At 54.8% G+C, this 57,671-nt stretch carries 39 protein-coding genes (2 of these 39 running past the window's edge); 18 read left to right on the top strand and 21 right to left on the bottom strand.

What is annotated here, in order from left to right; translation table 11 throughout:
* The 3 genes from LCM31_RS09105 to LCM31_RS09095 form a co-directional block, all read left to right on the top strand.
* Positions 1-248: the 3' portion of an FAD-dependent oxidoreductase gene (locus LCM31_RS09105; RefSeq protein ID WP_224869346.1), read on the top strand. 1,216 nt of this gene lie to the left of the window's left edge; 248 of the gene's 1,464 nt are visible here — the last part of the coding sequence; its start codon lies off the left edge, out of view; the stop codon is at positions 246-248.
* Between the two features lie 100 nt (positions 249-348).
* On the top strand, positions 349-1,320 hold the full coding sequence (locus LCM31_RS09100; RefSeq protein ID WP_224869344.1) for a hypothetical protein: 972 nt from the start codon (positions 349-351) through the stop codon (positions 1,318-1,320).
* Positions 1,310-1,840, top strand: a complete 531-nt coding sequence (locus LCM31_RS09095; protein ID WP_224869342.1) for a flavin reductase family protein — start codon at positions 1,310-1,312, stop codon at positions 1,838-1,840. Before LCM31_RS09100 ends, LCM31_RS09095 begins: the two co-directional genes overlap by 11 nt.
* A gap of 95 nt (positions 1,841-1,935) precedes the next feature.
* On the opposite strand, the gene LCM31_RS09090 is transcribed toward LCM31_RS09095, so the two are convergent.
* On the bottom strand, positions 1,936-2,889 hold the full coding sequence (locus tag LCM31_RS09090) for a hydroxymethylglutaryl-CoA lyase (RefSeq protein ID WP_224869340.1): 954 nt from the start codon (positions 2,887-2,889) through the stop codon (positions 1,936-1,938).
* Positions 2,890-3,038: 149 nt separating this feature from the next.
* On the opposite strand from LCM31_RS09090, the gene LCM31_RS09085 reads away from it, so the two are divergent.
* From LCM31_RS09085 to LCM31_RS09070, 4 genes are all read left to right on the top strand, one after another.
* Complete coding sequence (locus tag LCM31_RS09085; protein ID WP_224869338.1) at positions 3,039-4,250, top strand: CaiB/BaiF CoA transferase family protein; 1,212 nt, start codon at positions 3,039-3,041, stop codon at positions 4,248-4,250.
* Between the two features lie 72 nt (positions 4,251-4,322).
* Positions 4,323-5,012, top strand: a complete 690-nt coding sequence (locus LCM31_RS09080; protein WP_077404182.1) for a Crp/Fnr family transcriptional regulator — start codon at positions 4,323-4,325, stop codon at positions 5,010-5,012.
* Between the two features lie 139 nt (positions 5,013-5,151).
* Positions 5,152-6,339: a class I SAM-dependent methyltransferase gene (locus LCM31_RS09075; RefSeq protein WP_224869336.1), complete on the top strand. Its 1,188-nt coding sequence runs from the start codon at positions 5,152-5,154 to the stop codon at positions 6,337-6,339.
* A gap of 36 nt (positions 6,340-6,375) precedes the next feature.
* Entirely contained in the window at positions 6,376-6,771 is a 396-nt protein-coding gene (locus tag LCM31_RS09070) for a hypothetical protein (protein ID WP_224869334.1), read from the top strand.
* Positions 6,772-6,826: 55 nt separating this feature from the next.
* On the opposite strand, the gene LCM31_RS09065 is transcribed toward LCM31_RS09070, so the two are convergent.
* From LCM31_RS09065 to leuC, 7 genes are all read right to left on the bottom strand, one after another.
* Positions 6,827-7,681, bottom strand: a complete 855-nt coding sequence (locus LCM31_RS09065; RefSeq protein ID WP_224869332.1) for an enoyl-CoA hydratase/isomerase family protein — start codon at positions 7,679-7,681, stop codon at positions 6,827-6,829.
* A 26-nt stretch (positions 7,682-7,707) separates the two neighbouring features.
* The gene (locus LCM31_RS09060; protein WP_224869330.1) at positions 7,708-9,084 is read right to left on the bottom strand and encodes an amidase; all 1,377 of its coding nucleotides are present in this window, start codon (positions 9,082-9,084) and stop codon (positions 7,708-7,710) included.
* 31 nt (positions 9,085-9,115) lie between these two features.
* Positions 9,116-10,516 carry a phenylacetate--CoA ligase family protein gene (locus tag LCM31_RS09055; RefSeq protein WP_224869329.1) on the bottom strand — a complete coding sequence of 467 codons (1,401 nt, stop codon included), beginning with the start codon at positions 10,514-10,516 and terminating at the stop codon, positions 9,116-9,118.
* Between the two features lie 69 nt (positions 10,517-10,585).
* Complete coding sequence (locus LCM31_RS09050; protein ID WP_224869327.1) at positions 10,586-11,980, bottom strand: MmgE/PrpD family protein; 1,395 nt, start codon at positions 11,978-11,980, stop codon at positions 10,586-10,588.
* A complete protein-coding gene (locus LCM31_RS09045) occupies positions 11,977-13,335 on the bottom strand; it encodes an MmgE/PrpD family protein (protein ID WP_224869325.1) in 1,359 nt (452 codons plus the stop codon). Before LCM31_RS09045 ends, LCM31_RS09050 begins: the two co-directional genes overlap by 4 nt.
* Entirely contained in the window at positions 13,332-13,982 is a 651-nt protein-coding gene (gene leuD, locus LCM31_RS09040; protein ID WP_224869323.1) for a 3-isopropylmalate dehydratase small subunit, read from the bottom strand. Before leuD ends, LCM31_RS09045 begins: the two co-directional genes overlap by 4 nt.
* Positions 13,979-15,427 carry a 3-isopropylmalate dehydratase large subunit gene (gene leuC / locus LCM31_RS09035; RefSeq protein ID WP_224869322.1) on the bottom strand — a complete coding sequence of 483 codons (1,449 nt, stop codon included), beginning with the start codon at positions 15,425-15,427 and terminating at the stop codon, positions 13,979-13,981. Before leuC ends, leuD begins: the two co-directional genes overlap by 4 nt.
* A gap of 101 nt (positions 15,428-15,528) precedes the next feature.
* Here leuC and LCM31_RS09030 point away from each other — a divergent pair, with 101 nt between their 5' ends.
* Positions 15,529-16,413, top strand: coding sequence for a hypothetical protein (locus LCM31_RS09030; RefSeq protein WP_224869320.1), 885 nt, complete (start codon positions 15,529-15,531; stop codon positions 16,411-16,413).
* A 49-nt stretch (positions 16,414-16,462) separates the two neighbouring features.
* Positions 16,463-17,236, top strand: a complete 774-nt coding sequence (locus tag LCM31_RS09025) for a DUF3108 domain-containing protein (RefSeq protein WP_224869318.1) — start codon at positions 16,463-16,465, stop codon at positions 17,234-17,236.
* Positions 17,237-17,279: 43 nt separating this feature from the next.
* Here LCM31_RS09025 and LCM31_RS09020 read toward each other — a convergent pair whose 3' ends face one another.
* A complete protein-coding gene (locus LCM31_RS09020; RefSeq protein WP_224869316.1) occupies positions 17,280-17,987 on the bottom strand; it encodes a hypothetical protein in 708 nt (235 codons plus the stop codon).
* A 170-nt stretch (positions 17,988-18,157) separates the two neighbouring features.
* On the opposite strand from LCM31_RS09020, the gene LCM31_RS09015 reads away from it, so the two are divergent.
* Complete coding sequence (locus LCM31_RS09015; protein WP_224869314.1) at positions 18,158-19,138, top strand: alpha/beta hydrolase; 981 nt, start codon at positions 18,158-18,160, stop codon at positions 19,136-19,138.
* A gap of 897 nt (positions 19,139-20,035) precedes the next feature.
* On the opposite strand, the gene LCM31_RS09010 is transcribed toward LCM31_RS09015, so the two are convergent.
* Positions 20,036-21,631: a sodium/sugar symporter gene (locus LCM31_RS09010; RefSeq protein ID WP_224869312.1), complete on the bottom strand. Its 1,596-nt coding sequence runs from the start codon at positions 21,629-21,631 to the stop codon at positions 20,036-20,038.
* A 292-nt stretch (positions 21,632-21,923) separates the two neighbouring features.
* Here LCM31_RS09010 and LCM31_RS09005 point away from each other — a divergent pair, with 292 nt between their 5' ends.
* Together LCM31_RS09005 and LCM31_RS09000 are read left to right on the top strand one after the other, a co-directional pair.
* Positions 21,924-23,357 (top strand): sulfatase, encoded by a 1,434-nt coding sequence (locus LCM31_RS09005; protein WP_224869310.1) that lies wholly within the window; start codon positions 21,924-21,926, stop codon positions 23,355-23,357.
* 17 nt (positions 23,358-23,374) lie between these two features.
* Positions 23,375-24,961, top strand: a complete 1,587-nt coding sequence (locus LCM31_RS09000) for a sulfatase family protein (RefSeq protein WP_224869308.1) — start codon at positions 23,375-23,377, stop codon at positions 24,959-24,961.
* Between the two features lie 50 nt (positions 24,962-25,011).
* On the opposite strand, the gene LCM31_RS08995 is transcribed toward LCM31_RS09000, so the two are convergent.
* The gene (locus LCM31_RS08995; RefSeq protein ID WP_224869306.1) at positions 25,012-28,224 is read right to left on the bottom strand and encodes a glycoside hydrolase family 2 TIM barrel-domain containing protein; all 3,213 of its coding nucleotides are present in this window, start codon (positions 28,222-28,224) and stop codon (positions 25,012-25,014) included.
* A gap of 214 nt (positions 28,225-28,438) precedes the next feature.
* Between LCM31_RS08995 and LCM31_RS08990 the strand changes: the two genes are divergently transcribed.
* The 3 genes from LCM31_RS08990 (at position 28,439) to LCM31_RS08980 (ending at position 32,522) form a co-directional block, all read left to right on the top strand.
* Positions 28,439-29,908 carry a sulfatase-like hydrolase/transferase gene (locus LCM31_RS08990; protein ID WP_224869304.1) on the top strand — a complete coding sequence of 490 codons (1,470 nt, stop codon included), beginning with the start codon at positions 28,439-28,441 and terminating at the stop codon, positions 29,906-29,908.
* Between the two features lie 87 nt (positions 29,909-29,995).
* Positions 29,996-31,369: a DUF1800 domain-containing protein gene (locus LCM31_RS08985; protein WP_224869302.1), complete on the top strand. Its 1,374-nt coding sequence runs from the start codon at positions 29,996-29,998 to the stop codon at positions 31,367-31,369.
* Positions 31,370-31,373: 4 nt separating this feature from the next.
* The gene (locus tag LCM31_RS08980) at positions 31,374-32,522 is read left to right on the top strand and encodes a DUF1501 domain-containing protein (protein WP_224869300.1); all 1,149 of its coding nucleotides are present in this window, start codon (positions 31,374-31,376) and stop codon (positions 32,520-32,522) included.
* 58 nt (positions 32,523-32,580) lie between these two features.
* Here LCM31_RS08980 and LCM31_RS08975 read toward each other — a convergent pair whose 3' ends face one another.
* The 10 genes from LCM31_RS08975 to LCM31_RS08930 form a co-directional block, all read right to left on the bottom strand.
* Positions 32,581-35,112: a GH116 family glycosyl-hydrolase gene (locus LCM31_RS08975; protein WP_224869298.1), complete on the bottom strand. Its 2,532-nt coding sequence runs from the start codon at positions 35,110-35,112 to the stop codon at positions 32,581-32,583.
* A gap of 259 nt (positions 35,113-35,371) precedes the next feature.
* Positions 35,372-37,870, bottom strand: a complete 2,499-nt coding sequence (locus LCM31_RS08970; RefSeq protein ID WP_224869296.1) for a glycoside hydrolase family 2 TIM barrel-domain containing protein — start codon at positions 37,868-37,870, stop codon at positions 35,372-35,374.
* The gene (locus tag LCM31_RS08965; protein ID WP_224869294.1) at positions 37,863-39,296 is read right to left on the bottom strand and encodes an arylsulfatase; all 1,434 of its coding nucleotides are present in this window, start codon (positions 39,294-39,296) and stop codon (positions 37,863-37,865) included. The genes LCM31_RS08970 and LCM31_RS08965 overlap by 8 nt, the downstream gene beginning before the upstream one ends.
* A gap of 119 nt (positions 39,297-39,415) precedes the next feature.
* Positions 39,416-41,104 carry a right-handed parallel beta-helix repeat-containing protein gene (locus LCM31_RS08960; RefSeq protein ID WP_224869292.1) on the bottom strand — a complete coding sequence of 563 codons (1,689 nt, stop codon included), beginning with the start codon at positions 41,102-41,104 and terminating at the stop codon, positions 39,416-39,418.
* 109 nt (positions 41,105-41,213) lie between these two features.
* A complete protein-coding gene (locus LCM31_RS08955) occupies positions 41,214-42,572 on the bottom strand; it encodes an MFS transporter (RefSeq protein ID WP_224869290.1) in 1,359 nt (452 codons plus the stop codon).
* Positions 42,573-42,585: 13 nt separating this feature from the next.
* A complete protein-coding gene (locus tag LCM31_RS08950; RefSeq protein ID WP_224869288.1) occupies positions 42,586-43,608 on the bottom strand; it encodes a LacI family DNA-binding transcriptional regulator in 1,023 nt (340 codons plus the stop codon).
* Between the two features lie 95 nt (positions 43,609-43,703).
* Positions 43,704-45,671, bottom strand: a complete 1,968-nt coding sequence (locus tag LCM31_RS08945) for a glycoside hydrolase family 2 TIM barrel-domain containing protein (protein ID WP_224869286.1) — start codon at positions 45,669-45,671, stop codon at positions 43,704-43,706.
* A 101-nt stretch (positions 45,672-45,772) separates the two neighbouring features.
* A complete protein-coding gene (locus LCM31_RS08940; protein ID WP_224869284.1) occupies positions 45,773-47,332 on the bottom strand; it encodes an arylsulfatase in 1,560 nt (519 codons plus the stop codon).
* Between the two features lie 19 nt (positions 47,333-47,351).
* Positions 47,352-49,829 carry a sugar-binding domain-containing protein gene (locus LCM31_RS08935; protein WP_224869282.1) on the bottom strand — a complete coding sequence of 826 codons (2,478 nt, stop codon included), beginning with the start codon at positions 49,827-49,829 and terminating at the stop codon, positions 47,352-47,354.
* A 288-nt stretch (positions 49,830-50,117) separates the two neighbouring features.
* Positions 50,118-52,982, bottom strand: coding sequence for a TonB-dependent receptor (locus tag LCM31_RS08930; protein WP_224869280.1), 2,865 nt, complete (start codon positions 52,980-52,982; stop codon positions 50,118-50,120).
* A 778-nt stretch (positions 52,983-53,760) separates the two neighbouring features.
* Between LCM31_RS08930 and LCM31_RS08925 the strand changes: the two genes are divergently transcribed.
* The 3 genes in view from LCM31_RS08925 to LCM31_RS08915 are tightly spaced (at most 23 nt apart) and all read left to right on the top strand, a layout consistent with a single transcriptional unit that may run on beyond the window.
* On the top strand, positions 53,761-55,383 hold the full coding sequence (locus LCM31_RS08925; protein WP_224869278.1) for a sulfatase: 1,623 nt from the start codon (positions 53,761-53,763) through the stop codon (positions 55,381-55,383).
* 23 nt (positions 55,384-55,406) lie between these two features.
* Positions 55,407-57,617 carry an alpha/beta hydrolase fold domain-containing protein gene (locus LCM31_RS08920; protein WP_224869276.1) on the top strand — a complete coding sequence of 737 codons (2,211 nt, stop codon included), beginning with the start codon at positions 55,407-55,409 and terminating at the stop codon, positions 57,615-57,617.
* Positions 57,607-57,671 carry the beginning of a glycoside hydrolase family 2 TIM barrel-domain containing protein gene (locus LCM31_RS08915; RefSeq protein ID WP_224869274.1) on the top strand. The gene runs 3,172 nt beyond the window's last position, so the window shows 65 of its 3,237 coding nt (coding positions 1-65); its start codon is at positions 57,607-57,609; the stop codon falls past the right edge of the window. Before LCM31_RS08920 ends, LCM31_RS08915 begins: the two co-directional genes overlap by 11 nt.

Here is a 57,671-nt window from a genome sequence, read left to right as displayed (position 1 = left end):
GCACACCGACGCTGGTTTTCTATGGCAGCATGCCGGTCAACGTCAAAACCACTCTCTGCCCGGTCATTACTTCGCCACCCCCACGAGGGATGCAGGGCAACTGGCATTACACACGCACGGACAACCAAGGCGTCGCAGCCCGCTTTATCACCCCCAGCGGGGAGCTGATGGGTTTCGCACTGGCCGGGGACGCCTGCCCGCAAGTCACTGAATTCAGTGAACAGGCGCCACCAATCATGCAGAATTGATTTTTGCCAAGGCGGGCGCACACCCGTAGATTAGGATGGCATGAATATCCGCCAAAACGAGCCCCAAACGCGTAAAGGCGCACACAACCGGTAACCGACTATGAGTAACGAAAAGAAGCCCAGCAACTGGCAGCAAGCGATTGAAGGTGAATGGCACGGCCTACCATCATTGTTTGAAGCGGACGGCACCCATGTGGGTTACAACAAGGTAAGCCGAGCCAGTGAGCACGAAAATGGCCGCACCACCTATTGGATGAACACTCAGTTCGATGCAACCGGTCCGCTGAATGACCGGTTTGAAATCGGTTCACCGTTTCGCTTTGGGGTAATCGATTCCGATATGGACCGGATCTATACCGGCCCGGACTTTTTTGGCAGTGGCCGTCCCTACGGACTTCTGGTCGATTCCAATTATTTTTCCCCGGGCTGGAACGTTAACCTGCGCACCATGAACCACGTGGTTCCGGAGCTCGGCATGCAGGTTTACTCCTCACAGTTGTTCGAAGGCGACACGCTGGTTGGGGTATTTAACGGGCTGTACGTGGTAACCCATGATCACGACACCAACCCCACCACCCAGAAACGTGTCACAGCCTTCCTGGAGCAGGAAAAAGTGAACGGCAAGCGTCCGTTTAACTTGCCCGTAAAACATGCGGGCAAATTTACCGGCCGCTTTGAGGTGTACAACGATAAGCAGGAGCTGGTGGGCCACAACGATGTTGTCATTCACCACAACCCTCTCAATCTTCTGCACTCCGAGCAGACGATCGAAATTAGTGGCGTAGTCAATGCCAGCTGGAAAACCATGCGCACGCGCAACGGCAACCACCACCAGTATCACGGCCCAGACATGTACGGTAACGGTATGTCTTATGGACGCTACCTCTACTCCGTGCGCCACGTCTACGGTGAAGCGTTCAAGTTGTGGTCGCGGGAAACACAGATCGACGAAGATTACACCTTCGTTTGTGCCTGGCAGTTTATGCAGTCTCAGAAAGAAAAATACACCACCTTCGGCGTACTGCGCTGGGAAGAAGGTGACCTGAAACTGGGAGCGAATTATGTCGACTGAAGCAGAACTGTTGGCCCCGGCCAATGCCGATATCGCGGAACAGCACCACAAAATTGAACCGCTGAACCTGCGTCAGGTGTTCGGCCAATTTGCCACCGGCGTAACCATTGTCACCACCGGTGGCGAATCCGGTGAAGCGGTCGGCATGACGGTAAGCAGCTTCAACACCGTATCCCTCGATCCGCCCCTGATATTATGGTGCATCGACAAGAAAACCGGCTGCTTCGACGCGTTCAACCAGTGTGAGCACTTTGCCATTCATGTACTGAGCGATCAGCAAGACAACCTATCGAGCCTGTTTGCGCGCCGCGGCGTGGACAAGTTTTCCGCGCTGGATTACCACATGAGCGCCCAAGGTGTGCCGTTGCTGCATGAATACTGCGCGCGACTGCAATGCACGCTGACTGCGCGCCACGAAGGTGGTGATCACCTGATTATGGTGGGCCGGGTAGACGCTATGCATACCCAGGATCGCGAACCGCTGCTATTTCATCGCGGCGCCTACGCTCGGATTGCCTAACGAATTCTTCATCGCTTGAATTACGTTCTCAAACTTGTAGATCCTTGCCGGCAGTTTACCTGCCGGCTTTTTTATGCGCGCAATAAAGTGGCCGATCAGGCGACCACTTCAGACTGAGGTTCTGCGTACTGAAAACCTTTAGGCAAACCCGCGTCCGGTACAAACCCAAACAGCGGCTCGTCGGGCAAGCCTTGCGCAAGCACTTCCCGCGCCGCCATCAATCGGTCGACATCCACCCCGGTCGCATACCCCATCGCTTCCAGCAAGAACACCAGGTCCTCGGTAACAATATTGCCACTGGCACCCGGGGCAAACGGACAACCACCAATGCCACCCATGGAGGCATCCACGGTGGTAATGCCTGCTTCCACCGCCGCCAGTACATTGGCCAACCCCTGGCCACGGGTATTGTGCAAATGGATTCCATTCAAGGCATCCCGGCCGAGGTGAGACCAGACAAGCTGGATCAAACGGCGTACCTGCACCGGGTTTCCGTAACCGGTGGTATCGGAAAGACCCACCTCATCACAGCCAGCTTCCATCAACCCCTCGCCCAGACGCAGCACCGCCTCTTCCGCCACCGGCCCTTCCAGCGTGCAGCCAAAGCAGGTGGAAAGACTGCCCTCAAAACTCGGGCGCTGCTCTGCGGGCAACTGGTCCAACTGCGCGCGAATTTGACGCACTTCGTCCAACACCTGCTGATGTGTTTTGCGCAGGTTCTTCAGGCTGTGGGTTTCACTGACCGATAGCGGGATCGTTAACTTGTGTGCGCCCGCCGCAATCGCATCCTGTGCGCCGCGCGCATTGGGCACCAGCACCGCCACCGTCAGGCCCGGCAGGGTTCCGGCATAGCGCACTATTTCTGCAGTATCCGCCAACTGCGGTAACAGCTTTGCCGGCACAAAGGACCCAACCTCGATCTCCCGCAAACCCGCATTGGCGAGTGCGGCAATCCAGCGCTTCTTGTCTTCGGTTGCCATGATGGCGCTGATACTTTGCAAGCCGTCACGCGGCCCTACTTCGCTAATTTCGATCTGTTTGCCGCTCACTCCCGCCCCTCTCTGGTTACTCATCGTTTCATTCGAATTGCTACGCGGCGCGCCCACTACGGGCGCACGCCATCTTGACCTAATGATATATTATTATAACATATACCCCATTGGCGATATAAACCGACGCATTCAGTGGAGAAGCCCTCATGGCGCAACAGGAACAGTTACCCCTCGCCGGCATCAAGGTTGTCGAGTTCACGCACATGGTGATGGGACCGGCCGCGGGAGGTATCCTCGCGGATCTCGGCGCAGAGGTAACCAAGGTCGAGCCTTGCCAGGGAGATAACACCCGTCGCCTGCGTGGCTCCGGAGCCGGCTACTTCGCCATGTACAACCGCAACAAGCGCAGCCTCGCGTTGGACCTCAAATCCAAAGAAGGTAAAGACATCGCCCTGAGGCTGGTGGATGAAGCCGATGTGGTCATCGAGAACTTCCGCCACGGGGCCATGGATCGCTTGGGCCTTGGCTACGCTGACCTAAGCGCACGCAACCCGCGCCTTGTTTACTGCTCCCTGAAAGGCTTCCTTAGCGGGCCCTACGAACACCGCACCGCACTGGACGAAGTGACGCAAATGATGGGCGGCCTCGCCTACATGACGGGCCTGCCGGACCGCCCACTGCGCGCCGGCACCTCAGTGGTAGACATTACCGGGGGCATGTTCGGCGTCATCGCTATTTTGTCTGCGCTGCAGCAGCGCCAGACCAGCGGGCGCGGCCAGCAAGTAACCAGCTCCCTGTTCGAAACAACCGCCTATCTGGTGGGCCAGCATATGGCTCAGCAAGCGGTCACCGGTGAAGAGCCGCCGCCCATGTCGGTGCGCCGCAGCGCCTGGTCTGTGTATGACATTTTCCTGAGCAAAGAGAACGAGCGCGTATTCGTCGGCGTAGTGAGTGACACCCTGTGGCGGGCGTTCTGCGAAGAGTTTGACCTGGACGAGCTAGCGAATGACCCAGCACTCAGCAGCAATGCCGGGCGCGTGGCCGCCCGCGACCGCCTGATTCCACAAATCAGCGCCCTGTTTGCCAGCCTGCCCAAGAACGACATGATGGCGCGCCTCGACCGCGCAGGTATCCCCTTCGCCCCCATCAACAAACCCGCAGACCTGTTTGAAGACCCCCAGCTCAGCAGCGCCGGAGGCCTGATCCCGGTCACCTTGGAAAACGGCGTAGAGACCCAGCTGCCGGCGCTGCCGGTGGAATTTGGGGGCCAGCGGCTGGGCCTACGCCGGGATCTGCCGGAAATCGGCGAGCACAGTGTTGAGGTAGCGCGCTCCCTTGGGCTGACCGATGAGCAGATCGACGCATTGCTCGAACAGGGCCTGCTACTGGGTAGCCAACGCACCGAAGCCGCAAACTGACCCCCACGGACGTAGACAGGCACGCTTGTTGGGTTTAGGCTGCTGGAATAAGAATTATCAGGAAGGATCACGGTGCCTAATCCCGCATTGAAACCGCCGGAAACGTTTTTCCATTCCAGACTATTCCGCGGCCTTGGTAACGAGGAACTCGCGGACCTCACTGCTATATGCCAGCGCCGGCGTATCTCCGCCGGTGAACAGCTCATTAAGCAGCACAGCACTGCTCAAAATGTGTACGTGGTTGTCTCCGGCACCCTCATGATTGAGCGCCTTTCCCGCTCGGGCCGCAGGCAGGTAATCGCCTTTGCCTACTCCGGGGACTACATCGGATTCACCAATACGGAAGAATACGAATACAGCGTGGTCTCCCTGCGTGAAACGGAGCTGCAATCCTTCGTTCGCCGCGAGTTTCTCGCACTGGTGGACCAGTCTTCCACGCTGAAGGCCAATGCCCGCCAGATCGGCGGCAATGTACTGGCGCAGACCCTCGATCAGTTGTTCGCGCTCGGGCAGAAAAAAGCCCACGAGCGCCTGTGCTTTTTGCTGGCGCAAATCGGGAGACGTCAGTGCGGTACGCAGAATGCCGATATCGAACTGATTATGAGCCGCCAGGATATCGCCGACTATCTCGGCCTGACCATCGAAACCGTCAGCCGCGCTTTTGCCCGCCTCAAATCCATGAAGCTGATCGAAATTGTGAGTGCGCACCGCATTCGCATTCTCGATAACGCCATCCTGGAAGAACTCGCCAGCGTTCACTGATTCTCGCCGGGCATTCTTTGCAGAAAGTGGGCGCCATAGCGGCGCCTGCCGTGCAACCCACCCAAGTTGATAATTGTCATGGGCAATGCCTCGTGCGCCGCTAGACTATGGGAAATCCTCGCAAATTGCGGAGTTCCCAATGGCCGACGCAGCTCGACAGGCACCGCCGGCGTGGAACGCAGTCGGGCGCCATGGTGTGTTTCCGAAAGCAAACCACGATGAAGTAGCCCGGTTCAATTTTCTTACGAACCTCAATATTCACCTCGCCTCGCAGACACTGCCAGGTGTGCGCAAAGCCTACGATTACCGGGTTGAGCAAGGTGCAGTACCGACCACGCGACGCGAAGTGGGTGAACTACTCAAACGCGAACCGCTGTATCAATTCTGGAGCTCTTTGCGCCGCAACACCATGGAAATGCGCCAGCAAAGTAGTCGTTCTATGGTCTTCCGCCAGCTGCCGGAACTGATTGATCAGGCCCGCGCCCTGAACAAAGACAGCCAATCGCTGCAACTAAATCCTGAGGTCAAAATACCCCGCTACATCAGTGCCGTGGATATTCACTGCATGCCGGGCGGTTATCACACCGAGTATTGCGAAGATGACATCGCAGCCGGCGCCAACTACGACAGCGGTATTTTTGTGACCACTGCTGGCATGCTGGGTCGCTACAGCGATGGCGGCGGTCAGGCACTGGTGGAATGGCTGCGAGAACAGGCAGAAAAAGGTTTCCGCCCACGACGTATTCTCGATATCGGCTGTACCGTTGGACACAACATTGTGCCGCTGGCTCAGGCATTCCCGGATACCGAAATCGTCGCCATTGATGTGGCCGCGCCGATGCTGCGCTATGCCAATGCCCGGGCCAAATCCCTCGGCGTAAACAACATCTTGTTCCGTCAGGAAAACGCTGAAGCGATTGAGGCGGAAGACGGTAGCTTTGATCTGATCATTACCTGCATGTTCCTGCACGAGACTTCCAGCCGCGCGCTACCGCGCATTCTGGCGGAGACCCACCGACTGCTGGCCGATGGCGGCAAAGTGGTGCACATCGAGCAACCGCAGTTCACTCCGGACATGCCTCCCTACGAGCAGTTCATGCGCGACTGGGATACCCGCAACAACAACGAGCCCTTCTGGGGCACCCTGCACGATATGGACCTGTTTGAGGCTATCGAACAGGCCGGGTTCACTCGGGAGAATATTGCCACGCTGGGGCTATACGCGGTGGTTGATGAAGAGCTCTTCCCGAGTGCAGCTAAAGCGAAAAATGACACCGAAGACTATGGCCGCAAACCAGCCTGGCACGCGTACATCGCGAGCAAGTAGACGAAATGTATTTCAACGGAAATCCGGAGTAAGGGCATGACGCTAGATCCTATTACCATGGCGGGGAACAAAGCCCGCGGCAAGCGCCCGACGTATTTCAAGGATTCGGATACCGACCGCCTGATGTCTATTCTGATGGCAGTTGCCGGAGAGCTGGCGGTGACACGCGAGCGTATGGACACCCTGGAACGTCTACTCGAAGAACGCGGCTTGCTAAGCCGCGAGTCCATTGAAGGTTACACGCCGGACTCCGATGCCGCGCAGGCGCGTGGCCTGTGGCACCAGGATTTTATCGCCAGAATTTTGCGCGTGATCCAGCAGGAAATAGAACAGTTCGACGAAGATAAAAGTGCGCGTCAGCAGGCGCGTGAAGAAGCCGTCAGCGCGACCACCGAACTGGATGAGCTTATCGAGGAGCTGGCCAACACCTGAGTATTTATTACTCCTTTTAATACTCCTTTTATTACTCCTCTTATCACTCCCCTTATTAATCCTGAGGCCAGCGAAAATCGGCTTTGCGTCGAGCCAAAAAAGCGGCGCAACCTTCCGCAAAATCCTTTCCGGAAAAAGCCGCGTCGAATGCACGCTTAAGCGCATCCGCCCCCTCTTTGCCTTTCTCCGGCTCATCACCAGAGCCTCCAGCAAGAAAACCCAGAGTAGCCTTGGTCCAGCGCACGGAATACTGGGAATTCTCGATCAACGCCCGCGCTAGCTCTCGCGCCTTATCCTCCAGCGCATCCCCTTCTGCTACATGCTGTACCAGGCCTATCTGCAGCGCACGGGTCGCGTCCACCGGCAACCCGGTAAGCAGCATCTCGCGCGCATTACCGTCGCCCACCGCACGTACCAAGCGGCGTGTATCTTCAATGCTATAGAGGATGCCGAGCTTGGCCGGGGTGATGGCAAAGGTTGCCGCAGTATCGGCAATACGCAGGTCACAGGCCAACGCCAGGCCACAGCCACCGCCATAACAGGCACCACGAACGAGCGCGATTGTCGGCCGGCTCAGACACTGCAACTTCAACTGCACTTCCTGGATCAGGGCATTCTGCTGACGCATCACTGCTGGATCTGACATCGCCTGCGACAGTTCGGCGATATTGGCACCCGCACAAAAAGCCCGGGAGCCCGCCCCGCTGATCAATACCGCGCGAACCTGGTCATGTGCTTCAACTTGATCAAGCACACTGGCGAGCTGCTGCCACATTGCCACCGTCATGGCATTGCGCTGGTCTGGGTTTACCAGTGTGATGCGGGCCAGTCCGTCATCCAACCGCATTTCAACACGCGGTGTGCCGGTGGCATTCCCCTCGCTTTGTTGTGCAGTTACTTCACTTGTCATGCTTTCTCTCCTGCTTCGCAGCAGTGTTATGCGGTTACCGCAAGATCATGTTCTGCCAGCCACTCCTGCAGCGCCACGGAGATCGCTAGCAACGCCGCCTCCGACCCTGCGGCCCCGATTACCTGCAGGCCAAACGGCAAGCCTTCTGCGGAGTCACCGAGCGGGATACTGACTGCCGGTAACCCCGCCATATTTGCCACGCTGGTCAGGTTCGCCTGGTTGACCGGCACGGCCTGCTCAAACGGAAACGCCGCCTGCGGTGCGGTGGGGGTCAACAGAAAATCGACATTCTGTAGTTGCTGTCGCAGCCAGTCTCCGGCCGCTTGCACCTTGTCCGAGGCCTGCACCAGTTCCGGCGCAGAGCGCTCTGCCCCCCACTGCATCAGCCCGCGCAGCTGTTCAGAAAACAATTGCGGCTGCCGCTGGCGTTCGGCAGAAAAGGTAACGTTCGCTTCCGCCTCGCACAGCAAAAGCCCGGCACGGCGAATCGCGGAAAAATCGATGGCGGAAAAGTTTAACGGCACATGCCCGGCGCCCGGCAAGCGTTTGGCCAGATCGCGAAAAGCTGCGCTGATCCCCTCCTCTACGCCAACCCCTTCGCAGTCTTCCAGCACCGCCCAGCGCACACTGCCTAAATCGGTTCTGCGCGCTGGCGGTACCTGATTGTTCGCTGTGCCATTCAGGATTGGCCACAGTTCGCGCAGATCCCGTGCCGACCTCGCCAGCGGGCCCACGGTATCCAGTTGCCGGCACAAACGGGTAACCCCTGCCGTTGTCAGGCTCTCGCGGCCGGGTTTAAGACCGGCAACGCCGCAGTAGCTGGCCGGGATACGCACCGACCCCATGGTGTCGGTACCGAGGGCGAAGGCACACAGGCCCGCCGCTACCGCCGCGCCGGAACCACCACTGGAGCCACCCGGGGTATAGCCGGCCCGCAGTGGGTTTTCGCAACGGCCCCAATGCGGGTTGTCGTTGGTCGCACCCAACGCAACCTCATGCATATTCAGCTTGCCGAGAATAATCACACCGGCCGCACGCAGCCGCGCCACTACCGGGGCATCTTCCCGTGCCAGCGGTGCCGTATCGCCATAACCCAGGCCATTGGAGGTGGGCATACCGGCAACATCGATATTGTCTTTTACCGCACAGGTCAGCCCGTCAAACATCGATAAGGGCTTACCCATACGCCTACGCACATCTGCCTCGCGTGCGGCATTCATGGCGCCTTCGCGATCAATATGCAGGAAGGCATTGATGCCCTGCTGGCTGTCGGCAATGGCCGCGAGCGTGCGCGCGGTGAGCGCCTGGCTACTCAGGTCTCCGCGCTGCAGACACGCCGCCAGTGCGGTTGCATCCTTGGCAAGAATTTCATCACTGATCGCACGATGTTGCTTACGGGACATGGCTTTTTTCCAGAAAAGAATACGCACAGAGTTACCCAAACCGGCGATCAAGTAAACGCAGGGGCTTTTGCCGGCGGTCGATCTCGGTCCAGCGAGCGGTCTCTCCCGCAGACACTATTTCAACCCCCACGTCCAGGCCGAGTTTGAACTTCAGCAAAGCCGCGCACTGTTCGGCGATTGCCGGGTGCGCTGCGACCGGGTCGGAGACCTCCACCATCACCGTCAGTGTTTCCCGCCCGCTATCATCGCGCTCGGCAATGCAGACGTATTCACCGGTAAAGCTCGACTGCTCTGCCAGCATGCCACCGATACCGTGCGGATAAACGTTGATGCCGCGCAGCTTGACCATATTGTCGGAGCGCCCGAGGAATCCGCGTATACGGCGGAACGGCAGCTGGAACGGGTTTTCACCAACAATTTCCGAGGTGATATCGCAGGTATTGAAACGGATCACCGGATAGATATCGTCCTTATACAGGCAGGTCACTACCATGTTGCCGGTGTCACCCGGTGTTACGGGCTGATCGCTATCCACGTCCAGCAGCTCCAGGTACTGGGCGTCTTCCCACACGTAGAGACCATCCTGGTCCGGCCCCTCGGCGGCAACACAGCCCGTATCGGCGACGCCATACCAGTCGTACAGTTTCGCGCCGCCCCAAGCTTCGCTCAGCGCTGCACGCGTCTCCTGCCCGAGGTGCCCAATAATCATTTCCACCGGTATATCTTTGCCCGGCTTAATCCCCTGCTCTTCCGCCACACTGGCGAGCTTTTTAATGTAATCCGCAAACCCCACCAGCACGTTGACGCCAAAGTCCTGCATCAATTGCACCTGCTGGGCAGAGCGGGTTTCCAGACCGGTACCGGAGGAAAGGAACAGCGCATTGGTATAACGGGTTACCGCTTCACGAATATAGTGGCCACCATTAATCATGCCGTGCCCATAAGTGGACTGCACTGTAGCGCCGGGCTTCAGCCCCATAAAGCGGTAGGAGCGCGCCACCAGCATGGCCTGGATCTCACGCCCGCGCGGCCCGAAAATAATTGGCTGGGGTCTGCCGGTGGTGCCGCTGGTGGTATGGAAAACCACTGGCGGGCGCTCCTCCGGGGCCAGCCCTTCGAGCCCGCTAAAATCCCCAATGGGTGGAAACTTTTCGACACTTTGCATAATGTCGGATTTGGAAAAAACCGGCAGTTTTTCAATATCGTCGAGGCTCTGAATATCCTCTCGTTTAATACCCGCATCGCCCCACAGGCGCTGGTAAAACGAAATTTCCCAGCCCCGCGCCATCAACTTGAGGAAGCGCTGGTTCTGCAGCTCGCGCAGTTGTTCGCGCGTCATTCCCTGATAACGCTCTAGAAAGGCATCCCCCAGTGGGTAATCCGCAAGCGCCTGCTGGACATCAAAGCTTTCAAAATAGCTTGGGTAAGGCATAACTGGTTTGCACTCTCTTTTACTAATTACTGGCTTTTACTAATTACTGGCTTTTACTAGTTACTGGCTTTAACTGGTTACAGAAACAGGCCGCTGTTCGGGCGTCAGCAGCGCGGTCAATTGGGTAATAGATTGCAGCTGATCCAGCCGCGCTATCTGGGCAAGGATTTGTTCGGCCTGTTCTGAATCCACGGGATTGCGCGCAGATGCCAGGCAATTAACAAACTTTTCCTGCTGTCGCTTGCGGCTCAAGGGACTGTCGGGGTGGCCGAGGATGCTGGCCATCTCCCGCCGGTATTCACTGCCATCTTGCAAACGAACGATTACTGTCTGCGGCGCCAGTGCATTTGGGTCCTCACTGGCGGACGGGCACATGCGTACACGTTGTGCCAGTGCCAGACGCGCTGGATCTGCCAGCGCATCGCGATCAAATGCCTGAACGCCGACATTGCCGGTCAGCAACAAGGTTGCGGCCACATAACCGATACACAAACGGGCGTAATTCACGCTCATGTCAGGGTGCGCCGGGCGATCTACCAAGCGTCGCACCAGCGGCGGTGCTTCTATCTGGACAGACTCAATATCATTTACGGCAAAGCCGTGTTCACTACGCAGTTGCATCAGCGCATCCAGCGTTCCGTGTGCGGCGCGGCCGGTGGGAAACGGTTTGTGGCTTACCCGGCCGATTTGCCATTCATGCCCCAATTTTGCAAAGGCGCTCTGGGCGTGGCCGTCGGATTCCATAATGGAGAAGTAGCCGTAATCACCACTGAGAAAATTCGCCGGCCCGACCAAGCCAAAACCGGCCATGTCCGCCGCAGTAATCGCATTGCGCGCGTTGAACGCAACTTGCATGGGTAACACAGCCACGCCTTCCGTGTGCGCCTGCATGGTGCCACCGGTCTGACTGTAGGCAATAGACATCGCCTGCTGAATCTGCGTGCGGTCGTAGCCGCGCAGGCGGGCAATCCCTGCCGCTGCACCAATGCACCCGGCGGTACCCGGGCGGAAGAATCGCATGGGTTTATCGGCGCTCATTCCGAGTACCGTGGCCACGTCGACCGCCAACGCCAGCGATAACAACAGCGCTCGCCCATCGGTATTGCGCGCTTCGGCCTCAGCCATCAGTGCAGAGAGAATCACCGCCATGGGATGCACTACCGCATCTTCATGAACGCAGTCGAATTCCTGACAGTGGATTTGATAGGCGTTGACCATCGCCGCATGCATGACAGGCAGGCGAACCCGTGTACCCCAGACCGTTGCAGATTTGCCCTCGTCCGCGCAGCCCCATCCCCGAGCCGTCTCAAGCAACTGTGCCGCATAGGGAATTCTTGAGCCGCTAATGCCAACGCCAATGGAGTCCAGCAAAAATGTTTTGCAGGCTTCTATTGCCGCTGCATCCAGATCTGCAAATTGGCTCTCGGCAACATGCTCCACCAGCCGCTGCTCGTAGCTGATCACCGGGGCTCTCCCAATCCACGCAAGGCCGTAAACAGAGAATTCAGGTCGTCCTGCCCACTCAGGTTCAACGTTACTTCCAGCACATCTTCCGTGGTTTCCGTGCCGACACCAGCTGCGGCGAACAACGTACGAGCCTTATCGATAATATCTTCACTAGTGAGCGGCCATTCTGGGTCTCCCCAGGCATCGGGTGACGCCATTTCCCATTCGCTGCCATCTTGCAGAACCACTCGTACCGTCGCACCAAAATGCGCGGGATACGCGCGCTGATGTGCCTCGCTCACGTGCAGGGTGACTTTGCCGCGCAGCTCTGCCACATCAGACCGGGCAATAATTTCTTCGCCAAAGTACTCAATCGCCGGCGCGCCAAACAGAATTGCCACTGCAGCGCAGTGCTGGAGACTGAAGCGCGCCTGCGCCGGTGATTCTGGATGTTTGCGGTCGCAAAACATCAATGCATCGCCGAAGGTGCTGACATGCAGTTCGCGCACGTCTTCAGCTGACACTTCGCCCAGAGCTCTGACGGCATCGATCGTCGGGTGGGTGTGGCGACAAGCCGGCCACGGTTTGAAGCTGCATTGAAACAGCAGCCATGCTTCTGATGCCTGATCAATAACTGCCAGCGGCATCGCCTGCGAGGAGGTTGCGGCAAAGAATCCCTGAGTCCCCTCAAGCAGACTGGCCGGCCCACGCAGTTCACTGGAAGCGAGTAGCGCTGCCTGTACACCGGCATGCGCTGCGCCGGCGTTGTGCAGATGCTTGGTCTCTACCGCCTCATGGCGCATTTGCCAAAAGCCACCGGTACGGCTACCTGCATTCGCAAGGGCCCAAACGGTTTGCTCGTGATTAAGATCCAACAGATGTGCGGCAGCTGCCGCCGCACCGAAGCTGCCACAGGTAGAAGTGCTGTGATAAAGCGCGTAATGATCGCGGCCGAGCGCGCGGCCAATGCGGATCATCACTTCATAGCCCACCACAATGGATGACAGCAGCTTACGAGGGTTCGCCCCCACCATTTCGGCAACCGCCAATGCGGCAGGAATAATTACCGGCCCGGGGTGCAGGGTGGATGTACGGTGCAGGTCATCCATCTCGGACACACTGCCAAGGGCACCGTGAAACTGCAACGCGTCCTGCCAGCAACTGTCGCTGCCGTTCAAATTCCAGTTTTTGCCAGAAGCGCCCCACTCTGCGAGATAGCTCTGTAGCTTCTCTGCCAGTTCACTGCGCGCGCCATACACACTGCAACCGAGCCAGTCCAGTAAATGCAGTTGTGCCCGATCCAAAGTCGCATCGTCGATTTCCCGATCCAGCAGGGATACCAGCTGCTGCAACAAAGTCATGGATTGATTCACGGCAAAACTCCTTCCACACAATCTTCAAAGGGGGCAAACGCCCAGGCATGCTTTTTGCGACGCGTATTTTCAAACTGGTCGATCAACTTCTGCTGCTGCAGGGTGAGCGCGATGGGGTCGAGGCCATTCAACAGCATGTGACGCGCCCCCTCTTCCAGTGCGAATTCAAGTTCGCGGTCACCACACACAATGCGGCAACGGTTCAGGTCAATTTCCACGAGATTATTTTGCGGATCTTCCTGGACGCGCTCGGCGAGATCACTGATGACCTGCTCATCGTGGCACACCGGTAAAATGCCGTTGCGGATACAGTTGGTATGAAAGATGGCCCCGAATCCACTGGCGATCACTGCGCGAATACCGTACTCCGCCAGTGCCCAAACCGCATGTTCGCGCGAGGACCCGCAACCGAAATTGTCACCGCTCAGTAAAATCGACGTATTGCGGTACTCGGGTCGGTTAAGAACGAATGAAGGGTTTTGTTCGCGACCGCCGGGCAAGGTGTAGCGCCAGCCGGCGAACAAACCTTCACCCAGCCCTTGCTTGGATACGCGCTTCATTTCCCGCGATGGGATAATGGCGTCGGTGTCGATATTCCGTCGTAACAATGGCGCGGCGACACCCGCGTGAACCGTAAATGCTTTCATGACGCCAATGACTCACTCTCTGCCAGCATTTCTGCCGAGATAAATGACCCGGCAATGGCCGATGCAGCGACGGTTGCAGGGCTTGCCAGATGTGTGCGGGTATTCGGCCCCTGACGCCCCTCAAAATTTCTATTGGTTGTGGAAATCACGCGCTGGTGTGCGCCAAAGGTTTCTCCGCCGGCGTAAAAACACATGGAGCAACCGGAGTCCCGCCATTCAAATCCCGCATCGATAAAAATCTGATCCAGCCCTTCTTGTTCGGCGGCCTTTTTGACCCGCCGAGAGCCGGGCACAACAACGCCGCGCACGCCGGGCGCAATTCTTCTCCCCTTAACCACGGCGGCAGCAGCCTGCAAATCACTCAGGCGGCTGTTGGTACAGGAACCTATAAAGGCGGCATCAATCGAGATGTCGACAAGATGGTTGCCTGGTGCCAAATTCTGGTACGCGAGCGCCCGCACCGCCGATTCACGCCGGTGATCTTCTGCAAAGGTATCCGGATAGGGAATGGGTTCGCTGATGCTCACAACCTGTTCCGGGCTAGTGCCCCAGGTCACTGCCGGCTGAATGGTGGACGCGTCCACATGCAGTTCACGGTCAAAGCGGGCGGCTTCGTCACTGCGCAGAGAGCGCCAGTGTTCGACGGCATCCCGCCAGTGCTCGCCCTTGGGGGCGAAATCACGCCCGTGGAAATACGCCTCGACTTTTTCATCCGGCGCGATCACCGCAGTAAATGCTGAAAACTCCACCGCCATGTTGCACAAGGTGAAGCGGGCCTCCACTTCCAAATCCCGCACGGTGGAACCCGCGAACTCCACGGCGTAACCCGCCCCACCATTTGCACCGAAGCGTGCAATCAGGTTTAGGACCAGATCCTTCGCGGTCACACCAGGCTGCAGTGCGCCATCAATAACCACGCGCATATTTTTTGGCTTGCGCACACGCAAGGTGCCCGTGGCCATCGCATGCTCTGCTTCGCTGGACCCAATCCCCCAGGCCAAAGCGCCAATCGCGCCCTGGGTGCAGGTATGGCTGTCTGGACAAACCAGTGTCAGCCCCGGTAGAACCAGCCCCTGCTCTGGAGAAATAACATGCACAATTCCCTGATTGGGATCATCGACATCAAATAAACGAATGTTCGCGGCACGCGTCTCGTTGCGAGTCGCGGTAATAAAATCTGTCCCCGAGGGCATCAGTGTTGCATCGCCGCGCCCAGGAAAGGTGTCGACGATGTGATCCATGGTGCAAAACACTTTGCGCGCATCGCGCACGCCATAACCCGCCGCGTGCAGGCTTTGCAACGCAATAGAACCCGTGCGCTCGTGCAGGAAAACCCGATCCAAATAGAGCAACGTTTCCCCATTGTCGAGCTCGCACACGGCGTGCTCGGACCACAACTTGTCAAATAGCGTGGTCGCCCCCGAAATCGCCCCCGGTGTCGTCATTGCCCCTGCCCTCCTGTACCCTCGGGTCAGATAAGATCTTTTCTCTCCGTATTTGATATATTATTATAACATTAGGACTTTGAGAATAGTGATTTACTGTAATGACTGACACTACCTCCACGCCAGCATTGGGCCCATGCAGCCTGGCCACCCTCGCGAGCAGTGACGCGGCGCGCCTGGTCGACGACTATTGCAGCCACCTGCACTGCCATGTGCTAGCGAGCGATACGCTCACTGAGTCCATGGCCGAGCAGTGGCAGTGCGCGGGACTCGCGGGAGCGACCTACTGGGTACTTAGAAATGCTAACGGCCGTGCGTGGCTGCGTATCGTCGACGATGCAGGCGCAGAGCCAGCCAAGCCCCTGCAACGCGCTGGCTGGATGGCGATGGAGATACTTGTAGAGGACGTGGACAGTCTGGCAGAAACCTTGGAAGGATCTTCCTTTGAGCAGTTGCGTCCGGTCGCGAACCTGGAACTGAGCGATAAGATCCGTGCGGTACAGGTCCAGGGAGCAAACGGGGAACTGCTGTATCTCACGCAAATCTCTGGTGAGGTACCGCCCTTCCAGCTGCCAACCGCCAGCTGCGCAGTCGACCATCTCTTTATTCCGGTACTGGCCAGCAGCAACCGGTCCGAATCACTGGCCGGCTACGAATCTCTTGCCGAGCACAGTGGCCTTTCGTTCGATACACGCGTAACGGTCATCAACCAGCTACGCGGGCTGCCGATGGAAAGCCAACACCCACTTGCCACCCTGCAACTGGCGGACAGCAGCCTGATCGAAATTGATCAGCTGGAACAGCTCACTACTCCCATCAAAAGCACGCAGACGCTGGGTGGCGGTATCGCAATGGTGACTTTTTACATCGACCAAATTCCGCAACAGTTCACCACATACCAGCACCGGCAGGCACCGTACAACGGGCGCCGAAGCTGTACTGTGTATGGATATGACGGTGAAAGAATTGAGTTGATAGAACGCTGACCCACCAGCACTGAAGCACAACATAAAAAATAAGTAACAAGAGAAGCTCATGCCCTACCGCAGCATCCGAGGACGTATTCGCTACACCAGCCACAAGCCCGAGCGCTTTGGTGAAGAACGCGGCCGCGAGTACTTCAGCATCACTCAGCAGGCCGATGGCACGGATGTGCTGCAAGCGCACTGTGAAATTGACGACGCGCCCAGCGTTACCCGCGATATCGTGCAGGCACTCCGCCACAGCGATTCCGCCCCGCTCGATTGCTCGGTGCGGCTGACCGTTGGCGACAAATTTGAGGGCACCGGCTGGTTCCGCTTCACCGATAAACTGGCGGAGTGCGAAACCTTCAACCAGCGCGATGGACGCATCACCCAACGCATGGAACTAGAGGCACCCGTACAGTGGATGCAGTGCCACCCGATTGCCGGCGACGGCCTGCTGATGCGCCTTTACGACCTGTCCCAGGGGCCCGGCAAGCAACACTTCCCAAACATGATGCTGTCATCCCCGGATCATCGCGGCGCAACCGGCCCAATGCTGTTCAAGATGGGATTTTCGTTGGTGTATGTAGGGGAAACCGAAATCACTGTCGAGGCAGGTACTTTTCACGCGCGACATTTTCAGGTAACCGATACCGCAGCCGACCTACCCGAAGAGCACCCGCCGTACAACGTTTGGGTGACGGCAGATGATGACTATATTCTGCTACGTGCAGAGGTGGGCGGTTATATGCAGACCCATTACGAGCTTGCCGAGCTCGACTACTTTGCCGCGCAGGACGGCAAAACCGAAGCAAGCAAACCCACGGTGGAAACCCCTGCCTGAGCACTTCCGCGCTGACGTGCCCCACCGCGACGTTGAACCGGCGCTACTCTTGCAGCGCCGGTGCTTTCACTTCCCCCCGAACCAACTTGACCAGATATTCCGGTGCGATCATGGTGCAATAGTGTGTGCCCATAAAGCTGTCGGGAACCGGCATAAAACGGCGGTACTCCACGTGCAAACCCTTGATGCGCAGCTTTAAGGTATCCCCGTCACTGTAGGCCACCTGATAAATTTCAGGACGCAGCCAAAACGGGCCGATAGACACACTCTCCTCATCATCCGCCGCAATACGCTCCCGCGGCACTGCAATCGCCTCACCCCGCTCTGCCAGCACCTGATAAACATCATCCAGCATGTGCGCCTGCCAGTCGTGACACGCGCGATCTTCTTCCGCGATAGTAAAGTTTTCGCTAACCGGCTGCGCCGTGAGAATGCGCTCGGCCGTTTTCATCTTGCAGGCAATGGAAACCGGGAAGTCTGCGGATTCACCATTGGCGAGCTGATAACCCGCGTACTGATGCGTTGTCAGCGGCTGCGCCAGTGGTTTGGATTTTTTAAAGGTCGTCCAGTAACTGCCCTCCCCATACAGGACATTCTCTACGGCCAGGTCTGTACCGGCGATAAACTGCTGCACCCGCGCACAGAAAGCGTCATCGGTTACCAGGGGATAGGTGCCGCCCTCTTTCGCATACGCATCGATAGAGGCTCCATAAACGAGGCCAACAAACATCAGAAAAAGAGGTGCTTTCACGCTGTTTACCTTCAATAAAGGTTTAGGTCAGGATTGCTCGCAGAGTACGTGCCCGCGGCAAGTTCAGATCATGGATACCCCAACTCAGGTTCCCGCGAATTGACAAAAATCAATCCCCACAACAAAGTGGGCAGCTAATCTCAAATCTAGATTTTTTGAGGCTGCCTTCCATGTATATGACTCGCTGCATTTTCGATGCGTTCAAAATCGAGTCTTTGCAGCCTCCCTACGATACGGGTATCGCCCGAATTTACTACCCGGCTCAATATAGCGGCTCAGCAAACGAACAGGATACCGGCCTGATCCCGGCGGACGAAAGCTTCGCGCCTTATCCGGTGCTGATCCTGTTCCACGGTATGAATACGGATTCTGCCGGGTACCGCTGGCTGGCGGAAGCGCTGGCACCCTTAGGGATCGTGACCGTAACCTACCAACTGGTTTCAGAAGCCAGCTACGGCTCGCGAGCGGTAACGCCGGGCATCGACCTGGAAGCACTCACACCAGAGAAGTTCGGCACCACCCCATCGGCCCAGGCGGCCCTACCTATTCTGGAAATGCTGGAGCGGCTCAACAGTGATAGTTTGCTGGCAGAAAAACTTGACCTGACACGACTGGCATTTGGCGGCCACAGTGCTGGCGGCACCCTGGCGTTGCTTAACGCCAACCAGGACTGGTTTCCATCGCTCCGCGCAGTGTTTACCTATGGCGCCCACACCGGCGTTTCCACGGCCCTCGGCTGGCCAGCAGAAACCCTGCTACCTTTCCCGCCCAACTTGCCACTACTGCTAATGGGGGGTGAACAGGACGGCTGCATCGCCCACAGTGCTCACCACTACGGTGATGCGGCTCCCGGTGCAACCGCGCGCATCGAGCAAACCTTTGAAAAAGCCGTGCCACAAAATGATGGCAATAACACACTGCTTCTGCTCAACGACGCCAATCACTTTGCCATTTGCACACCAGCAGATGAAACCTGCGGACGGGGTTATATCGACACTCCGACAGCAGTCAATAACGCGCGTGAAGCCATAGGCCTCGCCATCTGCAGCTTCCTGAAAGGCCGCCTCTGTGGCGATCAAGAAGCACAACAAACTTACCGCGAATTGAGTAAATCCAACCTTCCGGACATTAGTAAACTGATCAGTAAATGAGTCAGAAAGTAATCGACGCTTGAGGCAAGATACAATCACGTTTTGAAGCGCCCAAAGCATCGCAATGCAGCCTGCAAGGCCAAAGCGAGCGATCGCAGCATATTTCCTTGGGTACGACTCCCCAAAATCCACCTTCATTTCCGCACCAAGGGCCACACCAACCATCACACCTCAGATCATCAAAACTAGATGAGAAAGCCACCATTTCACCAAAGTAGCTAACTTACTATCTCTGGCTTTGCCATTCCCCACAAAGTCAAAGTAGATCCAACACATAACGAAGATCGGGATTCCACCAATGATGATTTTCACCAGAAAATCACAGGAACCTTATCTATCCCCCTCTGTGCCAGAGTGACAACCAACTTGAATAAACCTTCACCAAGAACAATCAGTGTCAGCAGTCCAAATCGCTCGGCCATATGTCCAAGCCTTGGGGAAAAACGATGATAAAGAAGAACTGATACGCGAGAATTCACATACAGGGCTTGAGTCGAAAGCATTGAGAGTATAGGTACCCAAAATGGGTACGGCTTTGCAGGAAGGCAGTGATCGAAAATCCGATCGCGGACGGGGAAAAGTTCCGAATCTGCTCATTGCATATGCCCTGCGCTATTGCGTTATTACGCCGTGCTCTAAAGTAAAGAAATGCGAAAAAGGCTCTACGGGTGGAGAACAGCCAAGAATATCAGTATTCAATTCAGGCCTATTTATCGCTAAAGCTGGAGTGTAAAGTTTAGGCGCATTGATTGATGGTTAAGCGGCGCAGTAGCAATATGTCAACAGCCTCGAATGCAAAAAAGGCCCCTTCCTTTCAGAGGGGGCCACAAAAATCTGGCACACACCTTACGGTGACATAACCAGTCGACGAGAAAACAAATCTCTTATCAGGTTCGATTACCACCAAGTCGCGTAAAGCGCCACCAGGATCAGTACGACACCAGCCGCTGCCACATTAAAGCTGCGCTCGGTATCCAGACTGATTCCCGCAACACCCACACTGCCTCCGGCATTCACATCCACACCTTCAGGGCCAGCACCCTCTCGGGAAGACTCGGTCGCCAGAGAGACAATCACACACAGTGCCAGACACATCAGGAACACAATACCCACGCGGTCCATAAATGGCAGTTCCGGCCACAGTACCTTAAGTGCCACAGACAGTGCTGCGGAACCAATCGCCGCGGTAATAGCACCGGCGGAATTAGCGCGGGACCAGAACATACCCATCATGAAGATCACCACGATCCCCGGGGTAAAGAAGCCGGTGAATTCCTGAATGTACTGGAAGGCCTGATCAAACTGCCCCAGCAGTGGTTCGGCGACGACAAGCGCAATCGCCAGCGCCACCAAAGTAGTGATCCGCCCAGTGCGTACATAGTGGCTCTGGGACTTGCCTGGCTTCAGCTTCGCATAGATATCCATGGTGAAGATGGTAGAAATACTGTTACTCATGGACGCCAGTGAGGAAACAATAGCAGCCACCAGTGCCGCGAACACCAACCCTTTAATGCCTACCGGCATCAACGACATCATGGACGGATAAGCCTGATCCGCGACAGACAGCTTCGGATACAGGATAACGGCAGCAATACCCGGCAGTACCACGATCAGAGGCATCAGCAGCTTCAGATACGCAGCAAAAGCAATGCCCTTCTGAGCTTCCTGAACATTTTTTGCCGCCAGTGCACGCTGAATAATGTACTGGTTGAAGCCCCAGTAACTGAAGTTCATCACCCACAGGCCACCGATCAGTACGGAGATACCCGGCAGGCTCATGTAGTGTTCATTTTCCGGGCTCAGGATCATATCGAAATGACCGGAAGCTTCCTGCGTCAGGATACCGAAGCCCGCCAGTACGCCGGCACCATCACCAACCGCTTCCAGGGCCAGATAGCTCAACAGCAAGCCACCAAATACCAGCAGTACTACCTGCAGAATATCGGTGTAGGCCACCGCTTTAAGGCCGCCGTATAAAGAGTAACCGACGGAGAACAGCGCAAGGAAGATCATGCCGTACATCCAATCGACACCAGCAACGGTCTCAATGGCCAGGCCACCCAGCCACAAAACAGCAGTCAGATTGACGAATACATACACACCCAGCCAGAAAAGCGCGAGGATTGTTTTCACCCGCGCATCGTAACGCTGCTCGAGATACTGCGGCATGGTGTAGATATTGTTCTTGAGGAAAATCGGCAGCATATATTTGCCGACAATGATCAGGGTGATCGCTGCCATCCACTCATAAGAGGCAATGGCCAGACCAATGGCATAACCGGAGCCGGACATGCCGATAATCTGTTCCGCGGAAATATTCGAGGCAATCAAAGAGGCACCAATTGCCCACCAGGGCAGTGCCTTACCGGCCAAGAAGTAATCCTTGGTGTCTTTGCCCCCAACTTTGTTTTCGCGGGAAATCCATAGGGCCAGTACGAGCAACCCCGTGACATAGGCGATGAATACCGCCACGTCCAATGTATCAAGTTTCATCTCGATCACCACTAGTTTACGTTTTATTTATTGTCTTGATCTGCCGAGGAAGCGCGACCAGACGCCAACCTTCAAGGCTCGAAACAGCAAATGGTAACGTTACCACCATATTCGCCATTTTGACAGCAAAAAGTGTATCAATGTAAACGCTTTCCCAATAGAACTTTCCCTGAATAGTGCTGAATGATAACGTTACCACAACATGTGTCGCATGGAAGCACCAATAGACTGCTCGCCATGGAATCCTGGTCTCCCGCGAACTCCCCACCCAACCACAACCCCCAAGATAACTATGAATAAACTCGCGCTCACATCCCTGCTGCTCTTCGGCCTGATGACCTGCATGAGTGCCGGGGCCACTTCGGCAAACCCCCAGCCGCCCAATGTACTATTCGTCGCCTTTGATGATTTACGCCCCCTGATCGGCGCCTACGGCGAAGCCGAACCCATCACCCCCAATCTGGATGCACTGGCGCAGGACGCAATGCGGTTCGACCGCGCCTATGTGTCCTACCCACTTTGCAACCCATCCAGGGCGTCCATGCTGACGGGAATCCGTTTTGACCTGCAAGAGAGCCCCCGCAGAGAAAACAAACACCCCAAGCTGATCGCCAAGCAGGACACATGGCCACGGGTGCTGAAACAGCACGGCTATTGGACCGCAACGCGCGGTAAGCTCTACCACGGCAGTGTGCCCGGTGGTGACAAAAGTGCCTGGCACATTGCAGGGGATTTTTGGGGAGAAGTTAGAGATGGCGGACCCACTATTCTCCCGAAGATCGTTGAGATGGGTGGCCGCGCCGACCAGATAGCAGACTACAAAAAAAGAGGAGCCGGCCCGGGCGCCCTGATGTACGCCGCCGTCGATGGCCCGGACACCCTGCTGAATGACGGCAAGGTGGCTGTCGACGTTATTGAATTCCTGAAGCACAAACGTGACAAGTCCAAGCCCTTCATGATTGCAGCTGGGTTTTCCCGCCCGCACATGCCGTGGGTGGCCCCAAAGAAATACTTTGACCTTTACCCGGATGACGCCGGCAAACTGGCAGACTTCCCCGAAGGGGCCAAAGATGCCTTCGACATGGCCACCTACAAAAGTAAAACCCGCGATCACGGCTGGAACGAAGGTGTCGATGACGCCACAGCCAAGAAACTGATTCGCGGCTACATGGCGAGCACCAGTTTTGCCGACGCCCAAATGGGTAAGATCATTCAAACCCTGAAAGACGAAGGTCTGTATGAAAACACCATCATTGTTGCCTGGGGTGACCACGGTTATCACTTAACCGATCAGGGTTTGTGGCGAAAAAACACCCCGTTCCATATTTCCCTGCGCAGCCCACTGCTAATCAAGGCTCCGGGCTTCCAGGGCGGCACGGTATCCAGCCAAGTTGTGCAGAATATCGACCTCTACCCAACCCTGCTGGAGCTCGCCGGTATCGGACAACCGGAACACCTTAAATTACATGGCAACAGCCTTGTTCCGCTACTGCGCGGCGAAACTGCGCAATGGAACAGCATGGCCTTCACCAGTGCCAAGGGACACTATGGCGTGATCACCGAGAAATACCGGTATACAAAAATGTCGGATGGCAGCCGCCGCCTGTATGACCTGGAAGCGGATCCCGGCGAATGGCAAAACCTATCCGGTGACAAACAGTTTTCGAACCTGATGGATCAGTTTGACGCGCACCTGCATCAGGCGGTCTGGAACAAACCCGAGTAAAACAACCGAGAAGAATAATGATGACAAGCCCCTCACTACTGGGAAAACTTGCCCTAGGTATATTTTGTTTTGGACTCGCGGGCTGCTTCGACGGCAACAGCACCGCAGCAAATAGCAATACCCCGACTGATGCGCAAGACACTGCGAAAGCGACGCAACCCCAAAAGCCCAACGTGGTGATTTTCTACGTCGATGACCTGGGCTATGGCGATCTCAGCAGCTACGGTATGACCGCCACACAAACGCCAAATATCGACGCGTTGGCCACAGACGGTATTCGCTATACGGATGCGCACAGCTCCGCGGCCACTTGTACGCCTTCGCGCTACAGCTTGCTCACCGGGCAATATGCATTCCGCAACAACGCTGCCATCCTGCCCGGCGATGCCCCGCTTATTATTGACCCGGCAATCCCAACGCTACCGAAAATGATGCAAAAAGCCGGCTACAAAACCGCGGTGGTGGGCAAATGGCACCTAGGGCTCGGACGAGGCTATGTGGACTGGAACACCGCAGTAAAACCCGGCCCACTGGAACTGGGCTTTGACTACAGTTTCCTGATGCCGGCAACCGGCGACCGGGTACCTACGGTGTATCTGGAAAATCACCACGTGGTAAATCTGGACCCAGACGACCCCATTACCATCAGTTACGATGAGCGTATCGGCGAGCGCCCGGTTGGCACCGAGTCCCCAGAACTCCTCAAGCAACAGGCGGATTTGCAACACAGCCGCACTATCGTGAATGGCATTAGCCGCATTGGCTGGATGGCCGGTGGTCACTCCGCAGAGTGGGTGGACGAGGAATTCCCAAGCGTCTTTACCGACAAGGCGATCGAATTTATTCAAGACGCCAAAGCCCAACCGTTCCTGTTGTACTTCCCCTTCCACGACATCCACGTGCCACGTGTACCCAATGAACTGTTTGCCGGAAAATCAGGCATGGGGCCCCGTGGCGATGCCATTTTGCAGGTGGACTGGATGACCGGACGCATCGTCGACGCATTGAAAGAAGCCGGCGTTTACGACAACACCCTAATCGTATTCTCCAGCGATAACGGTCCGGTAATGGACGACGGCTATGCCGACCAGGCGGAAGAATTGCGTGGTGAACACGACCCTGCCGGAGGCTTCCGCGGGGGCAAGTACAGCGCCTATGAAGCGGGCACCCGCGTACCCATGATCGTCACCTACCCCAACGGCCTGGTACAGGGCGGAGAGAGCAGCGCACTGGTCAGCCATATCGATCTGTATCGATCTCTGGCCGAGTTGGTTTCCGTGGATCTGGCAGATGGTGAAGCGATCGACAGCGTAAACCTGCTGGATGCCCTGCTCGACAGCCGCAAGTCGGGACGAGACGAAATGCTGGAGGAGTCCTTTACCGTTTCACTGCGCTCCGGCAAATGGAAGTTCATCGAACCCTTTACCGGCACCACCCCGGACTGGCTCGCCAACAAGACCGCCATTGAAAACGGCTTGCAGGCTCAGCCACAGCTGTTTGATCTGAGTAAAGACGTACACGAACAAAACGATGTGGCTGATCAATTCCCCGAGGTTGTGGAGCAACTGCAGGCGCGCCTGCAGCAAATTCGCCAGATGAACTGACCAGCAACAATTTCACATCAAAGTACCCAGGCCCGGAGGCCGGGACGCGATCAAGCGTCTCCGGCCTTAATCACAAAACGGAAGCGATATGGGCGGTCTGCACGTACGTGGTACTTCTCCATCGTCTTCCCCCCCCAGCTATTATCCCCGCCCACACCATGAATTTCTAAATCCAGATTCACCGTAATCGCGTCCCGCGACGGCAAATCGTAGTAGTGCTTGCGGCGAATTCTGGCCGACTCGGAAAACTTATCATCAGGGTCGTTGACCGAATAGAGATCCGATTCCTCGTAAGGCCAGGCACGGAAGTTAAACGGCTGGAGACCGGAGATTTCCAACACAGTGTCCCGATCCGAGAAGCGCGCACTGCGCACATCACTGCGGTTGCTGCTATCGGTAGCAGAAATATAGCCCACCTGGAAAGAATCCAGCGTTGCCGAATACTGACCGATACGGGCAGCAGTTTTTCGGTCAGGATAGTTTTCGAACGGACCGCGGCCATACCAGTCGATAGTGGATAGCGCACGGTCCAACCCCAATTTCACCCCGAACTTGGGCATGAATTTATGCTGCGTGCGCTCCGGGTCCGGCTGATAGAGTGCATCGACCAGTAACTCTCCTGCCCCGTTTACCGTATAGACCGTGGAGTAGCGGGCATTATTGGCCAACAGGCGCGCCTCCACGGTCACCTGCAACAAATCATTCTGCAGCTGCTTAGCGGTCACCGAGTGCACCTGACGATAGGCCGCCGCATGCATCCACGGCGCCATGCGCTCTACAAAGCGGTTTTTCGACTGATTATTGTTCACCGGCTTCCAGAAATAGGGAGCCAGCGGTTGCGCGAGCAATTCCCGCCCATCAAACCGGAAACTAGTTAATTCACCACTTTGCCTGTCGATGGCCAGTCGCGTGTCGCCTGCGGAAATAGCGTATTCATCACTTTGCTCCTGCAGCCGGACCTTGCGGCCGGCAGGCTGCAAATCCTCAACAAAGGGGAAAGCAGACAAAACAAACTGCTCGTAGGCAATTTCAAACCCGCGTTCCGCCCAAAGAGACGTTTGCCGCGTATGCGCAGAAAGCTCAAGTAGCACCTCTCCTTCCGTGCGACCTTCGTGCACGTAGGGGATATCAAACAACCCCGACTCGCCCGGTGCCACATCCATGCTGAACTCGCCACTATCCAGTACCCGCCGCTGGTCCTTGACCTGCCAGCGCAGTTCGTAGGCATTCAAGTTAGTGAAATCAAAACGGTTTGATACTTCAATGGAAAGCGGCTCATCGGTCTGAGTAAACCAGATATTTTGCTGGACTTTTTTCGCCTCGAAATAGCTCGGGTAAGGCTTGCGATCCGGTGACACGATACCGTTTAGCAGGAACTCCGCATCCGTCGGTTTATCCCCAAAGTCACCGCCATACGCCCAGACTTCACGTTGCGGATTAATTGAGAGCGCCTGCGGCTCCTCCCCATAGCTCACCATCGCCGTGTTCTTTACCCGCGCAAGCCCCTGATCTACCCAGTCCCAAATAGCACCACCTACGTAGTCATCATTGGCATAAATGGTGTCCCAATGCTCCTGATAATTCCCCAGTGAATTCCCCATGGCGTGGGCGAATTCCCGCTGAATATAGGGTTTTCCGAGCGCCCGGGCCTTTTCCAGCTGCTCCTGCACCGACTCGACCGTGCGATAGCTGCGCTCAAGGAAGTCCGACACCGATACATCGGTATCCGAGAGAATGGGCCGACTCTGGTCTATATCCAATACCGCTTGACGCATCGCCCGGAAATTGGCTCCGGCCCCCCCCTCATTACCCAGGGACCAGATCACCACGGACGTGTAGTTTTTGTTGGTGTGCACCATGGAGGTGGCGCGATCCACATGGGCTTTTTCCCAGCTCGGGTTATCCCCCAGTATTTTATTGCGGGTTTTGTAACCGTGGCTTTCCTGGTTCGCGTCATCAAGCACGTAGAGTCCGTACTCGTTCGCTAACGCGTACCAACGGTGGTCGTTGGGATAGTGACTGGTGCGCACCAGGTTGAAGTTGCCCTGCTTGATCAGTTGGATGTCTTTTTCCATGGTCGCAAGGTCAACATGACGCCCCATGCGGGGATGGTGCTCGTGGCGGTTTACACCCTTGATCTTGATCGATTTTCCATTGACCCAGAACTGACTGTCTTCCACTTTGGTCTCACGAAAGCCGAACGACCAGGGCACAGTCTCGAGCACCCGACCCTCGGCATCCAGTACCGACAGTAACAGGGGGTACAAGATGGGCGATTCAGCACTCCACAGGTCTACCGAGTCCAGATCAAACGAAATCCGCCCACTCGGCGCACTACCGCTTTCGGATTGTGCAGTTGCGAGCAGCTTGTTATCGGGGCCAAACAATTCAACCTGTAGCCGGGCACCCTGCGGAACCTCCCCCTTTTGCGCCGCAGCAAGCTGATAGTCAACGTGCAATGTACCGCTCTGGTAATGATTTTTTAGCGCGGTATCCAGCAGGAAATCCTGCAGATACACCTTGGGCCGGGCGACCAGGTTCACATCGCGGAAAATTCCACTGAACCGCCACATGTCCTGACCTTCCAGATAGCTGCCATCGGACCACCGATACACCTCAACAGCCAGGTCATTCGCGCCGTCAACCAGATATTCCGTAATGTTGAATTCCGCCGGCGTCATACTGCCCTGGCTGTACCCGACCTTGGTGCCATTCACCCACAGATAGAAGGCCGACTTTACCCCCTGGAATTCGATAAAAATTTCCTTGCCCTGCAACCCCTCTCCCACAAAAAAACGGTGCTTGTAGCTGCCGACTGGGTTGCGGTCGTAATAGTTGGTGTAATGCTCAGGGGGCTCGGTCATCACCCGCGGCTGGTCTTTGGCAAACGGATATGGGTGGTTGGTATAGATTGGGCGCCCGTAGCCCTGGGTCTGCCAGTTGCCGGGCACATCCACCAGGTTCCAGTCATTGACGTCATACGCCGGGTCATAGAAATTCACCGGGCGCTTGTCCGGGTGACCAACCCAGTGAAACTTCCATTTGCCGTTCAGCGACTGGATACGAGAAGAAGCGCCGCCTTCACTTGCCTTGCCTGGGTCCGCATACGGGCGCATATACGCGTGGCCGGGCTCCTTATTGATACCAATTACCTCAGGATTCTCCCAATCGAGCGCGCTTGCTTGCTGCGCGTATTCCTCTGCAGATATCGCCGGCGCAAGCGCCACGAGCACTGTGGTCGCGCTAGCGAGCCAGTTTGTCATTGTTCTTTTCATTGTCAGCCCTACACAAATGCGAACCGGACACGGCACTCGTCGTGCCCCCCCCCGATCAGCAGGTTAACCAGCGCCCCCATGGCACGATATCGTTCACATAGCTGTTCACTTAGTCGCGTACATGGGACCACCTCATAAATTTATGGGAACGATACCATTTTTGATTTATAGTGCCAAAAACGCCCGTTAGAGCCTGTAAAACATGAAAAAACTCACTGCGATCCTTGGCCTCGCTACTTTGATGGCCTGCACCACCTCACCGGCATCCGACAAACCGAACTTTATCGTTATCCTGACCGACGATCAGGGCTACGCGGATACAGGCTTTACCGGTAGCAAAGACATTCGTACCCCGAATATCGACCGCATTGCGTATGAAGGCACCCAGTTCACCAATGGCTACGTCACCTATGCCGTATGTGGTCCCAGCCGTGCTGGGCTACTGACCGGTCGCTACCAGGGGCGTTTCGGCTTTGACCGCAACCCCCATATGGACCCGACCGATCTGAACGCGGGCGTCCCCCTTGATGAAAAAATGATCTCCGAAGTGCTGCAGCCACTGGGTTATACCTCCAGCATCATCGGCAAATGGCACATGGGTACGCACCCCAAACTGCACCCGAACAGCCGCGGTTTCGATCACTTCTACGGCTTCCTGTCAGGCGGCCATCGCTACTTCCCGGAAGATTTGATCTACGAAGATCTGGAGGAAGGTCTCTCGCAGGAAAACCCGAAAAAAACCTGGCTCTCCTGGTACCGCACCAAATTGCTGAGAAACGATAAAACCGTGGAGATGAAGGAATACCTGACCGATGCCCTGTCTGCGGAAGCAGTGGACTTTATCAAGCGCGAAAAGGACAACCCCTTCTTCCTGTACCTAGCCTACAACGCCCCCCACGCCCCGCTGCAGGCCACTCAGGAATACCTGGAGCGCAACCAGCATATTCCGAAGGGAAAACGCCGCACCTATGCCGCGATGATCTCCGCGGTCGATGACGGTGTGGGCGCAATTCTCAAGACCCTGGAACAGGAAGGTATCGACGACAACACCCTAGTCTTCTTCCTTTCCGACAATGGCGGCCCGGTAACCAAAAACGGCTCCAATAATGGTCCGCTCCGCGGTGCCAAGGGTGACTACTTCGAAGGTGGCATCCACGTACCTTTCGCCATGCGTTGGCCGAATCAGGTACCTGCCGGGATCACCTACACAAACCCGGTGAGCTCACTCGATATTATGGCGACCATCGCATCGGTCACCAGCGCCCCCATCAATGCCGAAAAACCGCTGGATGGTGTCGACCTCCTCCCATACCTCAATGGCGAGATAACCGGCCAACCACATGAAGCCCTGTTCTGGCGAAACTTTGACAAGGGTATTGTTGCCAGCCGCCGTGCGGACTCCAAGGCAATCCTGTTCAAAAAAAGCGATACCCGGCACCTGTACGATCTCGGTGAGGATCTGTCGGAAAAGAACAACCTGAGCAAACAAGAGGGTGAGCAGTTCAATGCCCAACGGGATGAAATGGCCCAATGGGAGAGCGAAATGGCGACCAAACCGGCCTTCAAAGGACTGATTATCGCCAAGAAAGAAAATCAGAAGGCCCAGCGCCAATACGTTAAACAAAAGCGCAGCGAAAATAACGTAAACAAAAACAAAGTTAACAAAAATTAACGCACTCTCGACAACAAATGCCCTATGGTATTAGGCACTCCATAATGCCATAGGGCTGACATTGCCCAATAAAACACTGGGGATGTTATGACAAAAGAAGAATACATAGCGCTCACGCGATTCGGCATGGGCGTAACCCCTGGAGACCTGCGAAACCCCATCGCAGAAACAGGGAAAACGCCAAAACAATGGCTAAAGCAACAGCTTTCTCCCCTCGCATTTGACGACAACCTCCCCTCTTCCACCGATATGCTGCGCAGCGTAGCCGACTATCGGAAATCTCTGGAAGGTGCCAAAAAATCCCAAAGCAATGACGGCGCGTCGGCGCATAAGAAAAAACTCAGATCACTGAGAAAGTCATTCAATAGAAGCCAAAATACGTACAACAACAATGTCATTCAGCGTGCCGCTGCTGCCCACCAGAGCATCAACTGGCGCCTTCTGGACTTCTTTTCCAATCACTTCTCCGTCAGCGCTGTCAATGCGCCAATGAAAGCCCTGGCCCCAACGCTGGAACGCGAGGTCATTGCGCCAAACCTTACCGGGAAGTTTGAGGACCTGCTGATTGCCGTTTCCCAGCACCCGGCAATGATTGTTTATCTGGACAATATGCGTTCCATCGGCCCTAACTCCCGAATCGGACGGCGACGCGACAAAGGACTGAACGAAAACCTGGCGCGTGAGATCCTTGAACTACACACCCTCGGCGTCGACGGTGGCTATACCCAATCTGACGTATTGGAACTCTCCAAAGCCATCACCGGCTGGAGCCTGGCAACACAGCGGGACGGTAACGCCAACGGCTTTATGTTTCGCTCGGCAATGCACGAACCGGGTAGCCGCCGTGTGATGGGACGATCATTTCACCAATCCGACGTATCACAAGGTGAGAAAATCCTGAAATACCTCGCCACACATCCAAGTACCGCACGCTATCTCAGCCTCAAGCTGGCACGGCACTTTATCAGCGATGCGCCACCCGCTAGCCTTGTAAACAAATTGCAGCAAACGTGGCTCAATACCGACGGAGACATTCTGGCGGTGATGTACACCCTGATTGATGCAGAAGAGTCCTGGAGCAACACACCACAAAAATTCAAAACTCCACGGGAGTTTTTTATCTCCGCTTTACGGGCTGCGGATATGCAAACTCTCGACCCGCAGATGGCACAATTTTCTCTGACGGAATTAGGGCAGGCGCCGTTTCAGGCCGGCTCTCCCGCAGGTTACGAAGATACTGCAGAGAACTGGCTCTCCCCCTCTCTATTAACCGCGCGGGCAGACTGGTCCATTAAATTCGCACAGCGGTGGCAGGAGCGCGTACCCGCGGTTAATCAGCTGCTCAATCAGCTGTTTGGTGACCACATCAGCGAGCTGACCAGAAAAAGTATTTTGCGCGCGGAAAGTAAACAGGCGGCCCTGGCAATGCTACTCATGAGCCCCGAGTTCCAAAGGAGATAACCTCATGGAAAGAAGAAAATTTCTGGCGCTCGGGGGTGCATCACTTGCCCTGCTCTCATCCGCGACACTGGGTAACCCTCTTAAGCCGAGCAAGAGCAACCCCAAGTTTATCTGGGTGATATTACGCGGTGCGCTGGATTCCCTGCACACACTGGTACCCACATTCGAAACCGAGCTGGAACGCCACAGGCCAAAACTTTTTGGAGGTATCAAGGAAGACCTGCTGCCCATTAGCAATGGCTTCGCACTGCACCCTGCGCTCAAGAACCTGCACCAGTGGTATGGACAGAAAGAGCTGCTACCGGTTGTAGCCGTTTCTACCGGCTACGATGGCCGCTCGCACTTCGACGGCCAGGACTTCATGGAGAGTGGACTCGGTAAAATCGAACACGATTCGGGGTGGATTGCGCGCGCTTTAGAGAACAAGGGAAAATCCGGTATTGCGATTTCGCGCTCTATCCCCATCGCTATGCGCGGCAGCAATCGCACCACAAACTGGTTCCCGAGTCGTATGGACGGGTCTGGTGAAGAGATCTACCAATCGATCCTCGACCTCTATCAGTACGAACCAGCGCTGGCCAACAACTTCGAAAAGGGGCTGAAAATGAAAGCCTCGGCCGCCGGGCAAATGGATTCATCCCGCCCTGGCGCATTTCCAGAGTTGGCACAGGCCTGCGCCAAGCTGATGCTAGCGGACACCACACTGGACTGCGCCCTATTGGAGCTGGACGGCTGGGACACACATAATCGGCAGGCGCCAAGACTGAATACAAAATTGGCCGAGTTGGATAAGGGATTGGCAGCTCTCAAACAAGTCCTGGGGCCTGAGTGGGACAACACCGTTATTGCGGTTTCCACGGAGTTTGGGCGCACCGTACGGGAAAACGGTACCGAGGGAACGGACCACGGCACCGGCAGTGCGATGTTCCTGGCCGGCGGCGCTGTCGATGGCGGCCGTATACTTGGGCAATGGCCCGGCCTTAAATCAAAGCAGCTATTCGAAAACAGGGACCTGCAACCAACGTCGAATGTCTATGATTGGCTTGTCGACACTCTGGAACAACACTGGAAACTGAACAGCACGCAACTGGCACATATATTCCCTACCGCTCAAGCGCGGGGAGAAATAATTACTCGTCGAAGACCAGTATAGTTCTAGAGGGCCGTAAGCGATAAACAAACCGATACGCCCCCCTACCGACCTCTAGCGTTTACAGCACCAGACTCAGAGTCTCGCCGGCCGCCAACTGCAGTGGTTCGTCAAAGGCCAGGGTGATGTCCTTGCCGGATTGACTCACCATTGCCATACCGCGAGACGTTTCCAGTTTCGATGGCACTGCGATCTCGCCCCGCCTAATCGACAGGGTTTTCAGTGATAATTCGCCATAGTGCAATTTCAGTTCAATACGATTGTCCGTTTGCGCGAAGCTGCCCCAGCCTTCCGCCGCGGTAAATGCCGACTTGAAGTCCCCGTTGGCGGTCAGCCGCGGCTTGAACCCCAGATGCTGTGACGGGCCATCATACTCAAACCCACAGGCCGCCAAAAACACCCCATAGGAGGCCATCGCACGGGCGTAGTGATCGGAGCACTCGATTTCGTTGTACGGGTTGCGCTTGCTGGCATGGTAGCGGTCGTGAACCGCACGGGTGATCGCCAGCCCCTTGGTCAGTAACGCACTTTGTTCGTCGCTTTCCCAGATCATGTGTCCGGCCACCTGATACTCAAAGCCGGTCATGCACTCATTGAAGTAGCCATACTGCCAGTACTCCTCCCAGTTATCCTTGCGGCCACCTTCCGGCCAGGTACACATGACCAGCCCCGCCTCGCCGGCCAGCGCATAGGTACGGCCCTTTGCCCGGGGGTTCGTGATAGAGTCCCGCAACACACCCATGTCGGGACAGAAGTTGTAATCCCAAAGGCTGGAGAGTGCCTTGCGGATGGTGGCGCCGTCGTAAAGGCGTCCGAGGCCCAGCTGATATGCCCACCACTGGCCGATGACCTGGTCGATGTAGCAACCGTCGCCAATGGCGATGGCATCCGCATGATTCGGATCTATTTCCTGTACGAAAAAGCCATAGTCTTTGCGATACAGGGAGAGAATATTTTCCCGACCACGGGCGGCAATATTACGGCACTCACCAGCAAACGCAGTATCCCCCATTACCCGGGCCATTTCCTCGCCGGCCCGCAGCGCGGCAATATACAGCGAGCTGATCACCGGAATTTTTCCGTACCACTCAGCGTCCAAAGTGTTGTGCTGTTCGCCGGTCGGAATGCCGTCGGGGATACCATCTCTGGCATCCTGCGCGATCAGGTATTGCAAAGCCTTTTTCGTATTCGGCCACACCCGTTGCAAAAATCCGCTACCGGGACTCATCTGGTGCTCCCGCAGGGTGCGCAGGATGACCCCGGCCTGGCCATCCGAGGCATCTTTACTGCCGTACTCTCCACGAAACAAAATAGCGCCGTTTTCCTGGAAACCAAGGCCATAGTCCGTGCGCTCACGCAGGTCCCGCTCCAGGTCTGGAAACAGACGCCCTACCGCTTGTGCGTAATGCCATACATGGGTACAGGTACCAGCGCAGCAACCCACGCCCTCCCAGGCCCAGAAGCGACCATTATCCAATCGATAGGTGGTATTGGTTTGCAACGCATTGGTCGGAATAATGCTGCGCTCTAGCAGCCAGTGCGGCAGCGTACTGTCATACCAGGTATCACGCCACAGCCGGGTCAGGCCTGTGAGCTCTTCCAGAGACTGCCCTACTTCCAGCGCCACTGCACGGGCATCGTGGAACTTGCTCGCATACCAACGTTTAAGTTCATCCTGCTGATCTTTATACAGCGCTTTTTGGTTAGGGAAGTGCCAGGCCACAATAAACGTGACTTCCGCTGTCTCACCCGGTGATAGCCTACGGTTTGTGGCGATCGTGTTCGCGACCTGTGCCAACTGCTTGCCGCCCTCTTTTACAGGCTGCACCACCGTTACCGTCGTGCTGGCACCCTCGCTTGCGACACAAAACAGGGAAAACGAACCGTAGTCGGCCAATTGCTCGAGCGCGCTTTGGTTGTCTGGATCCACGGCCTCGCAGCCGGCAAAAAAACCTGCCCCGGCATGATCGGTATACTCCGTGTTCACCAACCGCGCACCATGCTGTGCCGCCCTACCTTGCAGTGACGGGTTTACCGACCAGGCATCTGCAGTAATCGCCATCTCGCGGTCACTGTGATTACGGAAGCGATAGCGCATAATCGTGGCGGGATAACTGGATCGATCAGTATCCAGTGGGATAAATGCTGTCATCGCCTCCAGCTCAACACCCAAACCTATTGCCGGGTCCCGATACTGAATCTGTGCAATAGGAGCCTGACCGGTAAAAGTGATGTCTTCAAAGCCATTGCGATCGAGAGTGCGCCTTACGGTTTCCCCATCCTGGGTGACAGTAACTGCAAAGCCCTGGTCGAAGTGCCATGGGCTGATCTGCGCCGGCGGGCTGATATAGTTGGCACCATTGCGCTCCTTGATCTCCTTACAGCCATGCTCATTACGCAAGGTCGGGTGCTCGTAGAGTTGGGGCACCACACCTTCATGCGCTTCATTGAAAATGTCCCAAACCCATAACTTTCCATCGCCGCCAATGTACACGGTGCCGGATCCAATACCTCCCACCGGCATGCCAATGTATTGGAGCTGCTCCCAGCCATGATAGGTCGTCGCCTTACCTCGCTCATACAGAGAGCTCACCCATTCAGCCGCGAGTTTCTTATCGAGTGGGATTGGGCCATTAGCTTCCGCAGTTGAAGCGGCCCCTCTGGAGCTCAAAAACGGGCCAGCCATGACTGGCATAGTGAACGCGCCTGATAGGGTCGCCATACCAGCACTCAGGCCTTTCAAAACCTGCCGCCGATTGACACCGGAAGAACAACATCCGGGATCGGGTGCGTGCGTTTTACTCAGTTCTTTTTCATTACAATTATTTTTATTCTTGAAAGAACATGCCATTTCATGGGTCCAGATTAGTAGTTACTTTGATTGGTAAAACTTCTATTCCCTTACTATAACCACCGATAATCGCCGTGCCGGCCTCACCTTTTTTACTACGGATAATCACTACGGCTTTGCCATTGAAAGCGCGTCGATAGTCCGCGACAAACGGCTCAGTCGTGGCAGAATCGCCATTCCCCACCGCCGCGATTTCCGCAGCCCCATCCACGTTGAAGTGAATCAGGTTATCGGCATCGGGCACCAAATGACCGTCCTTATCCAGAACTTCTGCAGTGACATAGGCAAGGTCGTAACCATCTGCTGAAATTTCTGTGCGATCCGTTGTCAGTTTGACTTGTGCGGGCACACCAGCAGTAAACACCTGCTTGCGAGCCACTTCTTCTCCGCCGCGATAAGCAACCACCTCAATGTTGCCTGGTGCATAGGCAACATCCCACTGCAAGCGATAAGGCGAGTCGAAGTATTCCACTTCCTTGCGGTAACGCAGGTCCACCGGCATACGGACCTTGTGAATCCCTTTAACTTTCTTCCCCTGAGATTCGCCATTGACAAACAACTCTACCTCTTCCGCATTTGTATAGGCGATTACCGGGATCACATCTCCTACCTTCCCTTGCCAGTTCCAGTGCGGCAGCACGTGCACCATCGGCTTACTCGTCCACTGGCTCTGGTACAGGTAAAACCGGTCCTTTGGCAGGCCAACGAGGTCGACCGCACCAAATGAGGAACTGCGGGCAGGCCAGTCCTGGTTCCAGTAGAATTTGTTACCGTGGTCGCGGCCACCGTACGGTGTTGGCTCTCCCAGATAGTCAAAACCCGTCCAGATATACTCGCCCATTATTTGCGGGTTTTCGGCCAGGTTCTCCCACTCGATATCCGGAATATACGCCCAGTACGGAGCATAGTTATCGTAACTGCTTACGTATTTTGAAGGGTGCTTTTCCAATGGTTCAACCGGGAAATGGTATTCACCACGTGTGCTCACTACTGAGGATGTTTCCGTGCCCAGCACCGGCTTGCCTTTATAGCGTTCGGTGATATCTGCATATTCAGTGGCCTTGTAGTTCAGGCCTACGATATCAAGTTCATCCGCAATGCCACTTTTGACAAAGTTCGGGTAATCACTCAGTCCGGCGGTCACCAGCCGGGTCGGATCCGCCTTGCGAACAATCTCAGTCAGGCGCTTGGCTTCCTTCCAGCCATCGTCCTTCTTCTGCTCGTAGATCTCGTTACCAATGCTCCACATAATCACCGACGGATTGTTGCGGTGAATTTTCACCATATCCGTAAGGTCACGCTCGGACCACTCGGGGAAGTGCTTGTGGTACCCGTTTACTACGGTGTGCTTGGGAATTCCCCAGGTATCAAATGCCTCAACCTGTAGCAATATTCCCATGCGGTCAGCAAGCTCAACCAACTCCGGCGATGGCGGGTTGTGCGCAGTACGTACGGAATTCACACCCATGTCTTGCATAATTTCGAGCTTGCGCTCAATCGCTCGGGAATTGGCCACAGCCCCCAAGGGACCATTGTCATGGTGCAGGCAAACCCCTTGAATTTGCACCCGCCTTCCATTTAACCAAAAGCCATCATCTGCCTTGTATTCAATGGTGCGGACACCGAGAGGCTGCACATCCGTGTCAATGACCTTTTCGCCATCCAACACGCGGGTCACCACACGGTAGCGGTAAGGGTCGCTGGTATCCCAGCGGCGAGGGTTAGGAATGGTCAACTCAGCTTGAGTGGCGGAATGCTCACCGGCAGCACTGCGAAAGCCCTGCGAATCCTCAGCCACAATGTGACCATTGTGGTCCTGTACTTCCACCTGCAGGGTGAGTGTCTTGTCTGCAGCATGGTTCACCACCTGCGTCGACACCTGCACCTTTGCCTGCTCTTGCGTGATTTCTGGAGTGGTTACTTTGGTAGCCCACTGTTCGATATATACCGGATTTTTCATTTCAATCCAGGTATTGCGATAAATCCCCGCCCCCGGATACCAGCGCGCGGCATAGTTTTCCGGAGCCACGGACACCGCGATCACATTGCGTTTTCCGGGCGCTACGAGATGGTCGGTAATATCGTACTGAAACCCGATGTAACCGAAAGGGCGCTCGCCAACAAGTGCACCATTTACATACACCGCACTGTTGGCCATCACGCCATCAAAGGTCACCAGTACCCGTTTTCCCGCACTTTCTTCAGGCAGCACAAACGACTTCCGATACCAGGCATTCCCGAAAACCGGCAAGCCACCGTTGCGGGCGCTGTATTTCTTGGAAAACGGCCCTTCGATGGCCCAGTCATGCGGGAGATTCAGCTGGCGCCAAGACTTATCGTCAAAGTCTATCTGTGCAGCGGCGGGCTCTCGCCCTTTCGCGAATCGCCACCCTTCGTTAAAACTCACCTTGCCTGACAAACCAGCAACGCCTTCCGTCTTTGCGCTACAGCCAACCGCGATCAAGGCAAAAAGGAGGAATCCACCAACCTTCTTAATCATTGTTATTTTCCACCTTCTTTTTCTTGTAAGGATTGGGAAGCTTCCGCAGGGTAAATTCCGGGTGATAGGTTCGGGACGCATCGGCCAACTGCGACAACTGTTCTGCCAGTTCAGGCTTACTCGTCGCCAGATTATTGGCTTCCGACACATCTTCGGCGAGGTTATAAAGTTCCAGTGGCTTGCGATACTTTTTGATCAGTTTCCAATCACCTTGTCGCACGGCCTGAATTGGGCCCTCGCGCTCATTAAATTCCCAGTACAAGTGACTGTGCTGTGCTTGGCCCTGCACACCGAACAGAGCCTTACGCATGGACACACCATCGTTCGATGGACAAGACTCTGCCTCGGCAAATTCACAAAAGGTTGGCATCATGTCCCAGAAAGCGGAAACATGGTCTGACTCGGTTCCGGGGGTAATCTGAGCCGGCCACTTGGCGATAAATGGCACACGGATTCCGCCTTCATAAAGGTCGCGCTTCTTACCGCGGAGAGGTCCGTTACTATCAAAAAAACCGGTGTCGTATTCGTGGCCATTATCGCTGGTAAAAATCACCAGCGTATTTTGATCAATACCCTTCTTCTGCAATGTTTCCATCAGCCGGGCGATATCTCTGTCCATCCGAGAGACCATACCCGCATAGGCGGTATTGCCTTCGGGGTCATTGCGGTAATGCCCGTCGGTATTCATTTTGCGTTCCGGCCAACCCAGTTTCAGATACTGCTGCTTGGAATCTTCTGGCACGGTAACCGCAAGGTGGGGAATCATATAAGAAAGGTACAGGAAGAAAGGCTGCTGCCCGTCCTGCTTTTCTACATATTCGATCGCCTTTTCAGTAAATAGATCGTGTATGTAGACGCCTTCATTCTTCTTGTAATCATTGCCAGTCAGCTCAAAAGGCTCGTTATTTTCGAACAGGCGATGCCAGTAGTAGTGATGCGCATCCAGGTGTGTCTTCAACCCGTAAAAGTAATCAAACCCCTGCTGGTTAGGCATAGAGGGCAAATGCAAGTTGTCTTGCTCGGGGCTTTCCGACATACCCCATTTTCCGATCGCTGCGGTGTGGTAGCCGTTCTCCTGTAACATCTCTGCGATAGTGATATCGTCCGGTTTCAGATCCACCGGCTTACCACTGTTGGTCCAAACTGGATTCCCGCGAATCGGACTGTGACCACTGTGCAATCCCGTCAGCAAGCTCGCGCGCGAGGGACCGCATACCGAGGAACCCGCATAGTGCTGGGTAAAACGTACACCTTCATCCGCCAGACTATCCAGACCCGGAGTTTGAATTTTGCGTTGCCCGTATGCCCCGAGATCGCCATACCCCAGGTCGTCCGCCAGTATGTAGATGATATTAGGGCGTCGAATTTCAGCAGTCGCGGAAGCTTCCACACTCGGTGCGGAATCAAGCGCACCCGCCTTAGCCATGGCCGGCTCCGCGGCGACTAGCCCCACTAAAAGCAAGCCCATTGAAAGCAAACCGACGGAATTCACTGCGCCCAAAGCATGAGCGGTTGTTATTTTTTGCATGTTTCGTTCAACCAGTATTAGTGCGTTGAGACTTCAATGGCACCCATATCCGGCTTGCCGACAATCGGATTACCGAGGGTATCCTTTTCCACCTTAAGCCCGACAATCAGACCATTTTCATCACCGGGAATCCGCGGAATGTCGATACCCCGGTCCTCCACCATGACCGTGTTAGTCGGCGCATAATCGGCAATTCTGAGCCCGCCCGGCTGGGAAAATTCGGCATTACCGATCAGTGGCGCACTATCCTGAATCAATACTTGCTCTGGCCAGTTATCACTTTTCAGAAACAAATTATTTTTAAACACAATATTTTTGAGGTTGAGGGTATCGCCATTGTTCTCAGGAACGTATTGGTCCCCTTGCACGACCTTGCTATCCCCCACAATGTGGAAGATATTGTTCGCAATCAGCGCCCCTTCTGCGACCTTAGTAACCGCGATTTTCGCCGTGATATGGTCGTCTACGAAAATAGTATTATTGTAGATATAGGTGTTATATGGGCCGTGGCGTTTCTTGGGCCGCGGTTTTTTGCCCGACTTATCGGAACCGACAAAGCCACTCAGCCAGAAGGTCTTACCCTCCTGGAAGGCCACTCCCGGCTTCTTCACACGATGCCCGTCATTCACGCTGACGTTGTAGCGATAGGTGTTGTTGTAGTTATTTCCCAGTACCTCGATAAAGCCACCGGCGTTATTTGCCGACAGGTTGTACTGAACAATAATATTTTTACAGTTGAAGTCGATATGGAAACCGGCGGAATCCCCCGGTCCATTCGCATTCAGAAATTGATTGCGCTCCACAATAATGTCCGAGCTACCCCAGGTCCACATGCCGCTGCCCCGGGACCAGTTGCGCTTATCCAGTGGGCTGCCGGAACCATTAACGGTATTCCCTCTAACAAGGGCCTTGGTAACGCCACTCATCTGCATGCCAGGACCACCAGAATTCAACACCTGATTGTCCAGAACCTGCACATAATTGATCTCACCTTTCCCGTGAAACTTCATGCCGGTATGCGAGACATTGGATACTGAAGAATTTGAGACGCTGATGTGATTGAGCACAGCCCCCGGCACGCTCGCAAAGAACATACCGAACCCGTATTCCTCTTCTCCGTTGGAACTGACCGTGTCCTTATAGCTGCGTACAAAACCTTGGTTATTCGCGTAAACATCGTGGACATCCACGTTGTCAATACGAATATAACCGGATTCTTTTCGGCCCAGCGCTACCACATAAACACCTACACGGCGCGGCTTCAGATTTCTTTTGCCCAACTTGCGCTTGATCGCCTTGGCATGCGCCGGAAAGCTGCCACCGTCAGCCTCAATCTGCAGGTTAGAGATCTCGATATAACGGCTATCCAGGATCAGAACACCCGCGTTGCGCCCCTTGGCGTCAACAATGGGCTTGGGCTGGGATTCATCTGCCCCTTCCGCGTAACTTGAAATTACGATCGGCTTAGTCTCGGTACCCGCAACATCTACCAATTCGATATTGCCGCGGAAGCGCTCCCCACGCGCGAGCAGAACGCGATCCCCCGGCTGTAAGGTCACTTTTTCCAATGCGCGCAGGCTCTTCCAGGCCTGCTCCGGCGAAGTACCCTGGTTGCGATCACTCCCGTTCGAGGCGTGCACATAGTAGTCCGCGGCAAACCCTGAAGAGCTCATCATCACGAGTACACAAAACAACAATCTGCGCATAGCCAGCATCTCTTATAATCATTGAATGAGATTTTATGGGAACGTTACCACTGATTTCCAGCGGTTTTTACGTTTCTTTGCAATGAAGGAGATCTATAGGCAGGCGTGACTATATAGTGTTGCGCTTCTTAAAGCGGGCAATAGCGGCAATCGCGACCAGACTGGGCACAGTGGTACCCAACACCAGAATGGTTTTCATTGATAGCAGAGTATCAATGGCCTGCTCACCCCCCTGTTTCGCATCGAAACCAATCCAGTTCAGGGTCGCGCCGGCTAACAGGATGGTAAAAATCACACTCATGGTGACCACCCAGTGATGCATACCGGCAAAACCACCCTCTCGCTGCACACTGGTCGCGCGGGCATCATCATCACTGGCCTGAGCGACCAGCGCCGGAATGATAACGGTCATAGAAGACCATATGGCAGAGCAAAGGATCGGATCCAGCAACAGGAACCAGGTCACTCCGGGCATATAGATAAACCACTTGGCCACCCCACCAAGGGCATTCATCAGGAAGATAACTTGTAGCGCAGACAGCTTACCCAGCTTGCGCGATAGCATTGACACCAAGGGAATATAGACTGCTGCCGCAATGGCAAAGCCCATCGATAGTACCGCCTTCCAAACAGCACCCTCGGCAATATCGCCACCAAACATGTAGTAAACGAGGACGTAGTAGTCCATCTTGGCCGCGTAGGCCACCAGGCCCACTTGCATGATCACCAGTACAACAATCAGGCGCATGAGCGGAACCGCGAGAATTGAGCGCGAGCTGGCCAGTACCGACAGCCGCGTACCCCTTTGCGGCCCAAGCTTCCGCGGCTGCTCTTTAACCAGTAGTGCCGGCAGCATCCCCAGAAGACCAATAACCAGGATGGCGACCGCCCAACCAACAACCTTAATGCCAAAGAAGACGCTGCCGAACAGAGCCAGCGAAGCCAGCGGATACAACCATTGGGTCCCCAGTGATGCCAGCTTGATAAAGTAGGAGTTGATCTCCATCACCTTGATACGCTGGTGATCATCCCGGCTCATTTCATAGGACAAGGACGTCAACGGGACACTGTAAAACTGAGCCGCAAAGTAAAACAGTAAGGAAACACAAAAGAAGTATACGAGCTGTTGTTCGGCAGCCCAGTGGGCCGGCACCATCCACATCAAGCCAAACAGCAGCGCCAGGCACCAGGCAGAAATAAAAATGAGTGGCTTCCGCCTTCCGAAACGGTTTTGCAAATTATCGGAAAAGTGGCCAACCCAGGGGGAAAGAAAAGAAGAGAAAACGATGGGAATAGTCAGCGCGACCCCAAATAGAAACGGGTCGACACCCAGGGTCATCTGATAGAAAGGCACCGCAAGAATATCACTGGTCTTTTCAATAAAGAAAAGACAGAAAAAGCCTACGCCCAGCGCGAGCTTTTGGCCGAGCGGCACCAGCTGTGCCTCCCCCGTATTGTCCCGGCTCACTTGCACCGCCCTCTTACGCGGGCTCAGTGACCTTATTCAGGTCAGCGACAGAACCGCGCTCAACAAGGTGCGGCATAAACAGGTGGGTGCGCCCCGCTTCGATTGGCTCTTCCGCCAACTCCATAGCCAGGTTCGCCGCGTAGCTTGCCATCTCCGCCACCGGATAGTGCATGGTAGTAAGGGAGGGAAAGCAAGCTCGGGAGATCAACAGGTCGTCAAAACCGATCACCGACACCTCTTCTGGCACCTTGATCCCTTGCGCCTGCAGCTCGTGCACAACCCCCACCGCCATATGGTCGTTGTAGGTCATAATTGCGGTAAACTTCTTGCCGCGCGCGAGCAGCTTTTTGACCGCGTCGCGACCGCCGTCCATCTCCGCAACCTTAGCCAGCTCTATCAGGTCATCCTGAATCGGCACCCCGGCATTGGCCGCGGCCGTACGGATGCCATCGAGACGCGCACGGGCATCAGGGTTCATATCTTCACGTGAAATCACCGCGATATCTTTGTGACCTTTATCAATCAGATAACGTGTAGCCTCCTGGGCACCCTGATTGTTATCGAGCCAGACACAGCGATGCGCGATTTTGCTGATAAAGCGGTTGATAAACACCAGGCCAGGAATTTCTTCGGCCAGCTCGATCAACTTCTGGTCGCTGGTGCGCGCGCTGTGAAACACGATCGCGCCACATTTGTGCTGCAAAAGTGACTCAATTGCTTCTCGCTCTTTCTGCTCACTGCCGTAGGCATTACTAATGAGCACCTTGTACTGGTTCTCACTGATCGCCTCTTCGGCACCACAAACCAGCGCACCAAAGAACGGCATCGATACCATGGGAACCACAACACCCAGTGTGTTTGATTTACTGCTCACCAGCGCTTGCGCGTTGATATTCGGTCGATAGCCGAGGTCCGCAATCACTTTTTGGATTTTGGCTCGACTGGAAGCTTTTACGTTGCTCTCGCCACGAATCACTCGCGAAACGGTGGAGGTCGACAGCCCGGAGACCCTCGCAACGTCTTTAATTGTAACCACGTTAAAACTCCCAACTATCATCCGCTGACGGCATCAGTTTCAAACTGATGCAATTGCCGGCAACGTTACCACTACGAACCACATATTGCCATTCTTTAACGAGTGTCCTTAATGACTTTTAGGTCAAATTGAGTCAGAGACAGCGCCGGCACCGTCGCCCTACGCACTAAACCCTGCTCCGTGATCACCGGTTCCAGGGCTGCTACGCCCTGCTCAACCGCGGGGAACTCATCTTCCGGGTGCTCTCCCCGGTAGCTGGAGACAGAAGCCAGCGCCACACCTTCCAAGTCGGCAAAATCCAACTCCAGCGACCCGGCCCGATCATTCTTGTTCAGCACCATGACACTCAGTGCCCCAGTGTCTGGGTCGAAACTGGCATAGAGGCGCAGGTAACCATGCTTTTCTTTAACCTGCAGCACATGGTTATAAGATCGGTTGTTGATGAACTTAATCACCTCACCAATTGGCGTCAGACTGTTATCCGGGGTGTTGTTCAATGAATTGGCGATCTGTCCATGTCCCCCACCCCACTCACCTTCCCAAGGGGAGTGCGTGTTCCAGTGCACCATATCAGTCACATTCTTGTGCTTCGAAGTCGAGAGGGTCAGCTCCGCAAATACCAACGACTTCCACAGATCATTGGCGTAATTTTTCTTGCTATCGATTGCCGCCGGCCCCTGCTCTCCTGAACCAGCCTCTCCACCCGAAAGTGGCTCCACGAAAAAACGCTCCGCCTTGCCAACGCCACCGGCCAACAAGTTGTAGCGGTTGTTTTTCTGGTCAAACCGGACATACCGATTGGGAAGGGCTTCCGAGCGGAGGTGATACTGGTTGTCGCCCTTGGCCGTCACCAACTGCCAAAAACTCTGCTCGCTCGGCTTATCCAGGAAGGTGATGGGATCTGCTGGCTTTTTGCCGGCCGTCAGGAAGCACCCTCCACAGGCGCGGGAGCGTAACAACACCCCACCGCTTTTCAGCAATTGTACGTAAATTGCGTCGGCAGCACGGGGCTGGCGCCACAACCGGGCCAGTGCGTCACCGTCAGCTCCAGGCCCTACGAGCACACGACTATCCTGATTCCCTCTGGCACGAAGTAATACATCCCCCAGGGGGTCCAATTCGGGATAATTACCGCCAGTCACACCATACTCGGTAATGATCATCGGCACGTCTTTATGCGCCGGGCTTGCCGCTGCATAGCGTTGCAAGCGTTCGATCTTACTGGTGAGGTTACCGTCGAAATCACGCCAGTTACGATAGGATTCGGTCCACGCACGCCCATGCAAGTACTGGTGCGGCGACAGAAAATCGATGTATTGCGCAACGCTTTCGTCACTCAGCACACTGGACAGCCAATCGGCGCGACCGTCTTCACCAAAGCCAATATGGATAGAAGGGTCCACGGCTTTCATCGCACTGGCAATCTCGACAAAATTTTTAACGTAGGTTTCTTTGTCGCTGTGCATCGCCACTTCATTACCCAGCTGCCAATACTTCACCCCATAGCCCCGGGTAATATTGGCGTAGCGTACCCACTCCACCGCATGTGTTTTCAGCTCATCGAAACTAACAACCGTGCCGGGGTAATGCGCCTTGTCATAGCCCAGCATATTGACCATGATCAGGGGCTCCACATCCAACGCCTTGGCGTACCCCATGAACTCGTCAAAATCGAGACCGCTACTGAAGTAACCGTGCTTATCCACCGCCCATGACCAAGTCCCGGGCGCCACTTCAGTCGAGGCAACCCGCGGCCTAAGCCCAGAGTCACCATCGGTAAAGGGTGCATCCGTAAACAGATAATTGTCACCCAGGTGTCCGTAGGGAAAACGCATAATGCCCAGGTTCATCTCCCCAAGACGCTGCTGCATGGGTACCTTTCGCGGCCACTTGTCGTCCGACGACATAAGGAATGTGACATTTTCACCGATCAATGGCCGCTCCAGCTTTTTTACGACCTTGGCCGTATCGATGACCGTACGCTCGATACTGTAAGAGGGCAACGTTATCGATACGAATGCCAGCATCAGCACAATACGAGAGAGCAAAAATGGTTTTCGCATGATTTTGCTATTTCCTGATTCTTTGGTGAATGCCGGTCCCAAAACACTAGCCAGCGACAAGACAAAAAAAGAGCAGATCACTCTGCCCTTTCTATTGCGCCTCAATCCGATTGAGGCCAGTAATCAAAATTCCAGCTGTCGATATCCGCTCTGGTGCGCGAGCTTTTCATCAACGCCAGAATCTGAGCCACTCGCTCCGGATGCGCACCCGCAACATTGTGCTGCTCTGCGAGATCGACTTTCAGGTTGTAGAGTTCAACCGGAGGGTTCTCTCGTTGACCCTCGTTATACAAACGCACGGCCTTCCACTGACCGGCCGCATCATCCAGGCGGATAGCCTGCGCGTGATTGCCATTGTTATTGTGAAATTCCCAATACAAATGCGAATGTAACTTCTGCCCCGTCTCCCCCAGCAGTGTAGGCAAGAAGGAAATACCATCTGTCGTCTCTGGGCTATCGACGCCAGCAACCTCCGCCAGAGTGGGCATCAAGTCCCAAAATGCCGACATGTGGTCGGAGTTCGAACCGGGATGGATCTTTTCTGGCCACCAGGCGATGGTCGGCATACGGATACCACCCTCATACAGGTCGCGCTTGTAACCACGGAATGGGCCGTTTGCATCAAAGAATGCCAGGTCCGCACCGCCCTCCCACGAGGGCCCATTGTCACTACTGAAAATAACCAAGGTATTTTCGTCGAGCTGTAACTCTTCGAGTTTAGCAAGTACATCGCCAATACTACGATCCAGGTGTGAAATCATTGCGGCGCGAACCGCTTTGGGGTTTTGCACCGGCATATAGTCCTGGCCGCCACCTAAGTTCGGTGTTTCTACAAAGCCAGACTCAGCATACGCGGCAATGTCGGCATCCGGCGCCTGCAATGACGCATGCGGAGTGGCAAAGGACAAAAACAGGAAAAACGGATCGTCTTTGTGTTCAGTTATGTAGCGCAAGGCGTCGTCCGCCAAACGCTGCTGGGCAAAATCCTCACGCTTATAAGGAAGGTAGCTGGCCGGGTCATTCGGGTTCGCGTCCTCCGGCAGCTTTTGGTGCGTATCCAGATAGGTGTTATCCAGCGGAAAGCGCTCTTCGTTCAACCACAGGTGTGTTGGGTAGTGATTGTGCGCCTGCTTTTGGTCCAGGTAACCGAAGAAATAGTCAAAACCCTGCTTGTTGGGCGTGCCATAAGACTCCGGGCCACCCAGCCCCCACTTGCCAATCAATGCGGTTTTATAGCCGGCATCTTGCATCATGGTGCCGATGGTTTCGGTCCCGGGGCGCAGCGGCATTTGGCCGTACTCTTCTTCATCAAGGAAGGTGCCTAATTCATAGTTACCGCGAATTTGCACCACACCCGGCTGTTTACCGGTGACGAGCGACGCCCGAGAAGGAGCGCATACCGTGCTCCCCGCATAATGCTGGGTCAAGCGCATACCCTCTTCCGCCATTTTATCCAGGCTAGGCGTCTCAATATGTTGTTGGCCGAAGGCACCCAAGTCGCCATAGCCCAGGTCGTCCGCCAGGATATAAATCACATTTGGCGGGCGATCTTCGCTGGCATTTGCCGCATGCGCGCCAAGCTCCCCGTAACCCGGTAACAAGAGGCTCGCAGCCAATACAGAAGCGATACAAAGAACGCCATTAACGATGACTTTTGCCAATGTGATTCCCTCGCTTTTTTTAAATTGAATTGAGCGAAATGCTACGGGGCTCAAGACCATCGCCGCTCACGGTGACAGTGATCGGGCCAGACTGATCCGTAGCCTGTAATAACGCCAATGCTTTGCCCATAAACGCCTTTCGGGTAGGCACCTTGTGCGGCTCAAGGTCGAGGATATCGCCATTCTCCACACCAATCAGTCGGGCGGCGCCCTCGACAGCAATGTTCAGACGGTTACTCGCGCTGGGAACCATATTCCCCTGGTCGTCCACCACGTCCAGTTCCACATGCACAACATCCGTCTGGTTCGCCGTAATCTCGGTACGATCTATGGATATCGCCACCGACGCTGGGGCACCGGCAGAGCGTACCGATTTGCGGACAACTTCCTCACTGCCGTTCTTAGCCACCACCGTCAGTTCACCCGCCTCATACGGCACCAGCCATACCAACTGCATCGCATCGCCCATCGCCTTTTCACCCAGCGATTCCCCATTCAGGAACACTTCCGCGGACGGCTGGTTGGTATACACTACTACTGGAATTTCCACCCCTTCTTTACCCGGATGTGTCCAGTGCGGATCCAGATGCACCATGGGCTCGCTGCTCCACTGGCTCTGGTACAGGTAATAAGGCCCCTTGGGGAAACCGGCCAGGTCAATCACACCAAAGTTCGCTGTGCGCGCAGGCCACCCAAACGATTCCCCGAGGTAATCGAATGCAGTCCAGCGGAAAGTACCCAGCAGGTACGGCAGGTCCCGAGCCAACCGGATCTCATCACGGATCGGCATACGCACCACGGAGTTATCGTAGGAAGAGCCGTATGCGCCATCGATCGAAGGGAAGACTTCTTCTTCGGTCAAGTTAGGGATCTTGTAAACTTTATTCTTGATCCGCTGCCATTTTTTCGCTGGCCCCTCTTTGGAATTCACCTCCCAGGGAGCAGGAAAATCCCGCACGCGATAGCTGGTCTTGCTGCGGTATACACCGCGAGTATGAATCGTGTGCGTCATCTCGGTGCCAATCACCGGCGTATCGGGATACTCTTCGTGGAACTTCTCGATCGCACCTTTGAATTCACCATGCCCGTTAAAACCGGCAATGGTCAGATGGCCGCCGGCGTAGCCGCGGCCCTGTGTAATTGGACGGGAATCATCAATAGAGCTGGCAAACGCTACCAACTGCTTTTGTTGCTCCGGCGTATAATTCGGAACTTCATTACCAACACTCCACATCACCACGCTGGGGTGATTGCGATCACGACGCATAAAGTCAGTGAGATCGCGCTGCCACCACTCATCAAAATAGAGTCCGTAGTCGTATTTAGCCTTCGCATCCCACCAGCCATCAAAGGCTTCGTTCATCAGCAGGAAGCCCATTTCATTGGCCATCTGGTAAAACTCGGGCGCGAACGGATTGTGCGTTGTGCGGATTGCATTAACGCCCATTTCTTTTAGCTGAATCAGGCGCTTGCGCAGCACATCATCGGGAACTGCGGCGCCAACCGGGCCACCGTCGTGGTGCATACTGATGCCCTGCAACACAATCGGCTCGCCGTTCAGCACAAAACCCCTGTCTACTGATATATCTACAGAGCGAAAGCCAGTACTCGTTACCAGGCGGTCCACGACCTGACCGCCATCGGAAACAGTCGTCTTCAGCTGGTAAAGGTGCGGAGCATCTACCGACCACAATTCAGGGGTCAACAGTTCAAACGCCTGTTCAGCGGCGTAGGTCGAGCCTGCCGCAATCTCTATCTCCCGGCGAGACTTAGCTGATACTTCACCGTTCGGCGCTACCAGCTCACTCAGCAATGTCAGAGTTTTGTCTGCTTGATCGTGATTCACAACTTCCGTGGTCACACGCACGTCGGCCTTTTCACGAGTGACATTTTCGCCGCGAACAAATACGCCGCTATACGGAACATGCTGCTGATTCACTGTGGTTAGCCAGACATGGCGATAAATACCCGAGCCCGTATACCAGCGGCCGCTGGGCGCATTGGCGTTATCGACACGCACCGCAATCACATTGTTTTGCGGGGTCAGATAATCCGTGAGGTCATATTGAAAGCTGACATAGCCATACGGGCGTTTACCGAGGTAGTGGCCATTTACCCAAACCTCGCTATTCATATAAACGCCATCAAATTCGATATATACGCGCTTGCCCTGCCATGCCTCCTGCCAATCGAAGTGCTTGCGGTACCAGCCAGTACCTGTAGGCAGAAAGCCACCGGCAATACCCGCCGGATTATTTTTGTCGTATTCCCCTTCGATACTCCAGTCGTGGGGCACATTCAGCGAGCGCCACTGGGCGTCATCAAACACCGCGTTTTTTGCAGTTGGGGCATCGCCAAGGAAAAACTTCCAGTTGAAGTCAAAATTGACGCGCGTTCGAGCTTCAGCTTCGCCGTGCGCAGGCCGATCCGATGAGCATGCAGAAAGGGTCGTAAAGGTCAGGAATACAACGAGAAGCTTTGCGCAGAATTTTTTCATTTTTTCGCTCGAACGCATCCCGCCCGAACAAATACAGTACAGTCTGTTCAGGCTGAATACTTTATGAATATTAGGGAATTCAGAATTGGCGCAGGAAGACCGGATTATAAGAAGCAAATAATGGCTTCAGTTGTAAACCTGCAAGCAATTCACACCGGATTCATTTCTATTATGTGCCGCACAACCATCGGGCAAGCGATTCTGCAACCTATTGCTAAGGCAGAACCACCTGCCGATGGTGTACGAATTACGCTGCTCTTTGCAGAGAGCAGCGCAAGCCGCTGCGGTTTAGAAGCGCGCGCGTACGCCGGCGTACCAGCTAACACCGCGGTGGGTAGACTCCCAGATATAATCCGGGTGTGCTTCGCCAACTTTATCGCTCTTCAAGTTACCTTTCGTAGTCGCCTCATCCAGCAGGTTCGCTGCCTGGGCAAACACGGTCACATTGTCGAGCACTTTGTAGTTAGCAGAGACACTCAGATTTTTGCTCGGCCAGCGCAGGGTGTAGTCCTGACCGTCTCGGGTTGCCATATAGTCCTGTTGGGTCAGGTTCACACGGGTAGAGAACTTCTGACCGTGGTCGTAGGTCAGCGCCAGGTTATAGGTGCTGTTGATCCAGCCTACCGGCGAGTAGTAAAGCTCAGTTGGACGATCTTCAGGAGCTTGACCACTATAGCGCGGGTTGTAGTCCTGTTGCGCACCGTGATCAAAGTCCATGTAGTTACCGTTCAAGGCAAAGCCTCTCAGGTAAGGTGAGAAGCGACCCAGGCTCTGGCGGAAGGAGAACTCCCAACCTTTCACAACACCACCATCGGCCATTACCTCAGAGGTTACTGGCAGGTAAAGCTGTTCACCTTCAACGCCGTCCAGCTCGATTGGAAGATATTCGGCGCCCTGCTCGTACAGACCATCCAGATCTTTGTAGAACACAGCAAGCGCATAGTAGTCACGACGGTTTGGATACCACTCAAAAGAGACATCCCCCTGCGTAGACTCAATGGCAGTCAGATACGGGTTACCAGCACGGCCTAGAGTTCGTTCGGAAAGCTGGTTAAGCTGAACATCCCATTCCGTTTTATTGTTGGTAACCAGATATGGGTTGATCTCATTACTATCGGGGCGAATCATCGCTTTACCCGCACCTACACGAATCACAGTATCTTCGATCAGCCGTAGATTCACATTGAGGGTAGGCAACACACCAGAATATTCATTGGTTGCGAGAGAAGGCATGACCTCGCCCGTAGGCTTCATGCTGATCTTTCCATTTTTCGCATTAACATTGAATTCGTAATCCGCTTCATAACCGGTCGCCTCGAGCTCCGTTTTATAGTAACGGGCACCCAGGAAGCCGTCGTACCACTCACCGTAGAAGTTCGCCTGCACGTAAAATGCAGTTGTGTCTTCTTCGATAGAACCAGACTCCAACAGGCCCTCGGCATCTTCGGTGCGTTCCGGTAGAACATCACCGTACAAGCTCAAAATCTGCCCAGCGTTAAAATAGGCAAATTCGTCAAAGCCATTTACATCCAACTTCTGGTAGGGATTATTCGATACGGAAGTATTCAGACCGGCAAAGTTAATGCCTTCGAATACAGATGCATCAAAAGTTTCCGGGTCGTTACTGAAATCCTTGGTCATATTGGAGCGACGGAAACCGGTTTTGATTTCCTGCAGCGGACCCAAGGCAACGTCAAACGTCAGATCCAGCTTGACTGCATCCAGCTGGCTCTCGGTAGTATTCTGGCTCCAGTTTACGCCACTGAAATTCCACAGACTGTCATCATTCAGCACATTAGTCAGCTGAGACTCATCCAGGGTATAAGTGTCGGGATTGTGTGCAGAAGCCGTTGCGGCGTCTTCACTACCCAGATAATCCAGCCCAAATTCACCGCCATGCATATCAAACGCGAGGAAATGATTCATACCCTCACCGAACTTACCGCTAACGGTACGATACTGATACAGGCGATCGGCGGTTGAACGGGAAAGGTCCAGCTCTGCACGGATACTGTCGGTGAGCTGATAATCAAAATTAAAGCCAAAGGCTTCGGTTTCATCTTCGTTGAGTACATTGGCATCCCATTTACCAATGCTATTTACACTCGCCAGGCCGCTCATTACGTAATTTTTTTCGTTGATATCAGCCAGCGCCGGATCGCCTAGCGGATCGCCACTGGACAAACCCCAGAAGCTCATTACCGCCATATCCATTTCGTAATCGTAGTTAGCGCTCAAGAAATCAGCGCTGATCAACAGGTCTTCATTCACTTGCCACTGGGCCGCAGCGAATACCGCATTCTGATCATCGTTGAATTTCTTGGAAGTAAGCACTGCGGCAGGCGGTGAAATTTCGGTAGCAAGGCCGTCGCCGTTCCAGTCGGTCGTCCAACCCAAACCGGTCAAAAGATTGCCAGCCTTCACTCCCTCAATGTGGCGCACATCGTCTTTCACAGATGCGCCGACAGACACCGCAAAATCGTCGGTAATACGCTGACTGAAAAGACCTTGAATGTTAGTGCCGTATTTCGGGCCAAAAGTAAGGTCTTGGTACAGCTCATTGCTGTTACCCGCCACAGAGAAAGAGCGCACGTCGCGATCAGACTCCAGCGGCTTGAAGGTTTCCATATTGACGGTACCGCCGATACCACCTTCCAGCATGTCGGAAGTCGCTGTCTTGTAGACCTGAGCACGACGAATTGCGCCAGACGGATACAGGCTGAGGTTTACGGAGCGAGAACCGAAGGAACCGACAATTTCACGATCATTCAGAGTGGTCAGGGTGTACTGCCCGCCCATACCACGCACAGAAATGGTGTTGCTGCGGCCGTTGTCCTGGTTACCGGTCACACCGGTCAGGCGCTCCAGAGATTCCGCAATACTCTGATCAGGCAGCGCACCAATATCCTCCGCCGCCAAGGCTTCCGCAACAACGTTGGCGTTGCGCTTCATGTTAATAGCTTCGACCTCACTGGCGCGCATACCGCCAGTAACAGTCAGCTCTTCCATGCTCTCAGCTTGCGCAGCTTCGCTCTTAACTTTGGTTGTTTTTAGTTCGCTCGCCTGCGACTCAGCATCTTGAGCCAGAACATAGCCTGGCGCCTGCATCGTCAATGCCGCAAGTACCGCTAAGCTCAATTTCGTTTTTTTCATTTTTATCCCCTAAGACGGTTTTGAAGACTCTCTCATCCGACCGAGAAACCCTGCGTACAGAGCCTGCCACATCCCAAATTGTGGCAACGTTACCTTCTCAATCTATGGCAACGTTACCACTAGGTTTTCGGTGTAGCAACCCGCAACATGCGTTCACCGCTCACAAATACCCGTCAATTGGCGGGAAAACACCCCATACAGTGTCATACCATCACACCTTCATGACACTTAAAACATGCACCGTAGGTCAGGAGCCAGTGAGCGACTCCCACATATAGTGGACGACCACCTCAAGCTTCCAATCAACGAAAAAACCTTAAAATTCATATATTTACAGAAATAGAAATATTTCCTAAAAATGCTTCACTCAAGTAGGACTCACCTTCACACCAACCGCCCATTCGCAAAACAACTGCCCAAGAAAGACTCCAAGCAGTAATCGACAATCAAATATTTCCAAACCCTCGAGCCGGCCAACCATCCAATTACCATGCTCTCAAGCCGATTGGTTGTTCGCAAAACATACAAAACCGACAAGTTGCCGAACGACAATTGAGTATTTCGCTGACAGCAACTCACACCACCCTTTGGCCAAACTGGGATCGCAACCAATTTTACTTATGGCAACGTTTTCATTATTATCCCAGGAATTCCCATAGACAGAGCCGCATCAGCACTGAGCGCGGATCAATTGCGGGCAGACAAAACCATAAAAAAGCGTTTCCACCACTGCGCCTCATCAGGACATGGTCGAAAACAACAGCGAGAGGAAACGAGGATGCTGCCATCAGGTGACAACCGTAGACGTAATAGTGCCGGTTACCCTTCCCGCCGCTTTTCCCGCTATTACACTGCCACCAAAGCAGCTCTGCTGCTGAGCGTACTTTGTTTCACCGCAAGCTGTAGCAAGGCGACTGACACTGAACTGCCGCCCCCCAACATCGTGGTCTTTCTGGTGGATGATCTGGGGTTGATGGATACCTCGGTTCCCTTTCTGGCAGATGCACAGGGTCTTGCAGAGCGCCATCCACTTAACGCGCGTTATCACACCCCAAACCTGGAATTACTCGCCAGCAGTGGCACGCGCTTTACCGATTTCTATACCCAGAGCGTATGCTCCCCTACCCGATCGTCTCTACTGACCGGGCAAAACGCAGCCCGCCATCACACCACCACCTGGATTAAGCCGGACGAGAATAACGCGGGGGAGTTTGGGCCGCGAGACTGGAACTGGATGGGACTTGATTCGTCTTCGGTCACCTTTCCAAAGCTGCTGCAACAGCAGGGATACAAGACCATTCATATCGGCAAAGGCCACTTTGGGCCCAACGATAGCGAGGGGGCCAACCCGGAGAATATCGGCTTCGACGTCAATATTGCCGGGGCATCCTGGGGCAGACCGAAGAGCTATTACGGGCAAGACCACTATGGGAATCATCCCAAGTACCGGGAGCAACAGTCCCCTGTCACCCACGCAATCCCCCACCTGGAAGCGTATTACGATAAAGACATGTTCCTAACGGAAGCTCTGACCCGTGAGGCGCAGGCACAAATCCGGCAGGCCGCGGAAGAATCGGCACCCTTTCTGCTGTATATGTCCCACTATGCCGTACACGCGCCGTTTCACGCGGATACCCGATTTACTGAACGATATAAAAACCTGGGATTAACCGAGAAAGAAACCGCATTTGCCGGACTGGTTGAAGGCGTGGACAAATCCCTCGGCGATATTGTCGAAACGCTGGAGGCATCTGGCGTCGCAGACAACACGCTGGTTATTTTTCTCGGTGATAATGGCACCGATGCGCCAATCGGCCATATCAACGATATTGCGGCAGCAGCACCGTTACGGGGAAAAAAAGGCACAAGTTGGGAGGGCGGAATCCGGGCCCCACTGGTAATCAGCTGGGCAAAGCCAAACGCTGAGCATCCAGCACAGCAGCTTACGCCTGTCCTGGCAGGAGCAATCAATCGCTCGCTGACCACGGTGATGGATCTTTACCCAACTATTTTGGGGCTTTCCAATACGACCTCTCCGGAGGCGCACCCAATTGACGGAAGCAACCTCAAGGCGCAACTGGCGGGCATTGAAGCAGACAACACGAATAAGAGCTTCCTGATGCACTTCCCGCACAAGCACCGGCATTCTTACTTCACAGCCCTGCGCCACGGGGACTGGAAGCTGATTTATCACTACAACCCTCAGGGCAAAAACAACACGCCAAAGTACCAGCTGTTTAACCTGAAAGAAGACCCGAGCGAATCTCACAATCTAGCGCAATTACAGCCAGAAAAATTACGCGAGATGGTGACAAGAATGGGAACGCAACTGGAAAACCAGGGCGCCCAGTATCCAGGTAATAAACAAGGGCGCCAGCTCGCCCCGCTATACCCACGCTAATACAAACAGCGATGCGTCACATCATGATGAAAACTAGCCTGCACACATTGTTTACTTTAATGGCCCTGCTGGCCCTCTGCGGTAGCGTGCAGGCAGAGCCATCTGAAAAGATTGTTTACAAGCAGATCGGCGACGTAGACCTTTCACTCCATATTTTCTATCCGGAAAAGCACAAGCCTAGTGACCAGCGCCCGGCCATGGTATTTTTTCATGGAGGCGGTTGGCGCAAGGGGCACCCCAGCCAGTTCTATCGGCAGAGCCAGTACCTTGCGGAAAAAGGCATGGTTGCGATCAGCGCAGAGTATCGCCTGTCAAATAAACACGGCACCACCCCGAAAGAGAGCCTGAAAGATGGCAAGTCCGCGATTCGCTGGGTGCGTGCTCACGCAGCTGAACTCGGTATCAACCCGGATAAAATTGCTGCGGGCGGTGGCTCTGCCGGAGGTCACGTTGCAGCGGCCACCGGCACTGCAACAACCATCGAAGAGGCTAGTGACGACAAAACAATCAGCCACTACCCGCAGGCATTGGTACTGTTTAACCCTGTATTCGACAACGGCCCCGGCGGTTACGGACACCAGCGCGTACAGAGCTACTGGCAGGACTTCTCCCCCCTGCACAATGTGACTTCGAGCACCCCACCCACTCTTGGACTGTTCGGTGAAAACGACACGGCCATAAGCGTGCGCTCGGCAATGAAATTCGATGAGCGCATGCAGCAGGTGGGCAGTTACCGCAAAACGGTTGTCTACAAAAACCAGCCACATGGCTTTTTCAATGAAGTCAAATACACCGAAACCCTCGCGGAAATGGAGCAATTCCTGGTTGCACAGGGGTTCCTCGACGCCGAAGTACAGGGGCGGGCATTTTATATCGATGCGGAGTCTGGCAGCGACCGTCACTCTGGTTTGTCACCTGAACAGGCCTGGGCGTCACTGAAGAAGGTCAATCACCAGCAGTTCAGCGCCGGTGACCGTATCCTGTTCAAGGCGGGCACTGTTTACTATGGGGCGCTGGAGCCCAAGGGCAGCGGCAACGCGCTGAATCCGATTGTGATTGACCGCTATGGCCAAGGCGCCAAGCCGCTGATCCACGGCGAAGGAAAAAAACCGCACACCCTACTGCTGCACAATGTCGAACACTGGCAAGTGAACAATCTCGCCATCACCAACAAAGGCAAAAGGCCCGCACCGCGCCGCCGCGGTGTGATTGTGAGTGCTGAGGATATCGGTGAACTGCACAATATCGAGCTGAAAGGCCTAGAAATTTACGACGTAAACGGTGTACTGGAAAAGAAGAAGGGTGGCGGTAGTGGCATCCTTATTCGCAATCAGGGCAAACAAGTTCCGTCGCGTTTTGTCGGTCTAAAAATTACCGGTAATCACATTCACCATACAACACGCAATGGCATCAATTTCCTATCCAATGCCAGCCGCGATCATTGGTTCCCCAACTTACAGGTAAAAATAAAAGACAACCTCATTGAGCAGGTGCCCGGTGATGGCATTGTGGTAATCGGCAGTGATGGCGCACTGATTGAAGGCAATACCCTGCGGGACTTCCCGGATATTCTTCCCGAAGGCGATGCCGCTGCCGGTATCTGGCCCTGGAGCTCAGACAATACCGTTATCCAGTTTAACGAGGTCAGTGGGCACAAGGCGAAATGGGATGGACAGGGCTACGACTCGGACTTCAACTCCATCGGCACCATCATTCAATACAACTACAGTCACGATAACTACGGTGGCTTCTTGTTGGTCTGCAACAACGGCTTCAAATACAAGCAAGACATCAATATCGGTACCATCGGTACCATTATTCGTGGCAACGTCAGTATCAATGACGGCATTCGCCCCTACCCCACTCATCGCGGTGTGTTCTCGCCCACCTTCCATTTGACCGGGCCAATTGATAACACCCGCATCTACGACAACATCATTATTGTGCCCAGCAAGCCAGAGGGCGTTGATAACACCCTTATTGCAATGGACGACTGGGGAAAGGCCTGGCCACGCAAAACCCTTTTTGAGAATAACCAGATTTACTTTGAAGGCGATTTGAAAATTGATTTACGCGAAGTCACTGATATAGAGATCCGCAACAATCAATTTTCCAAACCGGTTGTGAACGCGGACCCGCAAAAGAATAGTTTCGAGCAACCTGAACCATTTAACCTGGAAAACTTGAAGGCAAAAGCCCTCGAGATGATAGAACGGAAGAAAAATGAAATATAAAAAATTGCTAGTGGCCACCCTTCCCGGCCTCATTGCCCTCTCGGCATGCACGGA

Origin of the sequence: Microbulbifer agarilyticus (assembly GCF_020171345.1) — a bacterium.
Taxonomy (GTDB): domain Bacteria; phylum Pseudomonadota; class Gammaproteobacteria; order Pseudomonadales; family Cellvibrionaceae; genus Microbulbifer; species Microbulbifer agarilyticus_D.
The sequence above is the reverse complement of the archived record's forward strand: the minus strand, read 5'-3'. Positions and strand labels throughout refer to the sequence as shown.

What these genes read in the sequence shown, in the direction of transcription:
- LCM31_RS08985 (WP_224869302.1), top strand. Translation starts at nt 29,996, where the DNA reads ATGACAAAAGAAGAATACATAGCGCTCACGCGATTCGGCATGGGCGTA.
- LCM31_RS08945 (WP_224869286.1), bottom strand. Translation starts at nt 45,671, where the DNA reads ATGCGAAAACCATTTTTGCTCTCTCGTATTGTGCTGATGCTGGCATTC.
- LCM31_RS09005 (WP_224869310.1), top strand. Translation starts at nt 21,924, where the DNA reads ATGAATAAACTCGCGCTCACATCCCTGCTGCTCTTCGGCCTGATGACC.
- LCM31_RS08965 (WP_224869294.1), bottom strand. Translation starts at nt 39,296, where the DNA reads ATGGCTAAGGCGGGTGCGCTTGATTCCGCACCGAGTGTGGAAGCTTCC.
- LCM31_RS08935 (WP_224869282.1), bottom strand. Translation starts at nt 49,829, where the DNA reads ATGAAAAAATTCTGCGCAAAGCTTCTCGTTGTATTCCTGACCTTTACG.
- LCM31_RS09015 (WP_224869314.1), top strand. Translation starts at nt 18,158, where the DNA reads ATGTATATGACTCGCTGCATTTTCGATGCGTTCAAAATCGAGTCTTTG.
- LCM31_RS09010 (WP_224869312.1), bottom strand. Translation starts at nt 21,631, where the DNA reads ATGAAACTTGATACATTGGACGTGGCGGTATTCATCGCCTATGTCACG.
- LCM31_RS08920 (WP_224869276.1), top strand. Translation starts at nt 55,407, where the DNA reads ATGATGAAAACTAGCCTGCACACATTGTTTACTTTAATGGCCCTGCTG.
- leuC (WP_224869322.1), bottom strand. Translation starts at nt 15,427, where the DNA reads ATGACGACACCGGGGGCGATTTCGGGGGCGACCACGCTATTTGACAAG.
- LCM31_RS08930 (WP_224869280.1), bottom strand. Translation starts at nt 52,982, where the DNA reads ATGAAAAAAACGAAATTGAGCTTAGCGGTACTTGCGGCATTGACGATG.
- LCM31_RS09095 (WP_224869342.1), top strand. Translation starts at nt 1,310, where the DNA reads ATGTCGACTGAAGCAGAACTGTTGGCCCCGGCCAATGCCGATATCGCG.
- LCM31_RS08980 (WP_224869300.1), top strand. Translation starts at nt 31,374, where the DNA reads ATGGAAAGAAGAAAATTTCTGGCGCTCGGGGGTGCATCACTTGCCCTG.
- LCM31_RS09060 (WP_224869330.1), bottom strand. Translation starts at nt 9,084, where the DNA reads ATGTCCCGTAAGCAACATCGTGCGATCAGTGATGAAATTCTTGCCAAG.
- LCM31_RS09065 (WP_224869332.1), bottom strand. Translation starts at nt 7,681, where the DNA reads ATGACAAGTGAAGTAACTGCACAACAAAGCGAGGGGAATGCCACCGGC.
- leuD (WP_224869323.1), bottom strand. Translation starts at nt 13,982, where the DNA reads ATGAAAGCATTTACGGTTCACGCGGGTGTCGCCGCGCCATTGTTACGA.
- LCM31_RS09055 (WP_224869329.1), bottom strand. Translation starts at nt 10,516, where the DNA reads ATGCCTTACCCAAGCTATTTTGAAAGCTTTGATGTCCAGCAGGCGCTT.
- LCM31_RS09030 (WP_224869320.1), top strand. Translation starts at nt 15,529, where the DNA reads ATGACTGACACTACCTCCACGCCAGCATTGGGCCCATGCAGCCTGGCC.
- LCM31_RS08995 (WP_224869306.1), bottom strand. Translation starts at nt 28,224, where the DNA reads ATGACAAACTGGCTCGCTAGCGCGACCACAGTGCTCGTGGCGCTTGCG.
- LCM31_RS08970 (WP_224869296.1), bottom strand. Translation starts at nt 37,870, where the DNA reads ATGATTAAGAAGGTTGGTGGATTCCTCCTTTTTGCCTTGATCGCGGTT.
- LCM31_RS09075 (WP_224869336.1), top strand. Translation starts at nt 5,152, where the DNA reads ATGGCCGACGCAGCTCGACAGGCACCGCCGGCGTGGAACGCAGTCGGG.
- LCM31_RS09025 (WP_224869318.1), top strand. Translation starts at nt 16,463, where the DNA reads ATGCCCTACCGCAGCATCCGAGGACGTATTCGCTACACCAGCCACAAG.
- LCM31_RS08925 (WP_224869278.1), top strand. Translation starts at nt 53,761, where the DNA reads ATGCTGCCATCAGGTGACAACCGTAGACGTAATAGTGCCGGTTACCCT.
- LCM31_RS09070 (WP_224869334.1), top strand. Translation starts at nt 6,376, where the DNA reads ATGACGCTAGATCCTATTACCATGGCGGGGAACAAAGCCCGCGGCAAG.
- LCM31_RS09100 (WP_224869344.1), top strand. Translation starts at nt 349, where the DNA reads ATGAGTAACGAAAAGAAGCCCAGCAACTGGCAGCAAGCGATTGAAGGT.
- LCM31_RS08990 (WP_224869304.1), top strand. Translation starts at nt 28,439, where the DNA reads ATGAAAAAACTCACTGCGATCCTTGGCCTCGCTACTTTGATGGCCTGC.
- LCM31_RS09085 (WP_224869338.1), top strand. Translation starts at nt 3,039, where the DNA reads ATGGCGCAACAGGAACAGTTACCCCTCGCCGGCATCAAGGTTGTCGAG.
- LCM31_RS09000 (WP_224869308.1), top strand. Translation starts at nt 23,375, where the DNA reads ATGATGACAAGCCCCTCACTACTGGGAAAACTTGCCCTAGGTATATTT.
- LCM31_RS08960 (WP_224869292.1), bottom strand. Translation starts at nt 41,104, where the DNA reads ATGCGCAGATTGTTGTTTTGTGTACTCGTGATGATGAGCTCTTCAGGG.